This window comes from Dactylosporangium sp. NPDC049140 (assembly GCF_040648435.1).
The window spans coordinates 54,748-112,418 of the sequence record NZ_JBEZDS010000007.1 but is presented as its reverse complement, the minus strand read 5'-3'; the positions used below and the strand labels follow the sequence as shown (position 1 = coordinate 112,418).

General features: G+C 72.3%; 49 protein-coding genes (2 of these 49 only partly in view). 24 read left to right on the top strand and 25 right to left on the bottom strand.

Annotation, left to right across the window (positions count from 1 at the left end):
• Nucleotides 1–52 carry the beginning of a hypothetical protein gene (locus AB0B76_RS14200; protein ID WP_360374545.1) on the bottom strand. The gene continues 1,190 nt to the left of window position 1, outside the view, so 52 of the gene's 1,242 nt are visible here — the first part of the coding sequence; the start codon lies at nt 50–52; its stop codon lies beyond the left edge, outside the window.
• Nucleotides 53–130: 78 nt separating this feature from the next.
• Here AB0B76_RS14200 and AB0B76_RS14195 point away from each other — a divergent pair, with 78 nt between their 5' ends.
• From AB0B76_RS14195 to AB0B76_RS14175, 5 genes are all read left to right on the top strand, one after another.
• A complete protein-coding gene (locus AB0B76_RS14195) occupies nt 131–1,786 on the top strand; it encodes a GMC family oxidoreductase (protein ID WP_360374543.1) in 1,656 nt (551 codons plus the stop codon).
• Nucleotides 1,783–3,336: a glutamine-hydrolyzing GMP synthase gene (gene guaA, locus AB0B76_RS14190; protein WP_360374541.1), complete on the top strand. Its 1,554-nt coding sequence runs from the start codon at nt 1,783–1,785 to the stop codon at nt 3,334–3,336. Before AB0B76_RS14195 ends, guaA begins: the two co-directional genes overlap by 4 nt.
• 61 nt (nt 3,337–3,397) lie before the next feature.
• Nucleotides 3,398–4,333, top strand: a complete 936-nt coding sequence (locus AB0B76_RS14185) for an NUDIX domain-containing protein (RefSeq protein WP_360374539.1) — start codon at nt 3,398–3,400, stop codon at nt 4,331–4,333.
• A gap of 5 nt (nt 4,334–4,338) precedes the next feature.
• Entirely contained in the window at nt 4,339–5,052 is a 714-nt protein-coding gene (locus AB0B76_RS14180; RefSeq protein ID WP_360374537.1) for an NUDIX domain-containing protein, read from the top strand.
• Between the two features lie 291 nt (nt 5,053–5,343).
• Complete coding sequence (locus tag AB0B76_RS14175) at nt 5,344–6,312, top strand: CDP-alcohol phosphatidyltransferase family protein (protein ID WP_360374892.1); 969 nt, start codon at nt 5,344–5,346, stop codon at nt 6,310–6,312.
• A gap of 263 nt (nt 6,313–6,575) precedes the next feature.
• Here AB0B76_RS14175 and AB0B76_RS14170 read toward each other — a convergent pair whose 3' ends face one another.
• From AB0B76_RS14170 to AB0B76_RS14160, 3 genes are all read right to left on the bottom strand, one after another.
• Nucleotides 6,576–7,829: a phosphatidylserine decarboxylase gene (locus AB0B76_RS14170; protein ID WP_360374535.1), complete on the bottom strand. Its 1,254-nt coding sequence runs from the start codon at nt 7,827–7,829 to the stop codon at nt 6,576–6,578.
• A gap of 156 nt (nt 7,830–7,985) precedes the next feature.
• Nucleotides 7,986–8,234 (bottom strand): hypothetical protein, encoded by a 249-nt coding sequence (locus AB0B76_RS14165; protein WP_360374533.1) that lies wholly within the window; start codon nt 8,232–8,234, stop codon nt 7,986–7,988.
• Entirely contained in the window at nt 8,231–10,210 is a 1,980-nt protein-coding gene (locus AB0B76_RS14160) for a PspC domain-containing protein (protein ID WP_360374531.1), read from the bottom strand. Before AB0B76_RS14160 ends, AB0B76_RS14165 begins: the two co-directional genes overlap by 4 nt.
• A gap of 157 nt (nt 10,211–10,367) precedes the next feature.
• Between AB0B76_RS14160 and AB0B76_RS14155 the strand changes: the two genes are divergently transcribed.
• Entirely contained in the window at nt 10,368–11,636 is a 1,269-nt protein-coding gene (locus AB0B76_RS14155; RefSeq protein ID WP_360374529.1) for a PspC domain-containing protein, read from the top strand.
• Nucleotides 11,633–12,289 carry a response regulator transcription factor gene (locus AB0B76_RS14150; protein WP_360374527.1) on the top strand — a complete coding sequence of 219 codons (657 nt, stop codon included), beginning with the start codon at nt 11,633–11,635 and terminating at the stop codon, nt 12,287–12,289. The genes AB0B76_RS14155 and AB0B76_RS14150 overlap by 4 nt, the downstream gene beginning before the upstream one ends.
• An 811-nt stretch (nt 12,290–13,100) precedes the next feature.
• On the opposite strand, the gene AB0B76_RS14145 is transcribed toward AB0B76_RS14150, so the two are convergent.
• Nucleotides 13,101–13,829: a PIG-L deacetylase family protein gene (locus tag AB0B76_RS14145; protein WP_360374525.1), complete on the bottom strand. Its 729-nt coding sequence runs from the start codon at nt 13,827–13,829 to the stop codon at nt 13,101–13,103.
• Nucleotides 13,830–13,846: 17 nt separating this feature from the next.
• Nucleotides 13,847–14,140, bottom strand: coding sequence for a chorismate mutase (locus tag AB0B76_RS14140; RefSeq protein ID WP_360374523.1), 294 nt, complete (start codon nt 14,138–14,140; stop codon nt 13,847–13,849).
• Nucleotides 14,141–14,439: 299 nt separating this feature from the next.
• On the opposite strand from AB0B76_RS14140, the gene pcrA reads away from it, so the two are divergent.
• Nucleotides 14,440–16,839: a DNA helicase PcrA gene (gene pcrA, locus AB0B76_RS14135; RefSeq protein WP_360374521.1), complete on the top strand. Its 2,400-nt coding sequence runs from the start codon at nt 14,440–14,442 to the stop codon at nt 16,837–16,839.
• Nucleotides 16,840–17,569: 730 nt separating this feature from the next.
• Here the strand turns inward: pcrA and AB0B76_RS14130 are convergent.
• The gene (locus AB0B76_RS14130; RefSeq protein WP_360374519.1) at nt 17,570–18,430 is read right to left on the bottom strand and encodes a bifunctional methylenetetrahydrofolate dehydrogenase/methenyltetrahydrofolate cyclohydrolase; all 861 of its coding nucleotides are present in this window, start codon (nt 18,428–18,430) and stop codon (nt 17,570–17,572) included.
• A 31-nt stretch (nt 18,431–18,461) separates the two neighbouring features.
• Between AB0B76_RS14130 and AB0B76_RS14125 the strand changes: the two genes are divergently transcribed.
• Complete coding sequence (locus tag AB0B76_RS14125; RefSeq protein ID WP_360374517.1) at nt 18,462–19,370, top strand: hypothetical protein; 909 nt, start codon at nt 18,462–18,464, stop codon at nt 19,368–19,370.
• 20 nt (nt 19,371–19,390) lie between these two features.
• Here AB0B76_RS14125 and purH read toward each other — a convergent pair whose 3' ends face one another.
• Both purH and purN read right to left on the bottom strand, forming a co-directional pair.
• Entirely contained in the window at nt 19,391–20,923 is a 1,533-nt protein-coding gene (gene purH / locus AB0B76_RS14120; protein ID WP_360374515.1) for a bifunctional phosphoribosylaminoimidazolecarboxamide formyltransferase/IMP cyclohydrolase, read from the bottom strand.
• A complete protein-coding gene (purN, locus tag AB0B76_RS14115) occupies nt 20,916–21,530 on the bottom strand; it encodes a phosphoribosylglycinamide formyltransferase (RefSeq protein WP_360374513.1) in 615 nt (204 codons plus the stop codon). The genes purH and purN overlap by 8 nt, the downstream gene beginning before the upstream one ends.
• Nucleotides 21,531–21,749: 219 nt before the next feature.
• On the opposite strand from purN, the gene AB0B76_RS14110 reads away from it, so the two are divergent.
• Nucleotides 21,750–22,340, top strand: a complete 591-nt coding sequence (locus AB0B76_RS14110; protein ID WP_360374511.1) for a DUF4190 domain-containing protein — start codon at nt 21,750–21,752, stop codon at nt 22,338–22,340.
• A 161-nt stretch (nt 22,341–22,501) separates the two neighbouring features.
• Here AB0B76_RS14110 and AB0B76_RS14105 read toward each other — a convergent pair whose 3' ends face one another.
• The 4 genes from AB0B76_RS14105 to AB0B76_RS14090 all read right to left on the bottom strand — a co-directional run bounded on the left by AB0B76_RS14105 (nt 22,502) and on the right by AB0B76_RS14090 (nt 26,725).
• Complete coding sequence (locus tag AB0B76_RS14105) at nt 22,502–23,806, bottom strand: DUF6350 family protein (protein WP_360374509.1); 1,305 nt, start codon at nt 23,804–23,806, stop codon at nt 22,502–22,504.
• A gap of 61 nt (nt 23,807–23,867) precedes the next feature.
• Nucleotides 23,868–24,755 carry a succinate--CoA ligase subunit alpha gene (gene sucD, locus AB0B76_RS14100; RefSeq protein ID WP_360374507.1) on the bottom strand — a complete coding sequence of 296 codons (888 nt, stop codon included), beginning with the start codon at nt 24,753–24,755 and terminating at the stop codon, nt 23,868–23,870.
• A gap of 5 nt (nt 24,756–24,760) precedes the next feature.
• Nucleotides 24,761–25,936, bottom strand: coding sequence for an ADP-forming succinate--CoA ligase subunit beta (sucC, locus tag AB0B76_RS14095; RefSeq protein ID WP_360374505.1), 1,176 nt, complete (start codon nt 25,934–25,936; stop codon nt 24,761–24,763).
• A gap of 390 nt (nt 25,937–26,326) precedes the next feature.
• Nucleotides 26,327–26,725 carry a cobalamin B12-binding domain-containing protein gene (locus tag AB0B76_RS14090; protein ID WP_360374503.1) on the bottom strand — a complete coding sequence of 133 codons (399 nt, stop codon included), beginning with the start codon at nt 26,723–26,725 and terminating at the stop codon, nt 26,327–26,329.
• 416 nt (nt 26,726–27,141) lie between these two features.
• Here AB0B76_RS14090 and AB0B76_RS14085 point away from each other — a divergent pair, with 416 nt between their 5' ends.
• Nucleotides 27,142–27,831, top strand: a complete 690-nt coding sequence (locus tag AB0B76_RS14085; RefSeq protein WP_360374501.1) for a M23 family metallopeptidase — start codon at nt 27,142–27,144, stop codon at nt 27,829–27,831.
• A 636-nt stretch (nt 27,832–28,467) separates the two neighbouring features.
• Here AB0B76_RS14085 and AB0B76_RS14080 read toward each other — a convergent pair.
• The gene (locus AB0B76_RS14080; protein ID WP_360374499.1) at nt 28,468–30,033 is read right to left on the bottom strand and encodes a hypothetical protein; all 1,566 of its coding nucleotides are present in this window, start codon (nt 30,031–30,033) and stop codon (nt 28,468–28,470) included.
• A gap of 32 nt (nt 30,034–30,065) precedes the next feature.
• Complete coding sequence (locus AB0B76_RS14075) at nt 30,066–30,674, bottom strand: CGNR zinc finger domain-containing protein (protein WP_360374497.1); 609 nt, start codon at nt 30,672–30,674, stop codon at nt 30,066–30,068.
• 39 nt (nt 30,675–30,713) lie between these two features.
• Between AB0B76_RS14075 and AB0B76_RS14070 the strand changes: the two genes are divergently transcribed.
• Complete coding sequence (locus AB0B76_RS14070; RefSeq protein ID WP_360374495.1) at nt 30,714–31,127, top strand: hypothetical protein; 414 nt, start codon at nt 30,714–30,716, stop codon at nt 31,125–31,127.
• A gap of 972 nt (nt 31,128–32,099) precedes the next feature.
• On the opposite strand, the gene AB0B76_RS14065 is transcribed toward AB0B76_RS14070, so the two are convergent.
• From AB0B76_RS14065 to AB0B76_RS14055, 3 genes are all read right to left on the bottom strand, one after another.
• A complete protein-coding gene (locus AB0B76_RS14065) occupies nt 32,100–33,317 on the bottom strand; it encodes an NADP-dependent isocitrate dehydrogenase (protein WP_360374493.1) in 1,218 nt (405 codons plus the stop codon).
• 212 nt (nt 33,318–33,529) lie between these two features.
• A complete protein-coding gene (locus tag AB0B76_RS14060) occupies nt 33,530–34,744 on the bottom strand; it encodes a hypothetical protein (RefSeq protein ID WP_360374491.1) in 1,215 nt (404 codons plus the stop codon).
• Nucleotides 34,741–35,496 (bottom strand): alpha/beta fold hydrolase, encoded by a 756-nt coding sequence (locus AB0B76_RS14055; RefSeq protein ID WP_360374489.1) that lies wholly within the window; start codon nt 35,494–35,496, stop codon nt 34,741–34,743. The genes AB0B76_RS14060 and AB0B76_RS14055 overlap by 4 nt, the downstream gene beginning before the upstream one ends.
• A gap of 152 nt (nt 35,497–35,648) precedes the next feature.
• Between AB0B76_RS14055 and AB0B76_RS14050 the strand changes: the two genes are divergently transcribed.
• Complete coding sequence (locus tag AB0B76_RS14050) at nt 35,649–36,665, top strand: WecB/TagA/CpsF family glycosyltransferase (RefSeq protein ID WP_360374487.1); 1,017 nt, start codon at nt 35,649–35,651, stop codon at nt 36,663–36,665.
• 330 nt (nt 36,666–36,995) lie between these two features.
• Here AB0B76_RS14050 and AB0B76_RS14045 read toward each other — a convergent pair whose 3' ends face one another.
• Genes AB0B76_RS14045 through mfd form a run of 3 tightly spaced genes read right to left on the bottom strand, consistent with a single transcriptional unit; the run spans nt 36,996 to nt 42,357 of the window.
• Nucleotides 36,996–38,018, bottom strand: a complete 1,023-nt coding sequence (locus AB0B76_RS14045) for a MazG family protein (protein WP_360374485.1) — start codon at nt 38,016–38,018, stop codon at nt 36,996–36,998.
• 5 nt (nt 38,019–38,023) lie between these two features.
• The gene (locus AB0B76_RS14040; protein ID WP_360374483.1) at nt 38,024–38,728 is read right to left on the bottom strand and encodes a hypothetical protein; all 705 of its coding nucleotides are present in this window, start codon (nt 38,726–38,728) and stop codon (nt 38,024–38,026) included.
• Between the two features lie 14 nt (nt 38,729–38,742).
• Nucleotides 38,743–42,357, bottom strand: a complete 3,615-nt coding sequence (gene mfd / locus AB0B76_RS14035) for a transcription-repair coupling factor (RefSeq protein ID WP_360374481.1) — start codon at nt 42,355–42,357, stop codon at nt 38,743–38,745.
• A gap of 215 nt (nt 42,358–42,572) precedes the next feature.
• Here mfd and ppc point away from each other — a divergent pair, with 215 nt between their 5' ends.
• From ppc to AB0B76_RS14015, 4 genes are all read left to right on the top strand, one after another.
• Nucleotides 42,573–45,383 (top strand): phosphoenolpyruvate carboxylase, encoded by a 2,811-nt coding sequence (gene ppc / locus AB0B76_RS14030; RefSeq protein WP_360374479.1) that lies wholly within the window; start codon nt 42,573–42,575, stop codon nt 45,381–45,383.
• A 114-nt stretch (nt 45,384–45,497) separates the two neighbouring features.
• Nucleotides 45,498–47,012 carry an adenylyl-sulfate kinase gene (cysC, locus tag AB0B76_RS14025; protein WP_360374890.1) on the top strand — a complete coding sequence of 505 codons (1,515 nt, stop codon included), beginning with the start codon at nt 45,498–45,500 and terminating at the stop codon, nt 47,010–47,012.
• A 228-nt stretch (nt 47,013–47,240) separates the two neighbouring features.
• Nucleotides 47,241–47,495, top strand: coding sequence for a hypothetical protein (locus AB0B76_RS14020; protein ID WP_360374477.1), 255 nt, complete (start codon nt 47,241–47,243; stop codon nt 47,493–47,495).
• 18 nt (nt 47,496–47,513) lie between these two features.
• Nucleotides 47,514–47,954: a class I SAM-dependent methyltransferase gene (locus AB0B76_RS14015; RefSeq protein WP_360374475.1), complete on the top strand. Its 441-nt coding sequence runs from the start codon at nt 47,514–47,516 to the stop codon at nt 47,952–47,954.
• On the opposite strand, the gene AB0B76_RS14010 is transcribed toward AB0B76_RS14015, so the two are convergent.
• Together AB0B76_RS14010 and AB0B76_RS14005 are read right to left on the bottom strand one after the other, a co-directional pair.
• Entirely contained in the window at nt 47,924–48,712 is a 789-nt protein-coding gene (locus AB0B76_RS14010; RefSeq protein WP_360374473.1) for a patatin-like phospholipase family protein, read from the bottom strand. The two genes, AB0B76_RS14015 and AB0B76_RS14010, sit on opposite strands and share 31 nt — an antisense overlap.
• On the bottom strand, nt 48,598–49,578 hold the full coding sequence (locus AB0B76_RS14005) for a DMT family transporter (RefSeq protein ID WP_360374471.1): 981 nt from the start codon (nt 49,576–49,578) through the stop codon (nt 48,598–48,600). The genes AB0B76_RS14010 and AB0B76_RS14005 overlap by 115 nt, the downstream gene beginning before the upstream one ends.
• A 114-nt stretch (nt 49,579–49,692) precedes the next feature.
• Between AB0B76_RS14005 and AB0B76_RS14000 the strand changes: the two genes are divergently transcribed.
• The 5 genes from AB0B76_RS14000 to AB0B76_RS13980 all read left to right on the top strand — a co-directional run bounded on the left by AB0B76_RS14000 (nt 49,693) and on the right by AB0B76_RS13980 (nt 55,418).
• Nucleotides 49,693–51,081: a PLP-dependent aminotransferase family protein gene (locus AB0B76_RS14000; protein ID WP_360374469.1), complete on the top strand. Its 1,389-nt coding sequence runs from the start codon at nt 49,693–49,695 to the stop codon at nt 51,079–51,081.
• A gap of 33 nt (nt 51,082–51,114) precedes the next feature.
• Nucleotides 51,115–52,728, top strand: a complete 1,614-nt coding sequence (locus AB0B76_RS13995; protein ID WP_360374467.1) for a DUF885 domain-containing protein — start codon at nt 51,115–51,117, stop codon at nt 52,726–52,728.
• A gap of 215 nt (nt 52,729–52,943) precedes the next feature.
• Entirely contained in the window at nt 52,944–54,221 is a 1,278-nt protein-coding gene (eno, locus tag AB0B76_RS13990) for a phosphopyruvate hydratase (RefSeq protein WP_360374465.1), read from the top strand.
• A gap of 157 nt (nt 54,222–54,378) precedes the next feature.
• Nucleotides 54,379–54,906: a septum formation initiator family protein gene (locus AB0B76_RS13985; RefSeq protein ID WP_360374463.1), complete on the top strand. Its 528-nt coding sequence runs from the start codon at nt 54,379–54,381 to the stop codon at nt 54,904–54,906.
• Nucleotides 54,903–55,418, top strand: coding sequence for a DUF501 domain-containing protein (locus tag AB0B76_RS13980; protein WP_360374461.1), 516 nt, complete (start codon nt 54,903–54,905; stop codon nt 55,416–55,418). The genes AB0B76_RS13985 and AB0B76_RS13980 overlap by 4 nt, the downstream gene beginning before the upstream one ends.
• On the opposite strand, the gene AB0B76_RS13975 is transcribed toward AB0B76_RS13980, so the two are convergent.
• Together AB0B76_RS13975 and AB0B76_RS13970 are read right to left on the bottom strand one after the other, a co-directional pair.
• Complete coding sequence (locus AB0B76_RS13975) at nt 55,395–56,345, bottom strand: aminoglycoside phosphotransferase family protein (RefSeq protein ID WP_360374459.1); 951 nt, start codon at nt 56,343–56,345, stop codon at nt 55,395–55,397. The genes AB0B76_RS13980 and AB0B76_RS13975 overlap by 24 nt on opposite strands.
• A 76-nt stretch (nt 56,346–56,421) precedes the next feature.
• Nucleotides 56,422–56,880, bottom strand: coding sequence for a cellulose binding domain-containing protein (locus AB0B76_RS13970; protein WP_360374457.1), 459 nt, complete (start codon nt 56,878–56,880; stop codon nt 56,422–56,424).
• Nucleotides 56,881–56,933: 53 nt separating this feature from the next.
• On the opposite strand from AB0B76_RS13970, the gene AB0B76_RS13965 reads away from it, so the two are divergent.
• Complete coding sequence (locus AB0B76_RS13965) at nt 56,934–57,437, top strand: amino-acid N-acetyltransferase (protein ID WP_360374455.1); 504 nt, start codon at nt 56,934–56,936, stop codon at nt 57,435–57,437.
• A gap of 18 nt (nt 57,438–57,455) precedes the next feature.
• On the top strand, nt 57,456–57,671 hold the 5' end (the start) of the coding sequence (locus AB0B76_RS13960; RefSeq protein WP_360374888.1) for a Ppx/GppA phosphatase family protein. The gene runs 681 nt beyond the window's last position; the window shows 216 of its 897 coding nt (coding positions 1–216); its start codon is at nt 57,456–57,458; its stop codon lies off the right edge, out of view.

Genomic DNA, 57,671 nt, shown 5'->3' with positions numbered 1-57,671 from the left:
CCAGCAGCCGGCGACCACGCCAGACGGGCAGCCCGCCGGGAAGTCTCGCCATAGTTGACCAGTCTGCCGCAAACGGCACACGAAACCGAAGGGGCTACCGCCTAAGTTACTCGTGAGTCACTATGGGGCCATGCGCTACGACGTCGTGGTGATCGGGTCCGGTTTCGGCGGCAGCGTGACCGCGTTGCGCCTGGCGGAGAAGGGGTATTCGGTCGCCGTCCTCGAGGCCGGGCGCCGTTTCGCGGACGAGGATTTCCCCAAGACCTCCTGGGACGCGCGCCGATTTCTGTGGGCCCCGGCGCTGCGCTGCTTCGGCATCCAGCGGATCACCATGCTCCGCAACGTGCTCGTGCTGGCCGGCGCCGGGGTCGGGGGCGGCTCGCTGGTGTACGCCAACACGCTGTACCGCCCCCTGCCGCCGTTCTACGAGGACCCGCAGTGGCGGGGCATCACCGACTGGCGGGCCGAGCTCGAGCCCTTCTACGACCAGGCCGAGCGGATGCTCGGGGTCGCGACCTACGCCCGCACCACCGCCGCCGACCGGGCGTTCCGGCGGGTCGCGGAGCGCATGGGCGTCGGGGACTCCTTCCACGCCACGCCGGTCGGGGTGTACTTCGGCCGCTCGGGCGTGGACCCGTACTTCGGCGGCGCCGGGCCGGAGCGCCGGACCTGCGAGCACTGCGGGGCCTGCATGACCGGATGCCGTGTCGGGGCCAAGAACACGCTCGTGAAGAACTACCTCTTCCTGGCCGAAAAGCTGGGGGCGCAGGTGTACCCGCTGACGACCGTCACCGCCGTGCGCCCCACGGAGGACGGCTACGTGGTCGAGACCCGCGGCACCGACCGGCGGCGGCGCCGTACGACCTTCGAGGCCGGCCAGGTCGTCTTCGCCGCCGGGGCGATCGGCACCCAGCGCCTGCTGCACCGGATGCGGGCCGACGGCATCCTGCCCCGGATCTCGCCCCGGCTGGGCACGCTCACCCGCACCAACTCGGAGTCCATCGTCGGCGCGCGCTCGCTGCGCAAGGGTGCCGACTTCACCGACGGCGTGGCGATCACCAGCTCGTTCCACCCCGACGCCAGCACGCACATCGAACCGGTCCGCTACGGCCCCGGCTCCAACGCGATGGGCCTGCTGCAGACCGTGCTCACCGACGGCGGCCCCTGGCGGCCGCTGCGCTGGTTCGGGGCGTTCTTCCGGCACCCGATCCGGCACCTGCGGGTCCTTTCGGTGTACCGCTGGTCGCACAAGACCGTGATCGCGCTGGTCATGCAGTCGCTCGACAACTCGCTGAACGTGCACTACAAGCGCTCGTGGACGGGCCGGCGGCGGCTCACCACGACGCAGGGGCACGGCGAGCCGAACCCGGCCTGGATCCCGGCAGGCAACGAGGCCGTACGCCTGCTGGCCGAGGAGATCGGCGGGCTACCCGGCGGCGGCTGGTCGGAGGTGTTCAACATCCCGCTGACCGCGCACATCCTCGGCGGGGCCGCGATCGGGGACTCGGCCGAGAGCGGGGTCGTGGACGCGTACCACCGCGTCTTCGGCCATTCCGGGCTGCACGTCGTCGATGGCGCCGCGGTCTCGGCCAACCTGGGGGTGAACCCGTCGCTGACGATCGCGGCCCAGGCCGAGCGGGCCGCGTCGATGTGGCCGAACAAGGGCGAGCCGGATCGGCGGCCGGAGCTGGGCGCTCCCTATGTTCCCGTGCCGCCGGTGCCCCCGACCCGTCCGGCCGTCCCGGCGGAGGCTCCGGCGGCGCTCCGACTAGGCTTTTCGGTATGACCACGCCGCCGCCAGTGCTCGTCGTCGACTTCGGTGCCCAGTACGCCCAGCTGATCGCCCGCCGGGTGCGCGAGGCCCACGTCTACTCGGAGATCGTGCCGAGCTCGATGCCGGTCGCCGAGATGCTGGCCAAGCGGCCCGCCGCGATCATCCTCTCCGGCGGCCCGTCCTCGGTCTACGAGGAGGGCGCGCCGCAGGTCGACGCCGGGCTGTTCGAGGGCGGCGTGCCGGTCTTCGGCATCTGCTACGGCTTCCAGGCGATGGCCGTGGCGCTGCGCGGCGAGGCCGCCCACACCGGGAACCGCGAGTTCGGCGGCACGCCGCTGACGATCGCGTCCGGCGGCGGAGTGCTCCTGCGCGACCTGCCGGGCGAGCAGTCGGTGTGGATGAGCCACGGCGACTGCGTGACCGCGGCCCCGGCCGGGTTCACCGTCACCGCCGGCTCCCCGGGCGCGCCGGTGGCCGCGTTCGAGGACACCGCGCGCCGGCTGGCCGGCGTGCAGTTCCACCCCGAGGTGGCGCATACCCCGCACGGCCAGGAGGTGCTGCGCCGCTTCCTCTACGACATCGCCGGCATCGAGCCGACCTGGACCTCGAACAACATCATCGAGGAGCAGGTCGAGGCGATCCGGGCCCGGGTCGGCGCCAAGCGGGTCATCTGCGGCCTGTCGGGCGGCGTGGACTCCGCGGTCGCCGCGGCGCTTGTCCACCGGGCCGTCGGCGATCAGCTCACCTGCGTCTTCGTCGACCACGGCCTGCTGCGCGCGGGCGAGGCCGAGCAGGTCGAGAAGGACTACGTCGCCGCGACCGGGATCAACCTCAAGGTCGTCGACGCGTCCGCGACGTTCCTCGGGGCGCTGGCCGGGGTGATCGACCCCGAGCAGAAGCGCAAGATCGTCGGGCGCGAGTTCATCCGCACGTTCGAGGCCGCGGCCCGCGAGCTCGACGCCGAGGAGCACGTCGAGTTCCTCGTGCAGGGCACGCTGTACCCCGACGTGGTCGAGTCCGGCGGCGGCACCGGCACCGCCAACATCAAGTCCCACCACAACGTGGGCGGGCTCCCCGACGACCTCAAGTTCGCGCTGGTCGAGCCGCTGCGGACGCTGTTCAAGGACGAGGTACGCCAGATCGGGGCCGCGCTCGGGCTGCCCGAGGAGATCGTCATGCGGCACCCGTTCCCGGGGCCGGGCCTGTCGATCCGGATCATCGGCGCGGTCGACGAGGAGCGGCTGGCGATCCTGCGGGCCGCCGACCTCATCGCCCGCGAGGAGCTCACCGCGGCCGGCCTGGACCGCAGCGTGTGGCAGTTCCCGGTGGTGCTGCTCGCCGACGTGCGCAGCGTCGGGGTGCAGGGCGACGGGCGGACGTACGGTCACCCGATCGTGCTGCGCCCGGTCTCCAGCGACGACGCCATGACCGCCGACTGGTCGCGGCTGCCGCACGAGCTGATCGCCAAGATTTCCACCCGGATAACGAACGAGGTCCGGGAGGTCAACCGCGTGGTCGTCGACGTTACGTCGAAGCCGCCGGGCACTATTGAATGGGAGTGAATCCCCCTTCAGGGTGCTGGGGCCCTTGCGACCTGCGGCAAAAGCCGGACAATTTATCTCCGTGACTCCAGCGTTACAGCCGCTGCGGCGCATCGCGGCCTACTGCCTCTGCGCCGACGGCGACACGGTCCTGCTCGTGCGGGCCTCGGCCAAGTCCGGGACGCCCGGCGCATGGTCGCTGCCCGGCGGCGCTGTCGACCACGGTGAGAACCCGGTCGACACCGTCGTGCGGGAGACCGCGGCCGAGACCGGCCTGTCCGTCGCCGTGGTGAAGCTGCGCGACGTGCTGGCCGACATGCGGGCGCTGCCGGCGCGGGGGCTCACGATCCACACCGACCGGCTGATCTACGAGGTCACGATGCGCGGCGGCGCGCTGCGCGACCGGGTCGGCCAGCCCACCGACCTCGCCCGCTGGGTGACGCTGGAGGAGGCGCAGGCCCTGCCGCTGCGGCGGTTCACCGCCGACGCGCTCGGCCTGCCCGACGCCACCGCCGACATCCGGCCCGACGGCACGCCCGAGGTGCCGTCCTTCTACGCCGTGCCCGGCCCCGACGGGCTGCACCGCGCCCAGCGCTTCGCCGCCTACGCGGTCTGCACCGACCGGCGCAACCGCGTCCTGCTCACCCGCATCGCCGACGGCTACCCCGGCGGCGGCTGCTGGCACCTGCCCGGCGGCGGCACCGACTTCGGCGAGCAGCCCGGCGTCGCGCTCATCCGCGAGCTGGTCGAGGAGACCGGCCAGGAGGGCGAGATCGTCGAGCTGCTCGGCGTGGCCAGCCACCGCGACGCGGCCCAGCTCGGGCCCGAGGGCTACCCGATCGACTGGCACGGCGTCCGCGCGTTCTACCGCGTCCAGGTCGCCCGCTCGAGCCGTCCGGTCATCTACGACGTCGGCGGCTCGACCGCCGAGGCGCGCTGGTTCGACCCGGACGACCTCGACGAGCTGCCATTGACGGAGGTGACGGAGGAGGCCCTTCGCGGGGTCGGCCTACGCTGATCACCATGACGCAGACACGGGTGATCACGGTCTACGGCCGGCTGCCGGGCGCGGCCGAGGAGTTCGGCGGTCCGATCCGGCACGGGGAGAACCCGGCGTCCGCGGTGGTGCGGCTGTTCCGCGAGGGCGCCGGGCTGCCGGTGGCGGTTTCGCGGGTACGCGAAGTGCTCGCCCTGACCACCCCCGAGCTCCACGAGGATCGCGTCCTCTTCGACGTCGTCCCCGCGCGGTCTCCGGCCCGGCCGGACGCCGAGCCGACCGCCGAGTCCGATCTGCCGAAGGGCCAGCGCTTCGCCGCGTACGGGTTCGTCACCGACCCGGCCGGGCGCGTCCTGCTCACCGAGATCGCGCGCGGGTTCCCCGGGGCCGGGCGCTGGCACCTGCCGGGCGGCGGGACCGACGTCGGCGAGCAGCCGGCCGAGGCGCTGCTGCGGGAGCTGTACGAGGAGACCGGCCAGCGCGGCGAGATCGTCGAACTGCTCGGGGTGACCCACCGGCGCAGTTCCGGGCTCGTGGGCCCGGAGGGGTACCCGATGAACTGGCACGCGGTCCGGGCGCTCTATCGGGTGCTCGTGCCCGAGCCGTCGACACCGAGCGTGACGGAGGCGGCCGGCGGGTCGACCGCGGCGGCGGCCTGGTTCGAGCCGACCGACCTCGATGGCCTGCCCGTCACGGAAGTCGTCCAATGGGCGGCATCACTGCCCGCAACGGGCGAGTGACCGGCTTCGTTACAATGGACTAGAGGTTAACGCAAAACTACACGCAGTAGTTCCGCGACTCGCCTGAAACGGCGGTTTCCATCCTGAGGCATCGCCAATCGCGACCTGATATGAGACCGTGTAGATCGCGAGATCGTCTCGCGAAACGGACACCGGGGGTCAAAAGCCCCGGAAAAGCGACCGTGGGAACCTCGTTCCTACAGTGGAGGATCAGTGCCGAGCACACCTTGGCAGCGACGACGCACCACGGACAGCCCCCGCCCCGGTGGCGGTCGGCAATGGGCGGGACGGCTGCGGCGCAGCGGCTCCCTCGCCCGCCAGGTGCTCTTCGCCGGACGCGCCGGACGCCGCGGTGACGGCAATGTCGCCGGCGCGACCACCCTGCTCGTCCCCGCCGCGGAGACCGACGCCCGCACCGGCCGCGTCCGGCTGCCGCGCCTGCGGATGCGTCGCCGTGACGGACTGTCACGAGACCTGACGGCTCTCGCCCCGGTCAGCCCGGCGGTCGAGCTCGCGCCGCCGGTGCAGCTCCCGCCCCAGCTGGACGACGAGCCGCAGTCGCTCGCCATCCCGCTGCTGCCCGGCGAGCGCACCGTCGCCCGCCGCATCCGCTTCGCCCTGGTCAACGCCTGCACCCTGAGCAGCCTCATGCTCGGCCTGTCGGCGATCTTCATCGCGGTCAACCAGGGCAACGTGCGGGTCGCGGCCTCGCTGCTCATCGCCTGCGTCATCTTCGACGGCCTCGACGGCTTCCTGGCCCGCCGCCTCGGCGTGGCCAGCCCCTTCGGCGCGCAGATGGACTCGCTCGCCGACATGTGCTCGTTCGGCCTGGCCGCGCCCGTGGTCGTGTACGCCTGGCTGAACGGCTCCGCGCCCGGCTGGCTGCTCGTCCCGGCCTGCGCCCTGGTCGCGGCGGCCGCGGCGATCCGCCTCGCCCGGTTCAACGTCTCGCCGAAGGACGGCCGCTTCTTCTGCGGCGTGCCGACGACGATGTGCGCCGCGGTGCTCGCGCTGAGCACGCTGATCGCCCCGCAGATGCCGGCCGCCCTGCGCGTCAGCGGCGTGGTGCTGCTCGGCCTGGCGATGGTCTCCAGCTTCCCGTACGCGAAGCTGGCCCGCCTCGTGAAGCTCCCGCCGTGGCTGCTGGTCCTGCCGGTGATCGGCGCCCTGGTGAACTACCGCGTGACGTTCGTCGTGGTGGTCTTCGCCTACCTGGTCAGCGGCCCGCTGCTCTGGATCAAGCACCGCAAGACAGTCTGAGTTTCGCGCTGCGCTCCCCATCGGGGGAGCTCCGCTCCACCCAAACCCCCTCCCACACGTGGGTCACCGTCCGGGGGCGAAGGAGCCGGGTTCGTTCGGCTTCGGGCGTTCACGGACCGCACCAAACTTGACGAAGAAGCAGAACGGCCCCGCTCCCTCCTCGGGAAGCGGGGCCGCTCTCGTTCCGGGCCGATAAGTCGAGCGCTTCGCGCCGCGACTTATCGGATATTTCGGTTACGCTCCGCTTAGGCCGGTTCCGGTAGTTACTTCCAGCTCGCGATGACGGTCTGGCCGCCGACGACGCGGTCGCCCGGGGCCACCTCGGGGTCGGCCTGGTCCGCGGGCAGGTAGACGTCGGTGCGGGAGCCGAAGCGGATCAGGCCGAAGCGCTCGCCCTTGGCCAGCAGCGAGCCGATCGGCGCGCGCTGGACGATGCGGCGGGCGATCAGGCCGGTGCGCTGGACGACCGCGACCGGGCCGTGGGCCGTCTCCAGCAGCGTGTACGCCGCGACGTTGTGCTCCGCCTCCGGCTTCATCGCCGCCGCGTAGCCGCCGTCCTCGACGAAGTAGTCCACGACCTTGCCGGCCACCGGCGCGCGGTTCACGTGCACGTCGAGCACCGACAGGAACACCGCGATGCGCAGGAACTCCATGTCGCCGAAGCGCTTGTCGTGCATCCGCTCCACGCCGAGCACCTTGCCGTCGCTGGCCGCCACGACCGCCTTCGGGTCCTCGGGCACGTCGCGCTGCGGGTCGCGGAAGAACGCCGCCACCGGGGCCGCGGCCAGGGCCGGGACCAGCCACAGCTTCGACTTCGGCCGGGCCGCCTTGGCCAGCGCGGCCAGGCCGAGCGCGATGCCGGCCGCGGCCACGCCGTTGGAGTCGATGTTCATGCCCCGGGTCAGCGGCACGCTCGACGGGCGCAGCGCCGGCAGCAGGTTCGCGGCGACGCTGTGGTGGGCGGGGGTGTGCCGCAGGCGGTGGATGCGCACCGGCGGCACGTTGCGCAGGACCAGGTCGCTTCCGACGCCGTACAGCGCCGCCTGCCGCTCGACCTCGTCGGCCGCGCCGCTGGGCAGGCGGGTCGCGGGCACCACCACGGTGAGCACGCCGCCGTCGGTGACCAGCTTGGCCAGGCCGGCCAGCACCTCGCGGGCGTCCTCGGCGCTGCCGGTCAGCGCCTCGGCGTGGATCACCACGTCGGAGGGCTCGGCGGTGTCGATCGAGTCGATCACGCGGGTGCGCTCGGCGACCCAGCGGCCCTGGCGCTCCACGTGCTCGCGCAGGGCGTCGGCCGCGCCGGGACCGGAGCCGACGAGGGTCAGCCGGTCGTCGGGCAGCAGCGCGTCGATCACCGCGGCCAGCGCCGCGGAGCCGGCGGCCGCGCCGATCACCAGGCCGGTCTTGGGACCGCCGTGGCGGGCGAGCTCGGAGGCGAGGACCCGGGCGGCCCGGTCACCGATCTGGATCGGGCGGCGGGAAGCGCCGGATGTGCCGCCAACGGGAAACTGGGTCATCTCGGAAGGGCTCCTCAAAGGCAGATGATGGTCTGGACCGGCCCAGCCGGAACAGACAGCCGGCCGACGGGGTCACGAACCCCGTCGGCCAGCATATTCCGTGCCGCGATGTACCGGTCCACGTCCTCGCTCGCGAACCCGGGCCCCCCGCCCGGTTCAGTCCGCGTCGAGGTCGTAGCCCAGCCCGTCGCCGTTCGCCCCGGCCTTGCTGCGCTCCGGTTTCTCCTTGTCGGAGCGCAGTGCCCCCAGCAGGCCGAGGCCCCCGAACAGGATCAGGCCCACGGCCACGATCCAGCCGGCGTTCAAATTCACCGAGACGGCCTGGTTGAACAGCCAGACCACCACGATGCCCAGGAAGATCAGGCCGAACGTCAGCGAGACGCCGTCCAGACGGTGTGGCTTCATCGTTCCACCCTCACATCGCCCCACTGCATGTCCAGGTTGAGCTCCAGCTTGCCGCCGCCCGGCCCGTCGGTCCCGTAGTCGGTGACCGTCGTGCTCGTGCGGAAGCCGCCGCAGCCGTTGTTGTCGAAGATGTGGCAGTCGCCGCCCTGGATGTGCACGTTGACGGTGACATCCACGTTCGGCGGGACCTGGATGTCGAGGTTCCCGGCCCCGACGTGGAACTCGACGACCGTCGGCGACACCTCCTGGGCCTTGAAGTTGAGCTGGGTGAGATCGGCGTCGATGTCGCCGATGTCGGTGCTGTACCGACCCTGCAACTCGTCGAACGAACCCGGCTGGATGCTGATGTTCTCGCTGCTGTGCGGCATCGAGGTCTGTGCCGCGGCGGTCGCGATCGCCAGAGCGATGCTCAGCACGGCGCCGAGCAGGATCAGGACCCGCGCCCGGCCGAGCCATGCGCCAGTGATCAGACCAAGGGCGGTGATTGCCAGCGGTACCGCGAAAAATGTGCTCGCCTTGAAATCCGCCACGGTGACCTCGAGCGCCGCGAGGACGCCCAGGGCGAGCAGGATCAGCGAGAACGTGATCCGGCCCAGACGCGACTTCTCCTTGGGCTTCTTCGGCGGCGGCGTAGGGGCCAGGCCCGGGTACGGCGACACCGGCACACCGGGCGGCGGGTAGCCGAGGCTGGCCGCGTACGGGCTGCTGGCCGCGTAGGGCCCGTGCGGCGCGAACGGCGGCCGGTAGCCACCCGGCAGCGGGGCCAGGGGCGGCAGCGGCGGCAGCGGCGGCAACATCGGAGGCCGCGGGCCGGTCATCGCCGGCTTGCCCTCTGCGTACGCCGTGGGCTGCTGCGCCGGGGGAGCGGTGGCCGGCTGGGCGCCGGTCGCGGACTCCTCGGCCGTGCTCACGCCGCCCTGGGATCCGGCCGGGGGCGCGCTCGCCACGGGTGCGCCCGGGGTGACGGGGGCCTGCGGCGGGGTCGGGGCGGAGCCGAACGAGGGCGCCCCGAACGCCATGGGACCGTACGACGGGTTCGGTGCCCCGGCGGCGGGCTGGAACGACGGGCCGCCGAACTGGGGGCCGCCGAAGGACGAGCCGGTCGCCGCGAACGGGCCGGGCGCCGGGTTCGGCACGGCCGGCGGCACGTACGGCCCGGGTGGCGGCCCCTGCTGCTGGTTGCCCTGCCCGCGCACGACCAGGGCGATCACGCCGAAGACCACGGCCAGCCCGACCAGCGCGGCGCCGAAGTTCTGGGACATGACCAGCAGGAACGCGAGCACCGCGCAGACGCCGATGACGATCGCCAGCGGCGCGGAGGTGCCGGAGCGGCCGCGGCCGAGCAGCGCCTCCAGCGGGGAGCCGGTGTCACCCTCGGAGGGCAGCAGGAGCCAGCCGAGCAGGTACGCGACGATGCTCACCCCGCCGGCCAGGGTCAGCACGGCGAAGATGACCCGCCACAGGGTGGGGTCGGTGTTGGTGGCGCGGCCGATGGCGGCGCAGACGCCGGCGACGTACCGCCCCTGCTGGGGGCGTACGAGCAGGTTCCGGTTGAACCCGGCCGAGCCGAAGCCGAACGGCGGTGCCCCGAACGGCGGCGGTGGCGGCATGCCTCCGGGCGGCGGCATGGCCCCGGGGGGCGGCATGCTCCCGGGCGGCGGCATTGCTCCCGACGGCGGCGGGGGTGGCGGCGCGGCCGGCTGGTCCGTGTCCTCGGCGGGCCACTCGAACGGGGCCGCGGGGTCCGGCGAGGCGTACTCGGCCTCGAGGCGGGGAACGTCGTCCTTGAGGGTTTTGTCAGTTTCGTCCGCGTCGAGGTCCTCGGTCACCTCGGCGGAGCTGGGGGTGGGGTCGCCGGCGCCGGATGCGGTGAGCGGCGCGGGGTCGTGGGCGGGCTTGCGTTCGTCCACTGGCTCCGCGGCCCGTTCCGCGGCGGCGTTGGCGGCCGGCTCGTCGGCGGCAGGCGGGTTCGTCATGCCTTCCATGCTCGCGGACGGGTGGGGTGGAACGCCTCAGGCATCGACCCTGACGCCACCCTGATTCTGCGGCTCCGGGGTGCTCGGAGTGGTTTCGCCTGGTGGTTCGTGTGACGATCTGAGGTACCGAATCCGCAGTCGAGCAGAGACGAGCCCGATGAGCAGCCCGTTCCCCGCCCGCCGCCTCTACCGCGAGCCCGCCGACCGGGTCGTGGGAGGCGTGGCCGCCGGCATCGCCGCACACCTGGGTGCGTCGGTCGTGCTGGTGCGGGTGGCGTTCGTGGTGCTGGCCGCCTTCAACGGGCTCGGCGCACTGCTCTACGCCGCGTTCTGGGCCGTCCTGCCGCTACAGCCGCACGGGCGCGGCGGCGGGCGCAACGTCAACCAGCTGTTCTCGTTCCTCGCGCTCGGCGTCGGCATCGTGATCCTGCGCCTCATGGTGCAGCCCGACGGCAGCATCTCCTCCGTGATCGGCTGGCTCGCGGCGATCATCGCGCTGGGCGCCGGCATCATCTGGCACCAGGCCGACCCCAAGCGCCGTGAGCGCTGGTCGGCGACCGTGCCGGGGATGCCGTGGCTGGGCTCCGTGATGGACAACAACCGCAAGTCGTACCTCGTCCGCTTCGTCGGTGGCGGCCTGCTCGTCGTGGCCGGGATCATCGGCGTGTTCGTGGTGGGGGTACCGCTGCGGGGTGTGCCCTTCTCCTCGATCGGCTACGGGCTCGGCTTCGCGGCCGTGGCCCTGGCCGGCGTGGGGCTCGCGCTCGCGCCGCTGCTGTACCGCATGTTCACCCAGCTCAGCACCGAGCGCGAGGCCCGCGTGCGGGAGCAGGAGCGGGCCGAGCTGGCCGCGATGATCCACGACCAGGTGCTGCACACGCTCGCCCTGATCCAGCGCAACGCGGGCGACGTCAAGGAGATACAACGGCTGGCGCGCGGGCAGGAGCGGACCCTGCGCAACTGGCTGTACAAGCCGACGGCCTCGCCCATCGAGAAGCTCAGCGCCGCGCTGGAGGAGGCCTCGGCCGAGGTCGAGGACACCTTCGCGGTCGCCGTGGAGACCGTCGTGGTCGGCGACGTGGACGTCGACGAGAAGGCCGGCGCGATCGTCGCGGCCGCGCGCGAGGCGCTGGTCAACGCCGCGAAGCACGCGAAGGTGCAGACGATCTCGCTGTACGCCGAGGTCGAGCCCGACTGCATCAGCGTCTTCGTACGCGACCGGGGCGCCGGCTTCGACCTGGCCGCGGTGGACGATGATCGCCACGGGGTCCGCGGCTCGATCATCCTGCGCATGCAGCGCCACGGCGGCAAAGCCGAGATCCGCAGCACGCCGGGAGAGGGCACCGAGGTGCGCCTCAGCATGCCGATCGACACCGAGGCCCGGCGCCGCAAGCACCCGGCCACCACCGAAAGCGGAGAGCGATGAGCACCGAAGAGACCCAGCGCCTGCGAGTGTTCCTGGTCGACGACCACGCGATGTTCCGCGCCGGCGTACGCGCCGAGCTAGGCCTGCACGTCGACGTGATCGGCGAGGCGAGCGCCGTGGCCGAGGCGGTCCAGAAGATCTCCGCCCTGGAGCCCGACGTGGTCCTGCTCGACGTCCACATGCCCGACGGCGGCGGCCGAGCGGTCCTGGACGCGATGCGCCGCACCCACCCGCACGTGCGCTTCCTGGCCCTGTCGGTCTCCGACGCGGCCGAAGACGTGATCGGCTTGATCCGAGCGGGCGCCCGCGGCTACGTAACGAAGACCATCTCCCCGGACGAACTCGCCGACGCGATCCGCCGAGTGGCCGACGGCGACGCGGTGTTCTCGCCGCGCCTGGCCGGCTTCGTGCTGGACGCGTTCGCCGCCCGCCCGGACGCGCCGGTGGCCGACCCGGAGCTGGACCAGCTGACGAACCGCGAGCGCGAGGTCCTGCGCCTGCTCGCGCGCGGGTACGCGTACAAGGAGATCGCCAAGGAGCTCTTCATCTCGATCAAGACGGTCGAGACACACGTGTCCAACGTGCTGCGCAAACTGCAGATGTCGAACCGGTACGAATTGTCGCGCTGGGCCGCCGACCGCCGCCTGGTCTGATCGCCCACCGCGGATACCGATTGATTGTTGCGCGTATTGGAGCACCGGCCGAACGGCGCGATAATGGTGCCGATGTGCAGCGGTGCGGACGCGCGACGCCATCCATTGTTCGGCCGTGGCGCGGGATCGCGGTAATTGTCGGCGATGACCGGCTCCACGGGCCGCCCATCCGGCGCGACGGGAGATCCGGTCTCCTCAACGGACGGAATCGACGCGACCGGGCATTCGGCCTGCTCAACGACCGGAGCCGACTCGCCCGGCGCAAGGGCGGCCCGCCGCTCGTAGTTCGCCTTCGCCTCCGCCGCCCGCCGCGCAAAGCTCGCATACCCCGCCTCGGCGCTGCCATATTGCCGCCGAAGCTTCTCCTCGTACCGCCGCTTCAACCCCCAATAGCGACGTTCCTTGCATTCCCGCCGAAACGCATCCCGAGAAGGCGACCAATTCCGCGCCCGAGTCCGATCCCGCATAGAAGCCACTTGCGCCCGACTGAACAACGATATCTGCCCCACCACCCCACAATTATCCCAACCACTCCCGAAACCCGCCGCCCCACTTCATATAGCGCACAAACCCGGGACCACCGAATGACGACCCGCACGAACCCGCCGGCAAACCACGACCAAGAGGAATAACCGCACGCAACAACGAACAGCGACCACGCTTACACATTGCGGGAGCGCAAGCTCCCGCCACCATCGGCCGAGCGTCGTCGGACAGCCCCAAAGTCCAGGTAAGCCGACATAAACCCCGCCAGGCGAAAAATCCGTTATGTCGCGGCGCGCCAGCGCCCGACATGTCGGGGACAGACAGTTCAGCCGGTCGAGAAGACCGAATAGCCCTCAGCGAGCCGACCCTCGGGCAGCCCGCCCGCCCGCGCCACCATCGCGTGCCGCTCGCGCAGCATCTCCTCGAAGCCGTCCAGGTGGGAGGTCTGCGAGGCGTGCGCGCGCAGGGCCGCGAGCTTGCGCGGGAACGTGTCGGTGACGTCGACGAAGTGGTCGGGGCCGGGGCCGCCGCTGTACCAGATCTCGCGCACGGTCCACGCCTCGAGGCCGATGTCCGTGAACGTGAACGGGTTGCGCGCGTCCGGGTACACCGCACACGTCGTGGCCTCGCCCGCCGCCAGGTGGTCCGGGTGGCTCGGGCCGGCGAGGCGTTCCCACCGCCGCAGCGGCGAACTCGTGAGCACGCGGTCGGGCCGGAACCGGCGGATGGCCGCGGTGATGTCCCGGCGCAGCCCGATCGTCGGTTCGAGAATGCCGTCGCGGTACCCGTCGAGGAAATCCACCTGCTTGACGCCCACGGCCGCGGCGGCCGCGCGCTGCTCCGCCTCGCGCAGGACGGGCATCTCCTCGCGCGGCGTGTCGTCGAAGCCGCCCGCGTCGCCCCTCGTCACGAGCAGGTACGCGACCTCGATGCCGGCGTCGACCCAGGTGGCGATCGTGCCGGCCGAGCCGAAGTCGACGTCGTCGGGGTGCGCGAGAACGCACAGCACACGCTCGACGTCCGTCAGGGGCGCGGCCGAGGGAGGGAAGGTCATGTTCCTAGTTGTACCGTCTACAGCGGCCCACGGCCCGCGCGCAGGATCAACAGCGCCAGCTGCGTGCCGTCGGCGCCGAGCTCCTGGGAGAAGCGCTCGAGGATCTCGCGCTCGCGGCTGAGGACGAGACGGGTGCCCCCGGCGGCGACGCGGGTCTTGCCGACCTCCTGCGAGATCGAGGCGCGTTCCTTCCACAATGCCACGAGCGCGGAGTCGATCTCGTCGATGCGGTTGCGCAGGCCGGCGATGTGCTGGTCGGGGGTTGCCGGCTGGGAGTCGGCGGGCTGCTGCTCCATGGTGATGGCGGCCATTTCTCTTCGTTCCTCTGCGTCGGGTGGGCTCCCCGGGAACGCGAACGCCCCGGGCTTTTCGGAGCCCGGGGCGTCGGTAGGTTCTGCGATCAGGCGCGACCTACGGCTGCCGGACTCCGGTAGCCGTAAAAAAAGTAGTAGCGCACCCGCTCGATCACGTAGCCGAGTATGGCACGCCGCCGAGGCCGCCGGAAAGTTGTTCCGCAACTTGGGATACGTCGGTCTTCGGTCAGGCGTACGACCCGCCCGGCCCGGGACGACGGAAACTGTCGGGGGGTCGGCGTAGAGTCGCCCGTGCGATGCATGCTCTCTTCGAAGTACCTCAGTCGCGCCAGCCGCAGCCCGAGGCCCCGGCGGCGCAGTCCAGGCCACCCAAGCGCGAGCTGCTGGACGGGCTCAACGGTCCCCAGCGCGACGCGGTGACGCACGAGGGGCAGCCCCTGCTCATCGTGGCCGGCGCCGGGTCCGGCAAGACCAAGGTGCTCACGAGCCGCATCGCCTACCTGCTCGGCGAGCGCCACGTGCACCCCGGCGAGATCATCGCGATCACGTTCACCAACAAGGCCGCCGGCGAGATGAAGGAGCGCGTCGCCAAGCTGGTCGGCAACCGCGCCCGGCTGATGTGGGTGTCCACGTTCCACTCCGCCTGCGTGCGGATCCTGCGCGCCGAGCACGACCACGCCGGGCTCAAGTCGACGTTCTCGATCTACGACGCCGACGACTCGCGCCGGCTCATGCAGCTCGTCGCGCGCGAGCTCGACCTCGACCCGAAGCGCTACCCGGCCCGCGGCCTGGCCACCCAGGTGTCGAACCTCAAGAACGAGCTGATCGCCCCCGAGACGTTCGCCGGCACCGCCAAGGGCCCGGCCGAGCGGTCGCTGGCCGAGGCCTACACGCTCTACCAGCAGCGGCTCGCCGAGGCGCACGCGCTCGACTTCGACGACCTCATCATGCGCGTCGTCCACCTGCTGCAGAGCCACCCGGAGGTCGCCGAGAGCTACCGCCGGCGCTTCCGCCACGTGCTCGTCGACGAGTACCAGGACACCAACCACGCGCAGTACATGCTGGTGAAGGAGCTGGTCGGGGAGACCGGCGAGCTGTGCGTGGTGGGCGACGCCGACCAGTCGATCTACGCCTTCCGCGGCGCGACGATCCGCAACATCCTGGAGTTCGAGCGCGACTTCCCCAACGCGCACACGATCCTGCTGGAGCAGAACTACCGCTCCACCCAGACCATCCTGTCCGCGGCCAACTCGGTGATCGGGCGCAACACCGAGCGCAAGCCCAAGCGGCTGTGGAGCGACCAGGGCGCCGGCGAGCAGATCGTCGGCTACGTCGCCGACACCGAGCACGCCGAGGCCGACTGGGTCGCCCGCGAGATCGACCGGCTCTCCGACACGCAGGGCGTGCGCCCCGCCGACGTGGCCGTGTTCTACCGCACCAACGCGCAGTCCCGCGTCTTCGAGGAGATGTTCATCCGCTTCGGCCTGCCCTACAAGGTCGTCGGCGGCGTGCGCTTCTACGAGCGCAAGGAGGTCCGCGACGCGCTGGCCTACCTGCGCGCCGTGGCCAACGAGGACGACACGGTGAGCGTCCGCCGGGTGCTCAACACCCCGCGCCGCGGCATCGGCGAGCGCGCCGAGGCCTGCATCGAGGCCCTCGCCAGCCGCGACCGGATCTCGTTCGGCGCCGCCCTGCGCCGCGCCGCCGAGGCCCCCGGCATCTCCAGCCGCGCGGTCAACGCGATCGGCGACTTCGTGGCCCTGCTCGACGAGCTGCGCACGATGGCCGAGACGGCGATGCCCGAGGAGGTGCTGGAGGCCGCCCTGGAGCGCTCCGGCTACCTCGGCGAGATCGAGGAGAGCACCGACCCGCAGGAGGCGGGCCGCGTGGAGAACCTCCAGGAGCTCGTCAGCGTCGCCCGCGAGTACACCGAACGAGCCGAGGCCACCGTCACCGTCGCCGCCGAGCAGGGCGATGCGACGGCCGCCCCGCCCCCGAGCGTCGCCGGCTTCCTCGAGCAGGTCTCGCTCGTCGCCGACGCCGACCAGATCCCGAGCGACGACCCCGACCACACCGGCGTCGTCACGCTCATGACCCTGCACACCGCGAAGGGCCTCGAGTTCCCGGTCGTCTTCCTCACCGGCCTGGAGGACAGCGTCTTTCCGCACCAGCGCGCGATGAGCGACCGCAAGGAGCTGGAGGAGGAGCGCCGCCTGGCCTACGTGGGCATCACCCGCGCCCGCCAGCGCCTCTACATCTCCCGGGCCGTGACCCGCTCGGCGTGGGGCCAGCCGTCCTACAACCCGCCGTCGCGCTTCCTGGAGGAGCTGCCGCCGGAGCTGGTCCGCTGGGAGCGCACGGACGCGGCGTACACGAGCTGGTCCGGCCGCGCGGGCGTCGGCGGCCGCTCCTCGGGCGCGACCCAGTCCCGCACGTCGTCGTTCGTCGGCGGCACCCCGAAGGCCGCCCAGCTGGCCGCGAAGCTGGGCCTGGACGCCTCGAAGCTGTCGACGGCGAGCGAGCTGCAGCGCGACATCCCGTCCCTCGCCGTGGGCGACCGGGTCAACCACCAGCGCTACGGCCTCGGCCGCGTACTGGCGGTCGAGGGCGCCGGCCCACGCGCGCAGGCCCAGATCGACTTCGGCGACCAGGTGATGTGGATCGTCCTGCGCCACGCCGCGGTGGAGAAGATCTAAAGAACGCCGAGCCCGATATGTCGGGCGCTGGCGCGCCGCGACATATCGGATTTATACCCTGCCGGGGGATAAATCCGGCTACTGCGGCGGGCGGGGCCTCGGGCAGTCGCGGGCACGGCCGCAGGCAGTGTCGCGGGCAGGCAGTGTCGCGGGCAGTGTCGCGGGCAGTGTCGCGGGCAGTCGGGGCCGCGGGCAGTCTGGGCCGCGAGCAGTCGCGGGGCGCGGGCTGGGCAGTCGCGGGCACGGCCGCAGGCAGCGCCGTGAGCAGTCGGGCCGCGAGCAGTCGCGGGCCGGGCAGTGCGCAGTCGCGGGCAGGGCCACGAGCGGCCCCGGCCACGAGCGGCCCCGGCCACGAGCGGCCCCGGCCACGAGCGGCCCCGGCCACGAGCGGCCCCGGCCACGAGCGGCCCCGGCCACGAGCGGCCGGGGGCCGCCGCAGCCGCGGGCAGGCCTGCCGGCAGCCGGGACCGCGGACAGTCGCAGGCGGATCCGCGGACAGTCGGGGCCACGAGCAGTCCGGCCGCAGACGGGGCCGCGAGCAGGCGGGGGTCGCGGACAGTCGGGCCACGAGCAGGCGGGGGCCGTGGGCAGTCGGGTCTCGACCAGCCGCAGCCGCAGCCGCGGGCGCAGGCAGGGGTGCCGGCAGCTGGGACCGCGGACAGTCGCAGTCGCGGCCGCGGGCAGTCCGGCCGCAGTCGGAGGCCGCGACCATCGGGTCCGAGGGCGGGCGTTACCGGCGTTCGGCCAGGTCCACGACGTTGGCCAGGAGCATGGCCCGCGTCATCGGCCCGACTCCGCCCGGCATCGGGGCCAGGAACCCGGCCACCTCGGCCACGCCGGGCGCCACGTCGCCCACCAGGCGCGCCTTGCCCGCCTCGTCCACGACCCGGGTCACGCCCACGTCCAGCACCGCCGCCCCCGGCTTGACCATGTCCGGGGTCAGCAGCCCGGCCGAGCCCGCCGCCACGATCACGATGTCCGCGTTGCGTGTGTGCGCGGCGAGGTCGCGGGTTCCCGTGTGGCACAGGGTCACGGTCGCGTTCTCGGTCTTGCGCGTGAAGATGAGCCCGAGCGGCCGGCCCGCCGTCGTCCCGCGGCCGATCGCGGTCACCTCGGCGCCGTTGATCGGCACGTCGTACCGGCGCAGCAGTTGCACGATGCCGTTCGGCGTGCACGGCAGCGGGGCCGGGATGTTCAGGACGAGCCGGCCCAGGTTGGTCGGGTGCAGCCCGTCGGCGTCCTTGTCGGGGTCGATCAGCTGCAGGAGGCGCTGCTCGTCGAGGCCCGCGGGGAGGGGCAGCTGCACGATGTACCCCGTGCACGCCGGATCCTCGTTCAGCTCCCGCACCGCGGTCTCCACCTCGGCCTGGGTCGCGGTCGCCGGCAGGTCGCGGCGGATCGAGGCGATGCCGACCTCGGCGCAGTCGCGGTGCTTGCCCGCCACGTACGCGTGCGAGCCCGGATCGTCGCCGACCAGCACGGTGCCCAGGCCGGGGGTGATGCCCCGGGCCGCCAGGGCCTTCACGCGCACGCGGAGCTCGTCCTTTATGGCGGACGCGGTCGCCTTACCGTCGAGAATCGTTGCCGTCACGGAAGCCGATCCTGCCATTAGAGTGCAGGGCGTGCTGCTCCGGCGCGGCGTTGTCGCCCTCCTCATCCTGTTCGCCCTGACGGCGTGTGGCGATGAGGCCACCCCGCAGCCGCAGCCGGCGGCCGCGGCGAGCCAGGGGCGCCAGGCCGGCGACGGGTCGGCGGGGCTGCAGGGCCAGAGCGCCCCGCCCGCGTCCGGGGCCGTGCAGGGCAAGGCCGCGCAGGCGCTCGCGTTCGTGCAGAAGCAGCCGGGCACCTTCGGGATCATCGTGCGGGACCGGCAGACCGGGCAGGTCTGGCGGGCCGGGGACACCCGGGCCACGACCTGGACCGCGTCGACCATCAAACTGGCGATCGCCGCCGACCTGCTCGAGCGGCAGCAGGCCAAGGCGATCACGCTCGCCGCGGCCGACAAGGCGAACCTGGACAAGGCCCTGATCAACTCCGACAACGACGCCGCCACGGCGTTGTGGAACAAGTTCGACGGGCCGGACATGCTCGATCGGTTCAAGGCGACGTACGGCATGGGCGATCTGGCGGTCATCGACGGGTACGACACCTTCTGGCGCAATTTGCGGTGCAGCGCCGAGGACCTCCAGAACCTGATGACCTACGTGCTGGAGAAGCTCGACGCGACGAGCCGGTCGTATCTGGTGACGACGCTGCGCAAGGTGGCGGGCAACCAGCACTGGGGCGTCTGGGCGGCCGGCTCGGCGCTCAAGCCCGGCAACAAGGACGGCTGGGCCGAGAAGCCGGTCGACGGCAAGAACGTCTGGGTGACCCACACCGTCGGGTTCGCCGGCGACGGGGAGCGTTACGTCGTGGCCGCCATGTACGAGCAGAAGCCCGGCGGCACTCTGGAGAAGGGCGCCCACGCGGTGAGCGACGCGGTCGCGACGTACTTCGGGGCCAAGGTGCCCGCCCCGGTCACGCTGCCGTAACCGGGGCGGTTGCACAAAGCTCAGTGGAAGAAGTGCCGCGTGCCGGTGAAGTACATCGTCACCCCGGCGGCGGAGGCGGCCGCGATGACCTGCTCGTCGCGGATCGAGCCGCCGGGCTGCACGATCGCCTTCACGCCCGCCGCGATCAGGGCCTCCGGGCCGTCCGGGAACGGGAAGAACGCGTCGGAGGCGCAGACCGAGCCGGTGACCCGCTCGCCGGCCCGGCTGATCGCCAGGCGCACCGAGTCGACCCGGTTGACCTGCCCCATGCCGACCCCGACGGTCGCGCCGCCGGCGGCCAGCAGGATGGCGTTGGACTTCACGGACCGCACGGCCCGCCAGGCGAAGGCCAGGTCGGCGAGGGTCTCCTCGTCGGCGGCGGTGCCGGTGACGAGGGTCCAGTTCTTCGTGTAGTCGCCGTCGGCGTCGATGCGGTCCGCCGCCTGTACGAGTACGCCGCCGGAGATCTGGCGCTGCTCGGCCGGGGCCGGCGTCCAGGCCGGGGCCCGCAGCACGCGCAGGTTCTTCTTGGCGGTCAGCAGCTCGGCGGCGCCGTCCTCGTACGCGGGCGCCACCACGACCTCGGTGAAGATCTCGCTGATCTGCTTGGCCAGGTCGACGGAGACCGGGGCGTTGACGGCGATCACGCCGCCGTAGGCGCTGACCGGGTCGCACGCGTGGGCCTTGCGGTGCGCGTCGGCGACGTCCGTGCCGACCGCGATGCCGCACGGGTTGGCGTGCTTGATGATCGCGACGCAGGGCTCGGTGAAGTCGTGCGCGGCGCGCCAGGCGGCGTCGGCGTCGACGTAGTTGTTGTAGGACATCTCCTTGCCGCCCAGCTGCTCGGCCTGGGCCAGGCCCGGGGCGGCGGCGGGGTCGGTGTAGAGCGCGGCGGCCTGGTGCGGGTTCTCGCCGTAGCGCAGGGTCGCCGAGTGGCGCAGGGCCGTGCCCGCGAACCGCTGGTCGTCGCGGGCGAACCAGGCGGCGACGGCGACGTCGTACTCGGCGATGTGCGCGAAGGCCTGCCCGGCCAGCGCCCGGCGCTCGTCCAGCGTGAAGCCGCCGTCGGCGACTGCCTGGAGTACCGAATCATAGGAAGCGGGCGACGTGACCACCGCGACGCTGGGGAAGTTCTTGGCCGCGGCCCGCACCATGGCCGGCCCGCCGATGTCGATCTGCTCGACGCACTCGTCGTCGGAGGCGCCGGAGGCGACCGTGTCGGTGAACGGGTAGAGGTTGGAGACCAGCAGCTCGAACGGCTCGATCCCGAGCTCGCCGAGCTGGGCGGCGTGGGCCTCCAGGCGCAGGTCGGCCAGCAGCCCGGCGTGGACCTTGGGGTGCAGCGTCTTGACCCGCCCGTCCAGCGTCTCCGGGAAGCCGGTCAGCTGCTCGACCCGGGTGACCGGCAGGCCGAGGGCCTCGATGCGGCCCGCGGTCGAGCCGGTGGAGACGAGCTCGACACCGGCGCCGGCGAGGGCGCGCGCGAGCTCCTCGAGACCGGTCTTGTCGTACACGCTGATGAGCGCGCGCCTGATGGGACGGCGGTTAGCCACGGCCCAGCCTGACCTTTCGTTCGTTGACGGTCCAGCCGTCGCGCACCATCCGCCCGACCGTGTCGACCAGCTGGCGGCGCTCGGCCGCTTTGATCCGCTCCAGGAGCGTGTCCTCGGTGTCGTCGTCGAGGACGGGCACCGCGACCTGCGCGATGATCGCCCCGGTGTCGACGCCACTGTCGACGAAGTGCAGCGTGGCCCCGGCGAGCTTCACGCCGTAGGCGAGCGCGTCGCGCGGGCCGTGCGTGCCGGGGAACGCGGGGAGCAGTGCATTGTGGGTGTTGATATAGCGGCCCTCGTACTCGCTCAGGAACCGCGGTCCGACGAGCTTCATGAATCCGGCCGAGACGACCAGGCCGGGCTTGAACCGGGAGCACTCGGCCAGCAGCGCGGCGTCCCATTCGTCCCGAGTGGCGAAATTCCCGACCTGCACGACGAACGTGGGCACGCCGTTACGCTCCGCACGCGCCAGGCCCTCGATCGCGGGGCGGTCGGCGCCGACCGCGACGACCTCGGCGCCGTAGGCCGGGTCGGCGGCCGCATCGAGCAGGGCCTGCAGATTTGACCCGGAACCGGACACGAGCACGACAAGCCGAACTGTCACCACGAAACTCTATCGGCCGGGTTGCCCCTGCTCAGCGCCGGGTCCGCCAGCATTTGCGGATGAATTCTGACAAAGTACCCGCGCGTTACCGACACTCCACCATTTACCACTGCGCAGAGTTGATCGGGGCAAGTAGGCTGCCGTGGTTCCGTATCCCCTCGGGACTACCCTGGTGCGAACCACCACGCAGCCGACAGTCCCCAGCCTTAGGAGCCAGAAGTCATGGGCTACCCACCACCGGGCCAGGATCCGTACGGGCAGCAGCCCAACCAGGATCCCTACGGCCAGCAGCCGCAGCAGCCGCAGTACGGCCAGCCCCAGTACGGGCAGCCGCAGCAGCAGCCGGGCTACCAGGACCCGTACGCGCAGCCGCAGCAGCCCGCGTACCAGGACCCCTACGCCCAGCCGCAGCAGCCCGCGTACCAGGACCCGTACGCGCAGCAGCCCCCGGTCTCCGGCACGCCGTACCCGACCAGCGGTGGCGCCTACCCGACCAGCGGCGGGGCGTACCCGGCCGCCGGCTACCAGGCGCCCTACGGCCAGCCCGGCGGGCAGCCGTCGAACACCCTCGGCCTCGTCGGCATGATCCTGGGCATCGCGTCGATCCCGCTGGTCTGCTGCTTCTACCTCGGCCTGCCGCTCGGCATCGCCGGCGTGGTCGTGAGCTACCTGGGCATGAACAAGGTGAAGCAGGGCCTGGCGAACAACCGGGGGATGGCGCTGGCCGGCATCATCTGCGGTGCCATCGGTGCCGTGCTCGGGCTGCTCCTGCTCATCCTGCGCTTCGCGCTGAACATGAGCTACGGCTACTAGCTTTCCGCGGCAGCTGAGGGGCGCGCGAGCTGCTCGCGCGCCCTCTTCGCGTGCTCTTTTCGCGCGCGGAGGGTCGGCTTGATCGCCGCTAGGCGCGCCACTCGCGGGCCCTTTTCGGTCGCAGGTCCGCTATTCGCGCGTCCTTTTCGGTTGCCGGTCCGCTATTCGCGTGCTCTTTTCGCGCGCAGGGCCAGCTTGGTCGCCGCCGTTGCCAGCAGCGCCCCGATCGCGACCATGAACATGGCGACGAAGCCGACCGCGCCCGCGTGCGGTCCGATGTCGGCCAGGCCGTCGGCGCCCATCGAGCCGCTCGCCGCGGCGCTCGCCAGCGCGAGCAGCACGCCGGCGACGGGCCCGGCCAGGACCGCCGAGCCGAGCAGCGCGAACCAGGAGCGGTCCGGATCGAGGCGCAGCGACCGGCGCGCCAGCAGCCAGCCCGCGACGAGGGCCGCGAGCAGGGGCAGGCCGAGCAGCAGCGGCGCGTAACCGGTCGCGGGGGTTGAAGGCAGACCAGCCAGCAGCGGTACCGCGGGCAGAGACCCCACCGTCACGTGCGCCGCGCTGATGAAGGTCCCCGAGCCGATGGTGAACCCGGGCCCGACGAGGTAGCTGGCGGTCCACGCGGTCACGTCCGGGGCGAAGAACCCGCAGACGACCACGAGGCCGATCTGCCCGGCGATGCCGGTGTGGTAGTCGTCGATGATCTGGCTCGCGTCGCCGCCGCTGAACGCGACCGCCATGCCGGTGGTCGCCGCGCCCGCGCCCAGGATGAGCAGGGCGGCGACGGCCCCGGTGCGGGTCGCGTCGCGCAGCACCCGCGGCGTGCGCACGGCCAGCCGGGCGATGCCGCGGGCCTCGGCGAACGCCCCGAGGGAGCCCGCGACCAGGCCGAAGCCGCCGAAGGTGAACGCGGCGCGCACGATGGGGACGCTGATGCCGTTGTGGCCGGCGATCGTCGCGGCGAGGGCGCCCAGCCCGGCGTACACCACCATGATCCCGGCCCCGGCGCGCGCGGCCGGCCACGGGGACCACGGTGCGCGCTTGTGGTGGGCGCGGGCGCCGATCGCGCGGGCCGTGTGCACGCCCGCGCGGTAGACCCGCCACGCGGCGATGGCGGTGAGCCCGAGCGGGGCGAGGCTGACCGGGCCGATGCCGGTCTGCAGCGGTACCCAGTGCGCCAGGACCCAGCCGGCGAGCCCGAGGCGCAGCACCTGGCCGAGCGGGGCGCCGGAGCTGTCCATCGCGAAGAGGAGCCAGACCACGAGCAGGGTCGGCACCAGGGAGACCAGGGCGGCCCAGAACGAGTTGACGACCGCGGCGAGGGCGAGCGGGGCACGGCGAGCCGGGCGCTTGGCGGGGTCCTTGCCTCGCACCGAGCGCCGCTGGATCGGCAACCGGACGGTCTCGCGGTCGGCGAGCCGGGTCGGCGCCCCCTCTTCCGGGTCTTCAGGGGTGGTGGTCGGCATCGCCTTGTACTTTGCCAAAGTCCGGACGGCCGGTCACTAACCCCGGCCGTCCGAACTGCGTTTAAAGGGCGGTGACGATGTCCCGCATGAGGTTGGCGGTCTCCGTCGGGGTCTTGCCGACCGCGACGCCGGCCGCCTCGAGCGCGAGCTTCTTGGCGTCGGCGGTGCCCGCCGAGCCGGAGATGATCGCACCCGCGTGGCCCATGGTCTTGCCGGGCGGGGCGGTGAAGCCCGCGATGTAGCCGACGACCGGCTTGCGCACGTTGGCCTTGATGAAGTCGGCGGCCCGCTCCTCGGCGTCGCCGCCGATCTCGCCGATCATGACGATCGCCGCAGTCTCCGGGTCGGCCTCGAACGCGGCGAGCGCGTCGATGTGCGTGGTGCCGATGACGGGGTCGCCGCCGATGCCGATGCACGTCGAGAAGCCGATGTCGCGCAGCTCGTACATCATCTGGTAGGTCAGCGTGCCCGACTTGCTCACCAGGCCGATCTTGCCCGGGCCGGTGATGTCGGCCGGGATGATGCCGGCGTTGGACTTGCCGGGGCTGGCGATGCCCGGGCAGTTCGGGCCGATGATCCGCGTCTTGTTCCCGGTCGCCTGGGCGTGGGCCCAGAACGAGGCCGTGTCGTGAACCGGCACGCCCTCGGTGATGACCACCGCGAGCGGGATCTGCGCGTCGATCGCCTCGAGCGTGGCCGACCTGGTGCCGGCCGGCGGGACGAAGATGACGCTGGTGTCGGCGCCGGTCTGCTCCATCGCCTCGCGGACGCTGGCGAACACCGGCAGCTTGGTGCCGTCGAAGTCGACCTGCTGGCCCGCCTTGCGCGGGTTCACGCCGCCGACCACGTCGGTGCCCGCGGCGAGCATGCGCCGGGTGTGCTTGGAGCCCTCGGCGCCGGTCATGCCCTGCACGATGACCTTGCTGGACTCGGTCAGCCATACCGCCATGGTCGTTACACCCCACTCGCTGCGAGCTCGGCGGCCCGGCGGGCCGCGCCGTCCATCGTGTCCACCCGCTCGATCAGCGGGTTGGCGGCCTCGTCGAGGATACGGCGGCCCTCTTCGGCGTTGTTGCCGTCGAGGCGCACCACGAGCGGCTTGGCGACGGCCTCGCCGCGGTCCTTGAGCAGCTGCAGCGCCTGCACGATGCCGTTGGCGACCGCGTCGCAGGCGGTGATGCCGCCGAAGACGTTGACGAAGACGCTCTTCACGTCGGGGTCGCCCAGCACGATCTCCAGGCCGTTGGCCATGACCTGGGCGCTGGCGCCGCCGCCGATGTCGAGGAAGTTGGCCGGCTTGCTGCCGAGGCCCTCGCCCGCGTACGCCACGACGTCCAGGGTCGACATGACCAGGCCCGCGCCGTTGCCGATGATGCCGACGTTGCCGTCGAGCTTCACGTAGTTGAGGTTCTTCTCCTTGGCCGCCTGCTCCAGCGGGTCGGCCGCGGCCTTGTCCTCGAGCTCTTCGTGGTCCGGGTGCCGGAAGTCCGCGTTGGCGTCGAGCGTGACCTTCGCATCGAGGCACAGCACGGTGCCGTCGGTGGTCTTGGCCAGCGGGTTGACCTCGACGAGGGTGGCGTCCTCGGCGACGAACGCGTCCCACAGCTTGACCGCGATCGCCACGACCTGGTCGGCGACGTCGGCCGGGAACTGCGCCTGCTGGACGATCTGCCGCGCGGTCGCCTCGTCGACGCCCTTCACCGCGTCGATGGCGACCTTGGCGACCTTGTCCGGCGCGTCGTGCGCGACGGTCTCGATCTCCATGCCCCCGGCGACGCTGGCGATGCACAGGAACGTGCGGTTCGCACGGTCGAGCAGGTAGGAGAAGTAGTACTCCTCGGCGATGTCGGCCGTGGTGGTGACCATCACCTTGTGGACCGTGTGGCCCTTGATGTCCATGCCGAGGATGTTTGTCGCGTGCGTGGTCGCCTCGTCGGCGCCCTCCGCGAGCTTGACGCCACCGGCCTTGCCGCGGCCGCCGACCTTCACCTGGGCTTTGATGACGACCCGGCCGCCAAGTTGTTCGGCGATCGCCCGGGCCTCGTCAGGGGTCTCGGCGACACCGCCGCCCAGCACGGGCAGCCCGTGCTTGGCGAAGAGGGCGCGCCCCTGGTACTCGTACAGGTCCACAGTTGGTCCCGTTCCGTCAACCGTGCCGCCTGCCCCATCGCGAGGACGGCTCAACGATCGCAGCCTAGTCACGGGTGGGCCGCCGGGCGCGGCGCGGGTTCCCGATGTGCCCCATTCCACTTTCAGTTCCGGGATTCTGCTTTCACTTCCGGGGGACACGGGGTTTCACTTCCGGGGGACACGGGCGAGACCGCGTAACCCCCTCGGCGCATCGTCGTTGAGAGCAGTGTCGGCCCGCCCACGGGAAAACCTGCGGGCGAGGCCGGCACCAGAACGGCCGATGCCCTGTCGGTCGAGGGGTGGCGGCGGGGCATCGTGCGATAGAGGGGCCGGACGTGTGAGGGGTGCGTCCGGCCCCTCCCCCTTTGTCTTTTCGGCTTTGACGCCGGCCTATTCGGCGTTCAGCGTCTTCTGAGCCCATTCCACGATGGACTGCGTGGTCGCGCCCGGCGTGAAGATGGCCGCCACACCCAGCCGCTGCAACTCGGGCAGGTCCTCGTCCGGGATGATCCCGCCGCCGAACACGGTGACGTCGGGGGCGCCCCGCTCGGCCAGCAGCTCGATCACCCGCTTGAACAGCGTCATGTGCGCGCCCGAGAGCACCGACAGCCCCACGGCGTCGGCGTCCTCCTGGATCGCGGTCTCCACGATCTGCTCGGGCGTCTGGTGCAGCCCGGTGTAGATGACCTCCATGCCGGCGTCGCGCAGCGCACGAGCAACGATCTTGACGCCTCGATCGTGTCCGTCGAGGCCAGGCTTGGCGATGACGACGCGGGTCCGCGCGCTCATCCTCACGGTCCTTCCCGGCCGTTCGTGGCGGCCACTGGGTTGGGTCCCGCACCGTCGCGGGGCCTCAGCCGAAGGTACCGCAGCCTTTTCCGCGATGCTTTTCGAGTGGCCTTTTCCGCAGGGCGGGGTGTCGCAACGACCACGGGACATCGCGGTTACGCACAACCAACCCGACGGGCATAATCACGCATCTCCCTCGGCGCGGCGCGCACCACAACTTGTGCGGACGATTCCGGCATGACCACGGTGACGTTCGGTTCAGACCATTTTTGATTCATACTCACGATTTCCCGCCGCTTTATGTTCCGGACGGTTCGCTACTCGGAGGTTCCTGCGTTGCCCACAGCAACCTCGCGCGCCAATTACCGGGCCGCCGCCGGCGGAGCCTCGAAAGCCCGCGCAGCCGGTACCTCGCCGTGCTCACCACCGCGCTTGTCGCCTCGGGGGTGGTGGCCCTCGGTACCGCGACCGCCCTGGGCGAGCCGCACACCGACGACCTGACCATGCAGTCGACGAGCAACTACGACGACATCACCACCCGGTCGGGCGACCGCGCGAGCCGCGGCGACGTGCACAGCACCGTGACGACGGCCAACCAGCCGGCCCCCGGCGTGTGGATCCTGCCGCTGCGCAAGTACACGCTGACCTCGTTCAACGGGGAGCGCTGGGGCCGCCTGCACCCGGGCGTGGACCTGGGCACCCCCTTCGTTGCCGTAGCCGCGGGCAAGGTCATCCTGTGCCGCCCGAACGCCGGCTACGGCTACAACGTCATGATCGACCACGGCGACGGCATCGTGACCGTGTACGGCCACGCCTCCAAGCTCCCGTGCAAGGAGGGCGAGCAGGTCCGCGCGGGGGATCGGCTGGCCCTGGTGGGCAACACGGGCCACTCGTTCGGCTCACACTTGCACTTCGAGGTACGCCAGAACGACAGACCGATCGGGCCGCTGTCTTTCATGCGCAAACACGGCGCGGACGTCCAGAAACACGCGGAAGCGATCTATTCGTCAATAGCTTTCGCGCTTTCGCGCTTTCCCGGGATCATGCGCGCGACGTCGCCCATTGCGGCCGCCCCGGCACACATCATGCGTTTTTCGGCAGCCTGAACCCGGTTGCCGGCCCCGCAGTTCCCACACGCTGCTTTCGGGTTCACGGCGGCCGGTGATTCCTGTCCACGCCCGTACCGCGTCCCCGGGCGCCCGCGGCCCGTCCTCGGTCAAGCGCCGACGGCCGCCGCTCCTGGCCTCACACGACCGGCATTTCCGCTCGGCGCGGACGGCGCCACTCCTGGCCCGATCCTCCGTCCGGCGCCGGCAGGTGCCACTCCCGGCTTCATGCCGCCCGGTCTTCCGTTCGGCGTGGACAGGCGCCGCTCCGGGCCTCACGCGGCGCAGTCCTCCGCCCAGCGCGGACGGACGGCGCGTCAGGCCTCACACGGGCCGGTCTTCCGTTCGGCGTGAACGAGCGTCGCTCCGGGCCTGACACGGCCCAGTCCTCCGCCCAGCGCGGATGGGCGCCGCTCCGGGCATTAACACGGCCTCGTTCTCCGCCCAGCGTGGACGGGTGCCGCTCCCGGCCTCATGCGGCCTGGTCTTCCGTTCGGCGTGGACGGGCGCCGCTCCGGGCCTCGCACGGCCCAGTCCACTGTCCAACGCGGACGGGCGCCGCGCCCCGGCTTCATGCGGCCCGGTCCTCTGCCCAGCGTGGGCTGGTGCCGCGCCCGGCCTTCTGCGGCGCCGCGGTCAGATTGCGCTCAAGTACAGCTGCGTGGCCTTCTCCTCTCGGGTTGCGACCACCGCGTGGCCGTTCGCTGCCTCGACCGTGGCCTCCGGGCAGCGCGTGTTGCAGGCGATCGCCCGCTCTTCGGTCGTCGAACCGTCGTTCGTCGAGGCGGTGAGGAGGCGGAGGGCGCCGGCCGTGTTGCGCCACAGGAGGTACGCGCGGCCGTCCGCCGTCGTGGCCGCCACCGGCTGGTAGCCGCCCAGGCCGGCCAGGCCGACGTTCCACTGCACCTTGCCCGTCGCCGCCTCGACGGAGGCGAGGTGGGCCTGGGCCGAGCCCGGATCGGCGTAGACGATGCTCGCGCCCACCGACAGCGGCAGCGTGCCGGGCGCGTCGTGGCGCGGGCCGACCGAGCCGTTGGCCGCGTCCATGTACGTCGCCCGCTGCGGAGCCGCGCCCGTCAGCGTGACGAACCCGGCGCCGACGGGCAGGACCCGCAGCTCGGCGGTACCGCGCTGGATCGCGTGCCACGACCAGCGCTCGGCCCCGGTCGCGGTGTCGAGCCCGACGGCTACGTCGTCGACGCCCTGGGCCCGGCAGCGCAGCCCCACCGAGACGGTCTGCGGCGAGCCGGCCAGGTCGGTCACGTCGCACGGCGCCCCGCCGCGGGCCGGGGTCCAGCGCCAGCGCTGGGTGCCGTCGTGGGCGTCGATGCCGAGCAGGTCTCCGGCGCCGGTCCCGGCCCCGGACAGCACCGCCGTGCGGCCGGCGGCGTGCACGGTCGCCATCTTCCCGGACTGGTACCGCTTGGAGAACCGCTCCGCCCCGCTCGCCGCGTCGAGGGCGGTGACGAGCACCCCGTCGTCGGTGCCGAACACGACCACGACCGCGCCGTCGACCAGCCCCGCGGCCTGGCTGGGCAGGTCGGAGCGCAGGTACTGCCAGGCCGTGCTGCCGCTGCTGAGCCAGACCGCCCGGATGCCGTCGCTCGCGCGGACGACGGCCAGGTCTTTGTGCACGCCCACGAGCTGCGTCCCGGTGAACGCCAGCGGCCAAGTCTGCGTCTGCGAGGCCGAGGGAGCCGCGCCGGCGGTGGTCGAGTCGACGAACCTTCCCTCGCGCGCCCAGGAGATGGCGTATCCGGCGGCTACAGCGAGTACAACTGCGAAAATCCCGACGGGAGTCCATCGTCGCCAGTTCGCGCCGGGCAGGCGGCCCACGCCGGTGACGACCAGCGTCGCCCAGCCGAGGACCAGCGCCGCGGTGCCCACGACGGTTACGGGGCCGCCGAGGCCGATGCCCGCGCTCGGCTCGACCAGGCGGGCGAGCGCCACCGCGATCACGGTCGCGGCCGCGGCCGCGACTCCGGCCACGACCGAGATCAGGCGGGAGCGGCGGGGTTCCGTTCGCCCGTACACGACGCAGAGCCCGCTCAGGAGCGGCCCCAGGAAGGCGATGCCGGCGATGGTGACCAGGTCGGGATGCCGGCCGCCGGCCATCGTCCACGGCAGCGCCAGGCCGGCGACGGTGGCTACCACGCCGAGCCCGATTACTACGACGCCTGCTGCGCGAGCGATGAGGTTCACGGAGACAGGATGACGGGTGGGTACGACAGTTTCTATCCGGGCTGGTCGCGGCGCTTCTGGCGGTAGGCGGCCGATTTGGCCCGGTTCTGGCAGGCGAGCGAGCAGAAGCGGCGGGACGCGTTCTTCGTCGAGTCGAGGTAGTACGCGTCGCAGGTGTCGGCCGAGCACTGGCCGAGCCGATGGGTCTGGCGCGTACCGATGAGAAAGGCCAGCGCGGTCGCGGACTCGGCCGCCCAGGCGTCCACGATCGGCGCGTCCGCCCCGTGGAAGGCCAGGTGCGGCACTCCTCCGGGAGCGGCATGCAGATTTGGTACCGCTCCGAACTCCGCCAGCACCGTGTTCAGCGCGAACGCGGCGGTCAGCAGGTCGCCGGCGATGCACGTGTCGATCGCGATGTGCAGGCGCCGTGCCGCCGAGCCCAGGTCGTCGACGTCGGCCGATGACACCTCGAAGTCCTTGGTCAGCGGGTTGGCCGCCAGGTGCGCGAACGCGTCGGCGAGCCCGGCGTCGGCCGGCACCTGCCGACCCTGTCGCACCTCGATCGCGAGGTCGTTGACGATCGCCAGACACAGATCGACCCAGGTCGCGACGTAACTGTCTATCGCCGCTTGACCAGTGATGCCTCCTCCGACTATCGTCACTGCCATAGCCTAACAAGGCAGTGACGGGGAGGCCCGAAAATGCAGTTCGAGTTCACCGACGCCGGCCGCATCCTGGCCGGGATCGCCCTGCTCTCAATCGTGACCATCGAGTTCGGCGGCTACTTTCTCACCAAGATCGTGCGCGGCTCGGTGCCAATGACGCCCTTCCAGCAGGCCTTCGCGCGGGCCGGGCACGCGCACGCCGGGGTTCTCGTCACGCTGGGGCTGGTCGGTGTCCTCTACGCGGACCTCGCCCGGCTCGACGGTGTCATCGGATGGCTCGGGCGGGTCGGGATCCTGGCCGCGGCGATTCTGATGCCGGGCGGGTTCTTCGCCTCGTCGGCCGGGAAGGGGCGGACGGCGCCGAATGGGGCGATCGTCATGGTGTGGCTGGGGGCGGTCTGCCTGGCGGCGGGGGCGTTGAGCCTGGGGATCGGGGTCCTGACGTCCTGAGGGCGAGGCCGGTCGGAGGCGGCTACGGCTCGGATCGGCGGCTTGGGCATCGACCTGCGGTGAGGTCACGCGCGTGGGCTGCGGTCGGCGGCGAACCAGTCGGCGGTGAGGTCGGCGGCGGGGTTGTCTATCGAGCACGGTGGACGGGTTGTCGCTGCTTGTGGTTGTCGGGCTTGGCGCCGTCGGTGTGGACAAGCGGGCCCTTGGGGTTGGGGTTGCACAAGCGCTGTGGGCGGGTGTCGCTGCTCGTGGTTGTGGTCGGCGGGCCTTGGCGCCCCTGGTTGTAGGCGTGCGCGCCCTTGCCGGTTGGGCCCGGCGGGCCCTGATCATCGAGACCGCCGGTGCGACCCACTGCGCCGTCATCGGCGGGTCGGGTAGAGCGCTGCCCGCGGGCCGAGTCCGAGCACGCCCTGCGGGTTCGGGTTAAGCGAGCCCGGGGCGGGGGTTTAGCGAGCCCCGGTGGCCGAGCTCGAGGGCGCCCTGCGGGCTCGGGTTCAAGCGAACCCGGGCGCGGGGTTCGGCGTGCCCTTGCGGGTGGGGGTTCAGCACGTGCCCAAACGGGCCGAGTTCGAGCGCTCCCCAATGGGTCGGGCTCACGCGCACCCTGCTGGGTTGGGTTCAGCGCGCCCTTGCGGGTTCGAGTTCGAGCGCGCCTGCAGGTTGCGTTAAGGCGCGTCCCGCAGTTTCGGTTCAGCTTGTCCATCGGGCTGGGGTGGGGCCCGGTCTTGCGTTCGGGTTCGACTCGGGCGCCGGACGAGGGGCCCGCCGTCCGATTTCGCAGGGCGGTGTGATGTCGGCTCGTCAGGCGTCCGGCTGGCCGCTAGAGGGCGCCGGCGGCGTTGGCTCTCCATTGAAGCGACTTACCGGCCTGGTATGGGCCGAGCCTGTTTTCGGCTCGGGCGGATGCCTCCCCGAAAAGGGGCCGGCCCCGCTGCCCCTTTCGGGGTGGCGGGGCCGGTGTTGGGCTGTGCGTCAGGCGCTCAGGCGCTTCGCAAGGTTCTGGTCCAGCGCGTTCATGAACTCGTCCGTGGTCAGCCAGGGGGCGTCACGCGAGATCAGGAGGGCCAGGTCCTTCGTCATCTGGCCGCCCTCGACGGTGTCGACGCAGACCTGCTCCAGGACGTTGGCGAAGTTCGTGACCTCGGGGGTGCCGTCGACCTTGCCGCGGTGGGCGAGGCCACGCGTCCAGGCGAAGATGGACGCGATCGGGTTCGTCGAGGTCTTCTCGCCCTTCTGCCACTGGCGGTAGTGCCGGGTGACGGTGCCGTGCGCGGCCTCGGCCTCGACGGTCTTGCCGTCCGGGGTCATGAGGACGCTCGTCATGAGGCCGAGCGAGCCGAAGCCCTGCGCCACGGTGTCGGACTGCACGTCGCCGTCGTAGTTCTTGGCGGCCCACACGAAGCCGCCCTCCCACTTCAGGGCCGCGGCGACCATGTCGTCGATGAGGCGGTGCTCGTACGTGAGGCCGGCCTCGGCGAACGCGTCCTTGAACTCGGCCTCGAAGACCTCGGCGAAGAGGTCCTTGAAGCGGCCGTCGTACGCCTTGAGGATCGTGTTCTTCGTCGACAGGTACACCGGGTAGCCGCGGTCGAGGCCGTAGCGGAACGACGCGCGGGCGAAGTCGCGGATCGAGTCGTCGTAGTTGTACATGCCCATGGCGACGCCGCCGCCCGGGAAGTCGGCGATCTCGAACTCCATCGGGGCGCTGCCGTCGGCCGGGGTGTAGGTGACCGTGACCTTGCCCGGGCCGGGGACCACGAAGTCGGTCGCCTTGTACTGGTCGCCGTGGGCGTGGCGGCCGATGATGATCGGCTTGGTCCAGCCGGGGACCAGGCGCGGCACGTTGGCCATGATGATCGGCTCGCGGAAGACCACGCCGCCAAGGATGTTGCGGATGGTGCCGTTCGGGGAGCGCCACATCTTCTTGAGCGAGAACTCCTCCACGCGCGCCTCGTCCGGCGTGATCGTGGCGCACTTGACGCCGACGCCGTACTGCTTGATGGCGTTCGCGGCGTCGACCGTGACCTGGTCGTCGGTCTGGTCGCGGTACTCGATCGAAAGGTCGTAGTACTTCAGATCGACGTCGAGGTACGGCAGGATCAGCTGCTCGCGGATCTGCTTCCAGATGATCCGGGTCATCTCGTCGCCGTCGAGCTCGACGACAGGGTTGTTTACCTTGATCTTCGCCATCGGCCGGGCGCTCCTCTCGCGCTGCCCTCCCGCCCGGGGAGGTTCTCCTCCGCCATGGGAGGGCTGATTCCTCGCTTAGCAGTACGAGCGTACTGCATGGGCGGCCCAACACCCGAGCCGACCCCTGAGCCCGCGAGCATACTCAAAAATCGTGAATTGTCCGATAAGTCGCGGTGCGGAGCGCCCGACTTATCGCATCGCTCGGAGCGCCGCTACTGAGCCGACCAGGAGGGGCCCGCCGGAGTGTCCTGAATCGTCACGTTCGCCGAGGCCAGCACGTCGCGCAGCGAGTCGCTCAAGGCCCAGTCCCGCCCCGCCCGCGCCTCCGTGCGCAGGTCGACCAGGGCCGAAACCAGCGGCGTGAACCGATCCGGCCCGGCGAAGGAGCCGAGCCGCACCAGCATGCCGCGCAGTGCCGCCCGGGCCTGCTCGCGCTCGTCCGAGACATCGGTGTCCGCGATCCAGTCCTGCAGCGCCTGCTCCAGGTCGAGGGCCGCGGCGACGCAGCCGTCCGGGTCGCGGGCCTCCAGGCACGCGTCGAAGCGGGCCGTCGTCTCCTGGGTCGAGGCGGCCAGCGACGTGAGCGGCGGCGGATCGGCCGGGGCCGGGGCCGGGGTCGGTTCAAGATCGTTACCCGGAACGAAAACAGTGCCGGTGAAGACGGAGAAGGGCAGCGTCGTACCGGCCGGCCAGCACTGCGAGTTGCCGCCGCGCCGCAGGGTCAGGCCGCCGTTGCCCACGACGGTGACGGTGCGCGCGGCCAGGTCGAACAGCCCCGCGGTGTGCTCGTCGACACCGATGATGAACGCCTCCGGCGGCAGCAGTGGCTCCAGCATGGCCAGGCGCCGCTCGCCGAGGTAGCAGTAGCGGGTGTCGTGGTGCCCGCCCTCGGCGTTGTCGTAGTGCGGGATGATCACCGCGGGCAGGCCGGTGACCTGGTGGAACAGGTCGAGCCCGGGCACCCAGTGGGGGTCGGTGCCGGCCTTGTATATCTCGTACACCGGGATCGTGTGCGATCCGAGCGTGAGCGCCGCCGCGGAGGCGAAGCAGACGACGCCGTCGGATTCGAGCACCTCAACGAGTACCGATGGGAAAGGCGTTTCGGCCCATTGCCGGAGGGCGTAGGTCGGACTGCCCGGGCCCGCGAACAGCCAGCCGGCTTCCCGCAGGCCCGTCAGCGCGCGCTCGAGCGGCAGGCCCGGCGCGGGCGCGGTGCGCCAGGTGACGACCGAGAGGCCGCGGCCGGTGCTGTCGGCGAAGTACTTCACCGCCTTGGCCGAGATGTCGTCGGCGTTCTCCTGGAAGCCGTACGGGGTGTCGAGCAGCACCGCCGGGCGGTCCCCGCAGCGCTGGAAGATCTCGCGGTGCGGCTTGACCATCGTCGGCGCGGTCTCGCCCGAGCCCATGATCACCAGGAGGCCCGTCATGCGAGGCTCAGCAGGTCGGCCGCGATCGACGCGGGGTGCTGGGCGTGCAGGTCGTGGTCGCCGCCCGGGTACGGCCGGACCTTCACGTCGCGCAGGCCGTCCAGGTCGGGCGTGTGCGGGCCGGCCGGGATCGCGAGCACGGGGACGTCGATGCGCGGGAAGTACGGCTGCGGCGGGTCGTCCCACATGCTGCGCACGATCTCCATGTGCTGGGGGATGGGCAGGCGGCGGGTCAGCGAGTCGTCGGGGTGAATGGCCAGGTTGAACACCGTCGCCTCGATCGCCCACGGCTCCCAGTCCGGGTGCGCCGACCGCAGCCGCTCCCGCAGCCGCGTCGCGGTCAGCCCGCTCACGTCCGCGGGCCGCAGTCGCGCCTGGCACGCCGCCCAGCTGGGGAACTGCGCCGCGAGGTTGATCCACCCGCCGTCGACGAGGGCCAGGGCGCGCACGCGTTCCGGATGACGAGCCGCCAGTTGTACCACCACGTTGCCGCCCCACGACTGCCCGGCCACGATCGCCGGCGGCAGGCCGAGCCGGTCGAGATCGTCGGCGGCGGTCACGGTGTCGTACCCGTCCGGCGGGCTCGGCGACTCCCCGTGCGAGCGCAGGTCGGCCGCGTGCACGGGATGGCCCGCGGCCACCAGGTGCTCGGCCACCCCGTCCCACAGCCGGGCGTTCGAGGACAGCCCGTGGACCAGCAGGTACGGCATTCCGGCAAGGCCGTCCCCGTGTACGCGAACGTGAAGCCGCATGGATATGCAGCCTAGATGCCGCGGCCCCTCCGGTGGAGGGCCCCGAGCACGCTTTCGACCTTCACGACTCCGGCTGCGGCAGGTGGCGCGCGACGCCGCCTTGCGAGCGCAGCTCAGCGCGGCCGACCTGGTGGTGGCGGACGGCGCCGCTCGTGTGGGCCGCGCGCCTCGCGGGCCGCGCGTTGCCGGCGCGGGTGGCCGGCTCGGACCTGATCTGGTCCTTGTCGCGGGCCTTGGCCGAGCACGGCGGCAGCGTGTTCGTGCTGGGCGGCACCCCGGCCGAGGCCGACCCGCCCGGCCTCGCGCTCACCCACCGCGACGGCGCTCACGGCGCGGCCGCGCGCCCGGCGGGCGGATTCACCCACTGCGACGGCGCAGATCGTGCGGCCGCGCGCCTGGCAGACGGGTTGACCCACCGCGACGGCGCAGACCGTGCGGCCGCGCGCCTGGCAGACGGGTTGACCCACCGCGACGGCGCAGACCGTGCGGCCGCGCGCCTGGCAGACGGGTTGACCCACTGCGACGGCGCAGATCGTGCGGCCGCGCGCCTGGCAGACGGGTTGACCCACCGCGACGGCGCAGATCGTGCGGCCGCGCGCCTGGCAGACGGATCCACCCACCGCGACGGCGCAGACCGTGCGGCCGCACGCCTAGCGGGCGGATCCACCCACCGCGACGGCGCTCACGGCGCGGCCGCGCGCCCGGCGGGCGGGTTCACCCACCTCGACGGTGCACACCGCGCGGCCGCGCGCCTGGCGGAGGACTGCCCCGGCCTGCGCATCGCCGGCGCGTACTGTCCGCCGTTCGGGTTCGATCGCGACCCGCGACTGTTACGGGCCGTCTGCGCGAGGGTCATCAAGGCTCAACCGCAGATGGTGTACGTCGGGATCGGCTTCCCCGGGCAAGAGCACTTGATCGCGTCACTGCGGGAGGCGCTGCCCGCGACGTGGTTCCTCGGCTGCGGCGCCGCCGTCAACTTCGTGGCCGGCGACATCCAGCGCGCCCGGCCGGTGTTGCAGAAGGCCGGCCTCGAATGGCTGGACCGGCTGGCCCGGGAACCGCGAAGGCTGGCTCGGCGGTACCTGCGGGAAGACGCCCCGTTCGCCGCCGCGCTACTGGCCCGGTCCCTCCATCAACGTCTGACTCGCAGGCCCGCGCACCGAGCGTGAACTGCCTGAGGGCGTGAAGTCCCGGAAGGCCTGAACGCCGTGAGGCCGCGAACGCCCTGAGGCCGAGAGCCGCCTGAGGGCGTGATGTCCCGGAAGACCCGAACTCCTTGAGGGCGGAAACTCCCCGCGGGCGCGAGCTACCTGAAAAACAGCTACCTGAAAAACAGCTACCTGAAATGCCCAGAGGGAGAACGCGAACCAAACGCCCCAACTGCGACATCCCCCACGTGGCCCGAGGCGAATTCCACCGCGGTGGCGGGCCGTCCTATTTACCCCTCTAGCTTAACCGATCCGTCCTAATCGACCTTGCGACAAGAATTCGCTCGGTAATCAGGCCGTCTCAACCGCGCGTACTGAATTCATATAGTGCAAGGCCGCTTGACGCAGGGCGGCCTCGGCGTCCTCTTCCGAGGTTGCCACCGCCTCGAACAGGCGGGCGCCCAGGGTCGACGGTGGGGGGAGGGGCACGTCCAGGCCCGCGCGCGCCACCCGTTGCAGGAGCTTGGCCGCCAGGGCCAGGGCCGGCTGGGAGAGGGCCACGCCGTCCATGACCGAGCCCCGGGACTTCTCGGCCTTCTTGATCTGCTCCCAGTTGGCGATGATCTCGTCCAGGCCGCCCACCTCGGTGTCCGCGAACACGTGCGGGTTGCGGCGGATCAGCTTGGCCACGAGGTCGCCGGCCACGTCGTCGATCGTGAAGTCCGACGTCTCCTCGGCCAGGCGGGCGTGCAGGACCACCTGCAGCAGGACGTCGCCCAGCTCCTCGCGCACGGCGTCCGCGTCCTCGTCGCGGATGGCGTCGTAGAGCTCGTAGGACTCCTCGAGCAGGAACGGCGCCAGCGAGGCGTGGGTCTGGGCGCGTTTCCAGGGGTCGCCGGCCTCCGGGTGCATGAGCCGGTCCATCACGGTCACCACGTCGAGGAGCCGCGCGCCGGCCGGGTCCCATGAGCCGTACACCAGCTCAAGGGTGGCCCGCCCGGGCTCGCGGGCCAGGCGCAGACCCAGTTCGCGGGCCAGATCCTCGTCGCCGTCCGGAGCGGCCAGCCAGACCACGGTGCCGTGCGCGTCCAGAGCCGCAAGCAGCGAGTCCAGAGCCGAAGGACGTGGCGAGTCCAAGACCGGAGCAAGCGGCGAATCCAGCAGCGGCAGCGGCAGCGGCAACGGCGAGCCCGAGGCGGCGGGCGGAGACGGGAGAACGGTGACCTCAGCGCCCGCGGCGCGCAGGGCGGCGGTCTGCGAAGACTCCGCCGCCGTCAGCACCGGGTGCGCGCGCACCAGGTCCCAGGCCTGCGCGGTCAGCACCCCCGCCGGCAGACGAGGTGACGTCACCAGCAGGATCACGCTGCCCGACACCGCCGTCAGCCCTCCTCGAAAAGTACTCCGCCCTCGTTCGGGAACCCTACGTCAAGGTGCCGCCCGTCGAGGACGACGGGCAGCACCACCGGGCCGTACTGCGGGTTCACCGACACGTCCGCGCCCTCCATCGCCGCGGCGAGCCGGCGGCGCGCGCCGAAGAGCGGGGCCAGGTTGACCTGGGTCTTGAAGCGGTAAACGGCGGCGTCGTAGTCGGCGTCGGGGTCGGCCGCGCCCGCGTCGTAGAGCAGGTCCGCCTCGTCGTCGGTGAGCGGGCGGGCCTGCTCGGCGGCGGCGACGGACTGCAGGCCGGTGAGGTAGTCGGCCCACAGCAGCACGTACGGGTCGGTCGGCGGCATGCCGAACGTCTCCGCGATCGTGCCGGCCGGCGCCGTGCGCTCGCTCAGGCCGCGCTCGGCGATGACGCGGTGGCCCAGGTCGGCCAGCACGATCAGGGACACGACCTCGGTGCCGGTGGTGCGCACGATCGGCGGCGGGAGGGTGCCTGGGTCCGTGGCGCGGGCCCGGGCGAACGCGGCGAGGCGCCGGTCGGCCTCGGCGTTGACGCCCTGCACGATCGCGTCGACCTCGGCCGTGGTCACCCTGCGGTCGCCGAGGTACGCGGCCACGTCCGGCTGCGAGCGGCAGGCGGTCAGGGCGGAGCCGGCCAGCAGTACGGCGACCAGCCCGGCGAGGCGACGAACACGCATAGTGCAGGACCTTCTCACGGCGTGCTGGTCGCGGGCCGGAGCGACGCGGGCTCGCCCAGGACCGTTTTGAGTAGTTCCGCCGCCCACTCCAGCAGCTGCGTGTCGCGCATCGGCTCGCCGCCGACGCGCCGGGTCGAGGGCCGGGGCAGCGAGACCGTGTCGGCCGCCGTCTTGTACACCGACTCCGGGTAGAGCCGCTTGAGCCGCATCTGCTTGGAGTCGGGCAGCGGCAGCGGACCGAACCGTACGTGCTTGCCCTGCAGCGACACGTCCGTGAGCCCGTAGGCGCGGGCCAGGAACCGGAAGCGCGCGACGGCCAGGAGGTTCGCGACGGGCAGCGGCGGCTCACCGTAGCGGTCGCGCATCTCCGCCACGATCTCGTCGAGCGCCGTGTCGTCCTTGGCCCCGGCGATCTTGCGGTAGATCTCCAGGCGGAGCCGCTCGGCCCCGATGTATTCCAGCGGCAGGTGGGCGTCGACCGGCAGATCGATCTTGACGTCGGGCTCCTCCTCCTCGGGCCGCTCGCCCTTGAACTGCTGCACCGCCTCGCCGACCATCCGCACGTAGAGGTCGAAGCCCACGCCCTCGATGTGCCCGGACTGCTCGCCGCCGAGCAGGTTGCCCGCGCCGCGGATCTCGAGGTCCTTCATCGCCACGTACATGCCCGCGCCGAGCTCCGTGTGCTGCGCGATGGTGGCGAGCCGCTCGTGCGCGTGCTCGGTCAGCGGCTTTTCGGGCGGGTAGAGGAAGTAGGCGTAGGCGCGCTCGCGGCCCCGGCCCACCCGGCCGCGGATCTGGTGCAGCTGGGCGAGGCCGAGCAGGTCGGCGCGCTCGACGATCAGGGTGTTGGCGTTGGGGATGTCGATGCCGCTCTCCACGATCGTGGTGCAGACCAGGACGTCGTACTCCTTCTCCCAGAACCCCACCATGATCTTCTCGAGGGCCTCCTCGCCCATCTGGCCGTGCGCGACCGCGACCCGCGCCTCGGGCACCAGCTCCCGCAGCCGCCGCGCCGCCCGCTCGATCGACTCGACCCGGTTGTGCAGGTAGAAGACCTGCCCGTCGCGCAGCAGCTCGCGGTGGATGGCCGCGGAGACCTGCTTGTCGTCCTGGGCGCCGACGAAGGTGAGCACCGGGTGGCGCTCCTCCGGCGGGGTGGCGATCGTGGACATCTCGCGGATGCCGGTGATCGCCATCTCCAGGGTGCGCGGGATCGGCGTGGCCGACATGGTCAGCACGTCGACGGAGGCGCGCAGCTGCTTGAGGAACTCCTTGTGTTCAACGCCGAAGCGCTGCTCCTCGTCGACGATCACGAGGCCGAGTTGCTTGAACCGGGTCGCGGTCTGCAGCAGCCGGTGGGTGCCGATGACGATGTCGACGGTGCCGTCGGTGACCTTCTCCATGGTCAGCTTCGTCTCGGTCGGCGTCTGGAACCGCGACAGCTGCCGCACCTCGACCGGGAACTGCGCGACCCGGTCCGAGAACGTGTTGAAGTGCTGCTGGGCCAGCAGCGTGGTCGGCACGAGCACGGCGACCTGCTTGCCGTCCTGCACCGCCTTGAACGCCGCCCGCACCGCGATCTCGGTCTTGCCGTAGCCGACGTCGCCGCAGATGAGCCGGTCCATCGGCACCGGCTTCTCCATGTCGCCCTTGACCTCCTCGATCGCGGCGAGCTGGTCGGGGGTCTCGTGGTAGGGGAACGCGTCCTCGAGCTCGCGCTGCCACGGCGTGTCGGGCCCGAACGCGTGGCCCTGCGAGTTCTGCCGTACCGCATAGAGCTGGATGAGCTGCGCGGCGATCTCCCGCACCGCCTTGCGCGCCCGCGACTTGGCCTTCTGCCACTCCGAGCCGCCCATCTTGTGCAGCGTGGGCGCCTCGCCGCCGACGTAGCGGGAGAGCTGGTCGAGCTGGTCGGTCGGCACGAAGAGCCGGTCGCCGGGCTGGCCGCGCTTTGACGGCGCGTACTCGATGACGAGGTACTCCCGGTCGGCCCCGTTCACCGTGCGCTGGACCATCTCCACGTAGCGGCCGATGCCGTGCTGCTCGTGCACCACGAAGTCGCCGGCGCGCAGCTCCAGCGGGTCGATCTGGTTGCGCCGCCGGCTGGGCATCTTGCGCATGTCCTTGGTGGACGCGCCCCGGCCGCCGGAGATGTCGGTGCCGGTGATGACCGCGAGCTTGGCGTCGGCGTCGAGGAAGCCGAGCTCGAGCGAGCCCGTGGTGACCGTGACGAGCCCAGCCGCGGGCTCGTCCGCGATCCCCTCCCAGGCGAGCGAGACCCCGAGGTCGGAGCCGCGCAGCACCTCGGCCGCGCGCTGGGCCGGCCCGGAGCCCTCGAAGACGATCGCGACCCGCCAGCCGTCGCCGGTCAGCCGCTTGAGGTCGTCGACGACCCGGGCCGTCTCGCCGTGGTAGAGCGGCACGGCCTGCGCGGCAAGGGTGATCGCGACGGCGTCGTCCGAGACGGTGACCGCGGGAGCCGGGTCCTCCCAAGGCTCGGCGGAAGGAGAGTCAGGAGTCGCGGCGAAGGGGCTCAGCGACCACCAGGGCTGCCCCAGCGAGGCGGCCGCCGCCCGGACGTCGCCCAGGTGGCGGAAGGCCGCCGCGCCGAGGTCGATCGGGGCCTTGCCGCCGACCGCCGCCGCGGCCCAGCTGGCCTCCAGGAACTCGTCGCTGGTGCGGACCAGGTCGTGGGCGCGGGTGCGGATGCGCTCCGGGTCGCACAGCAGCACATGGGTGCCCGCGGGCATGCAGTGCAGCACGAGCTCGAGCGCCCCGGTGTCGCCGAGCAGGGCCGGGGCCAGCGATTCCATGCCCTCGACGGGGATGCCCCCGGCGAGCTTGTCGAGCATCTCGGCCAGCTGCGGGTGGTCGGTGGACAGGGCCGCGGCCCGGGCCCGCACCTCGTCGGTGAGCAACAGCTCCCGGCACGGCGGGGCCCACAGCCGGTCGGCCTTCTCGATGGTGCGCTGGTCGGCGACGGCGAACGAGCGGATCTCCTCGACCTCGTCGCCCCAGAACTCCACCCGCAGCGGGTGCTCCTCGGTCGGCGGGAAGACGTCGAGGATGCCGCCGCGCACGGCGAACTCGCCGCGCTTGGTGACCAGGTCGACGCGCGCGTAGGCCAGTTCGGCCAGCCGCACCGTGAGCGCGTCGAGGTCGGCCGATCCGCCCGGGTGCAGCTCGATCGGCTCCAGGTCGCCCAGCCCCTTGAGCTGCGGCTGGAGCACCGAGCGGACCGGTGCGACCACGACCCGGGGCCGGGGCGCCTCCGCGGTCGGGTGGGCCAGGCGGCGCAGCACCGACAGCCGCCGCCCGACCGTGTCGGAGCGCGGGGAGAGCCGCTCGTGCGGCAGCGTCTCCCAGGACGGGTAGACGGCGACCGCGTCCGGCTCCAGCAGGCAGGCCAGGGCCGCGGCGAGGTCCTCGGCCTCGCGGCCGGTCGCGGTGACGGCCAGCAGCGGGCGCTCGGCGGCGATCGTGGCGGCGAGGAACGCGCGCACGGCCGGCGGCCCGGTCAGGTCGACCTGGTCGGTGTGTCCGGCGCGGGCGAGGTCACGCGCCCGGGCGAGGGCGGGGTCGGCGAGGGCGGCGGCGGTTAGACCGGCGAGCTTCATGGTGATTTGCACCCAATCTGCACGGCAAACAGCCCCGCGCCCAGATTCGGGCGGGGGTGGTCGATGCGGGTTCAAGCGTATACAGAGGGTATGGCAAGCGTGGGTATGACAGAAACCGAGACATGGCTCACCGGAACGCCACGGGCCGCGGACAGAGCCGATACGATGCCGAAGAAATCGGACAGCGCCGTCCCCCGCCCGAGCTGACCGCAACTTGGAGGGGACACATGTCCGACGACGCCGCTGACGCCGCTCTGCGTGCCGATATCCGCCGGCTCGGCTCGCTGCTCGGCCAGAGCCTCGTGCGCCAGGACGGCCAGCAGCTCCTCGACCTCGTCGAGGAGGTGCGCGCGCTGGTGCGCTCCGACCCCGAGGCGGCCGCCGAGCGGCTGCACGGGCTCGACGTGGTCACCGGCACCCAGCTGGCGCGGGCCTTCTCGACGTACTTCCACCTCGCCAACATCACCGAGCAGGTCCACCGCTCGCGCGAGCTGCGCCGGATCCGTGTCCGCGAGGGCGGCTGGCTCGAGCGTGCCGCGAAGCTCATCGCCGACCGCGGCGTGGGCGTGCGCGAGATCGGCCAGATCGCCTCGAAGCTCGCCGTGCGCCCGGTCTTCACCGCGCACCCGACCGAGGCCTCCCGCCGCTCGGTGCTGACCAAGCTGCGCGCCGTCGGCGACGAGCTCGACGCCGAGGCCGTGGCCACCGCGCTGGACGGCTCGCTGGAGCCGGACAAGACCCGCACCGCGCGCACCGACCGGCGCCTGGCCGAGCTGCTCGACCTGCTGTGGCAGACCGACGAGCTGCGCCTGGAGCGGCCCGAGCCCAGCGACGAGGCCCGCAACGCGGTGTACTACCTCGCCGACCTGGCCGAGGGCGCGGCCCCGCAGGTGCTCGACGACCTCTACGAGACGCTGCGCGACCTCGGGGTACAGCTGCCGCCGACCGCCCGCCCGCTCACCTTCGGCTCGTGGATCGGCGGCGACCGCGACGGCAACCCGTTCGTCACCCCGGCGGTGACCCGCGACGTGCTGCTCATCCAGCACGAGTACGGCATCCGGATGGCCGAGGGCGTCATCGACGCACTCATCGACGAGGTCTCGGTCTCCAAGCGGCTGCGCGGCGTCTCGCTGGACCTCTCCGCGAGCCTCGCGGCCGACCTCGACAACCTCCCCGAGCTGCCGGCCCGCTACCGCCGGGTCAACATGGAGGAGTCGTACCGCCTCAAGCTGCGCTGCATCCGCCTGAAGCTCGAGCACACCCGGCAGCGCCTGGCCACGGGCACGCCGCACAAGCCCGGACGCGACTACCTCGGCACGGGCGGGCTCATCGCCGACCTCGAGCTCATGCGCGCGTCGCTGGCCCGCAACGGCGGCCAGCTCGCCGCGACCGGCAAGCTCGCCTCGGCGATCCGCACCCTGTCGGCATTCGGGCTGCAGCTGGCCACGCTGGACGTGCGCGAGCACGCCGACGCCCACCACGAGGTGCTGGCCCAGCTGTACCGCCGCGTCGGCGAGGTCGACTACTCCTCGCTGTCCCGCGACGCCCGCCGCCAGCTGCTCGTCGACGAGCTCAACGGCCGCCGTCCGCTGGCCACCCGCGACACCGGGCTGACCGACTCGGCGCGAAAGACGTTCGACGTGTTCGCCGCGATCCGCGAGGTGCAGGAGCGCTTCGGGCCGGAGGTCGTAGAGACATACATCATCTCGATGACCCAGGGCATCGACGACGTCCTCGCCGCCGTGGTCCTGGCCCGCGAGTGGGGCCTGGTCGAGGTGAGCGCCGGGGCCGGCTTCGGCGGCGCCTCGATCGAGTCGGCCCGGGCCCGCGTCGGCTTCGCCCCGCTGCTGGAGCAGGCCCGCGAGCTCGAGATGGCCGGGGAGATGCTCGACGAGCTGCTGTCGATCCCGGTGTACCGCGCGATCGTGCGCGCCCGCGGCGACGTGCAGGAGGTCATGCTCGGCTACAGCGACTCCAACAAGGACGCCGGCATCACGACCTCGCAGTGGATGATCCACAAGGCCCAGCGGCAGCTGCGCGACGTCGCGGCCCGTCATGGGGTGCGCCTGCGGCTGTTCCACGGCCGGGGCGGCACCGTCGGGCGCGGCGGCGGCCCGACCCACGAGGCGATCCTGGCCCAGCCGTGGGGCACGCTGGACGGCGCGATCAAGGTGACCGAGCAGGGCGAGGTCATCTCGGACAAGTACACGCTGCCCTCCCTGGCCCGCGAGAACCTCGAGCTGACGCTGGCCGCGGTGCTGCAGAGCGCGCTGTTGCACACCGAGCCCCGCCAGCCCGCCGACGCGCTGGCCCGCTGGGACTCGGCGATGGAGACCGTGTCCTCCGCCGCCTTCGCCGAGTACCGGGCGCTGGTGGAGAACCCGGACCTGCCGGCGTACTTCTGGGCGGCCACCCCGACCGAGCTGCTGGGCGCGCTGAACATCGGCTCGCGCCCGGCCAAGCGCCCCAACGCCGACGCGGGCCTGTCCGGCCTGCGGGCCATCCCGTGGGTGTTCGGCTGGACGCAGTCGCGCCAGATCGTGCCGGGCTGGTTCGGCGTGGGCCGCGGCCTGAAGGCGGCCCGCGAGGCCGGCCTCGGCGACGTGCTGCGCGAGATGCACGAGAAGTGGCACTTCTTCGCCACGTTCCTGTCCAATGTGGAGATGATGCTGGTCAAGACCGACCTGGAGATCGCCTCCCGGTACGTCGACACGCTCGTGCCCGCCCCGCTGCGCCCGATCTTCGAGGTGATCAGCGCCGAGTACGAGCAGACGGTCGCCGAGGTACTGGCGATCACCGGCGAGTCGAAGCTGCTCGACCGCCAGCCGGTCCTGCAGCGCACGCTCGGGGTCCGCGACAGCTACCTCCAGCCGCTGCACCACCTGCAGGTGACGCTGCTGGGGCAGTACCGCGACAGCAAGTCGGCCGACAGCGGCAACTGGCCCACCGGCCGCCGCTCGTCGCCCGACCCGGCCCTGGAGCGCGCGCTGCTCACCACGATCAACGGCATCGCGGCGGGCATGCGCAACACCGGCTGAGCCCTGGAGTCGCTTCTATGGCAGGCTTGCGAGGTGTCTGTGAACGGCTGGGGTGTCGATGGGTCGGGCCCGGAGGGTTCGGACCCAGATGGTTCGGGCCCGAATAGTTGGACCCTGCCGGATGACGTGCTGCGCGACGCGCCGACCTACACGCCGAAACCGTCCGAGCTCGCCGACCTGGAGCTGCTGGTGTCGGGGGCGTACGCGCCCCTGACCGGGTTCCTCGGCTCGGCGGACCTCATCGCGCTGCGCCGCACCGGCCGCCTCGCCGACGGCACCGCCTGGCCCGTGCCGGTCACCCTCGAGCTGCCCCGCGCCGTCGCCGAGCAGCTCGAGGTGGCCGACCCGCGCAAGCGGGTGCTGATCCTCGCCGACCTCGAGGGCGCCCCGGTCGCGGCCCTGGACGCGACCGAGATCTACCCGGCCCGCAAGACCACGGTCGGCGTGGCCGGCCGCGTCCGGCGCCTCGGCGACGGCGGGCACGGGGCGTTCCGGCGGATGCGCCGTACCCCCGCGGAGGTGCGCGGAACCCTCCCGTCCGGCCGGATCCTCGGGGTCATCGCCGACCGGCCGCTGCACCGCCCGCAGCTGGCCCAGATCGCGCGCGCCGCCCGCACCCTGGCCGCGCACCTCGTGGTGCTCGTCCCGGTCGACGGCCCCGGCCCCGACGGTCTGGCCCCGGAGGCGCTGGTGCGCTGCGTGCTGGCCGCCCGCGACCGCATGCCGGCCTCCACGATCGTGGCCCTGCCGCTGCCCAACCACGACGGCGACGACATCCGCGACGCGATGCTGCGCACCCGGGTCGCGGCCGCCTACGGCGTGACCCACCTGCTGGCCTCCAGCGAGTCGATGCTCTCCGGCGGCGGCCTGCGCGTGCTGGTGCCGCGCGAGCTGGCCTACGACGGCCGCGACGGCCAGTGGCGCTCCCGGGACGACATCCCGCCCCGCCACCGCCGCCTGCCGCTGACCTTCGCCGAGATCGACGACCACCTCGACCGCGGCACTATCCTGCCGGAGTGGCACACCCCGCCGGCCGTGGCCCGCGAGCTGGCCCGCGCCCGCCCGCCCCGCCGGCAGCGCGGCCTTGTCGTCTTCTTCACCGGCCTCTCCGGCAGCGGCAAGTCCACGATGGCCACCGGCCTGGCCGACGTGCTGCTGGAGACCGGCGAGCGCACGATCACGCTGCTGGACGGCGACATCGTCCGCCGCCACCTCTCCGCCGGGCTGGGCTTCAGCGCCGAGGATCGCGACACGAACATCCGCCGTATCGGCTGGGTGGCCGCGGAGACGGCCCGCCACGGCGGCGTGGCCATCTGCTGCCCGATCGCGCCGTACCGCGACGCCCGCGCGGCCGCGCGCCAGTTCGCGCACAACACGGGTGCGGGCTTCGTGCTGGTCCACGTCGCGACCCCGCTGGCCGAGTGCGAGCGGCGGGACCGCAAGGGCCTCTACGCGAAGGCTCGGGCCGGGATCATCAAGGGCATGACGGGCATCGACGACCCGTACGAGGAGCCCCTCGACGCCGAGCTCAAGATCGACACGACGAACCTGTCCCAGGGCGAGGCCGTGACGACGGTCCTGCGGTACCTCGGCAGCAACGGCTGGCTCGACCCGCGCCCGATTCCGTAGGGTCACTCGGGCGAAACGCCCATTACGAACACAGCGGTCACGACGTTAGGGCTGGAGAGCCTGACGCCGAAGGGGCCGCCGCTCAATGGACGCCAACCGCCTGCACTCCGCCGAAGCCGCAACCGACCCCTCCGGCGTCGATCTGCTCGGCATGGCCCGACGCCATTGGTGGCTGGCGCTGGTGTTCGTCCTGGTCGGGCTGGCCGGTGCGATGCGCAGTTCACATCGATGCAGACCAAGGTGTTCGAGTCGGCCACGTCAGTGCTCGTCTCGCCGATCGGCAACGGGCAGGACGCGAACTCGACAAGCGGGCGCACCAAGGGCGACATCAACCTCGACAACGAGGCCCAGCTCGTCGCCAGCACCACGGTCGCCACCGACGCCGCGGCCCTCGTGCGCTCCACCACCCCGCCCGACACGCTCGCCGCCCGGGTGCGCGTCGAGGTGTGGTGTACGCGCCGGAGACGTACGCGACGGCGGTGAGCGGGCGGCAGCGGGCCGGTGCAGCACGACTTCGCCTGCGGCACCGGGCGGGCCATCAAGCTGTTGCACGGCGTGGTGCGGGCCGCGCACGGGTACGACTCCTCGGAGCAGATGCTCGCCAAGGCCCGGGAGGCGGGCGTCTACGCGAAGCTGCACCAGGTCTCGGAGGACGGGCCGGTGCCGGAGCCGGCCACTGTGGACGGACCGGCGCTCGTGACCGTGTTCCGGCTGCTGCTCAACGCCCCGAAGGACGTGCGGGACCGGGCGATCGCGTTCGCCGCCCGGATCCTGCAAGCCGGTGATGATCGGCGAGTTCGGCATCGCCCGCAGCTGGGGCAGCGCCCAGCGGGCCGCGTGGCTGCAGGCCGCCTCGGCCACGTTCAAGGTGAACCCGCAGATCCGCGCGGTGCTCTACTTCGAGACGCGTACTACAGGCCGATGACCGCCTCACGGCCCTGACGCTCGGCCGCGGCCAGCACGGGGATCCAGCGCCCGGCGTCGAAGACGTTGCCGCCGATCGCGTCCGTCGCCGCGTCGTCGGGCTCGATGAGCGTGAACGCCGGGTCGAGCGCCTCGCGCTGCAGCAGCGGCATGCGGGGCGCGAGCACGTAGACCCGGTCGTAGCCGGCGGCCAGGTCGGCGTTGGTCCGCGAGCGCACGCCGCCGTCCATGAAGCGCGAGCCGTCGACGGGGACGGGCGGGAAGATGCACGGTACCGCGCAGCTGGCGGCCACGGCGGGCACCAGCGGTACACCCGAATCGGCATCCCAGGCGACGGGCTCTCCGGTGGCGGCGTCCACCGCGGTGACGGTGAGCCGGTCGGGCCACTGCTCGATCGGCAGCCGCCGCCCGAATGCGGCCAGCCACGGGCCGGGCGGCCCGACCTCGGCTTCCAGCGCGATCGCGCCGATCCGCCGGCGCATCTCGGCCGGCTCCAGCGAGGCGTCCTGCAGCAGCTGGAACGCGACGGCGCCGCGGTTCCAGTCGGCGACGATCGGCGGGTCGCCGGGGCCGAGCGGGGCCTCGATCGCCGCGGCGGTGCGCGGGTCGCCGAACGCGGCGACGAGGGCCCCGGTCATGGCACCGGCGGAGGTGCCGAGGATCAGGTCGGCGCGGCCGAGGTCGATGCCCCGGTCGTGCAGGCCGACGAGGATGCCGAGTTGCCAGGCGACGCCGGTGATGCCGCCGCCGCCGAGGACGAGCGCGGTGCGTTCCATCCATCTTGCTTAACACGCGGCGCTGAACGCAGGGACGCCGCCAGGAGGCCGAGCCCCACCAGCAGCACGCCGATGACCTTCGGCAGGCTCGGGAGCGCGCGGTCGACCACGGCCGTGGTGAGCAGGGCGAACACCGGCACGAGGCCGACGAAGACGCCCGCGCGGTCGACGCCGAGCCCGGCGACGCCGGTGTACCAGCACACGAACGCGACAACGGTCAGCACCAGCCCGAGGAACGCCAGCGCGGCCGCCTCCGACGGGTCGGGAAGGCGCGGCCGCTCGCCGGCGAAGGGCAACAGCAACAGCAGCAGTGGTACCGCCAGAGCCGTGCTCCAGGCCGAGACGCGCACGGGCCCCAGCCGGGGCAGCAGCGGCGCGGCCAGCAGCGAGAAGGCCGCCTCGCAGCCGAGTACGCCGGCCGCGGCGACGAGCCCGGCGGCGTCGTGCGCGCCGAAGCCGGAGACCAGCGCCGCGCCGCCGACGACCAGGGCCGCGGCCCCGAGCAGGCGCGGGGCGGGGCGGCGGCCCTCCTGCAGCGGGCCCAACAGGGCCAGCAGCAGCGGGCTGACGCCGACGATGGTGGCGATGACGGCCGGGTCGGCGTGCCGCAGCGCGTACAGCAGCAGGATGTTGAACGCGACCAGCCCGGTCGCCGCGACCAGCGCGAGCCGGACGAGCTCTCGCCCGGTCGGGTGAATCCGTTCCCTCGCGCGCCGGACCAGTGCGAACAGGGCGAGCGCGGCCAGCGCGTAACGGAGAGCCTGGCCGGTGAGGATCGGATAGCCGACGATCGAGCGGCTCACGACGAACGAGCCGCCGAGAATCGCGCAGGTCAGCACGCAGTAGGCGGAGTGGCGCCGAGTCATGCGCATGAACTTACGAGCGCGAGTGGTACCCGCTACAGTGCCACCGAGAGACGGTTTAGCAGGGCCACTTTCCGCCGATCCGGTGCTTTTGGGCCGGTCGGACGCGGTTTTCGGGTGGAGGTGCTGATCGATTTGTCTGTCTGGGAGGCGCTGGTCGAGCTCGACCGCACCCGGCCGCGGGTCGGTGAACAGCTCGTCGGCGCGCTGCGGGAGGCGATCACGCGCGGCCGCCTCGCCCCTGGGACGCGGCTGCCCTCGACCCGCGACCTCGCCGCCGACCTGGGCGTCTCGCGCGGCCTGGTGGTCGGCGCCTACGAGCAGCTCGCGGCCGAGGGCCGCCTGGTCAGCCGGCGCGGCTCCGGCACCGTGGTGGCCGAGGTGGTCGCGGCCGTGCCCCGCCGCCGCGCCGACGTCCTGGAACGGCGGACCGCGGTCGCCCCGCTGCGCCCGGGCGTGCCGGACCTCGGCGCCTTCCCGCGCACGGCCTGGCGGCGGGCCTACGAGACGGCCCTCACCAGCGCGCTCGACGCGGACTTCGACTACGGCGACGCGACCGGCGTGCCGCGGCTGCGGGCCGAGCTCGCGGGGTACCTCGGGCGCGTCCGCGCGGCGCTGGTACCGGCCGACGGGCTGATCGTCACCGCCGGCGTCACCCAGGGCCTGGCGCTGCTGGCCCGGGTGCTGCTCGCCCGGGGCGCCCGCCGTATCGCGCTGGAGGACCCGGGCCCGGCCGCGCTGCGCGAGCACCTGAGCCGGCTCGGCCTCGACGTGGTGGCGGTGCCCGTCGATGCCGACGGCCTCGACGTCGCCGCCCTGGCCCGCACCCGCGTCCGCGCGGTGGTGCTGACCCCGGCGCACCAGTTCCCGACCGGCGTGGTGCTCGCGCCCGGGCGGCGGGCCGAGGTGGTCGCCTGGGCGCGGCGCGTGGACGGGCTGGTGGTGGAGGACGACTACGACGCGGAGTACCGCTACGATCGCGAGCCCGTGGCCTGCCTGCAGGGCCTCGCGCCCGACCGGGTGGCGCTGGTCGGCTCGGTGAGCAAGGTCCTCGCGCCCGGGCTGCGGCTGGGCTGGCTGGCTGCGCCGCCGGAGTGGCTGCCCGAGCTGTGTGCGGCCAAGCACGACGCCGACAACGGCGGGCCCGCCCTGCAGCAGCTCGCCTTCGCCGAGTTCCTGGCCGGCGGGGCGTACGACCGGCACCTGCGCCGCGCCCGCCGCCTGCACCGCGAGCGCCGCGACGCGGTGGTCGCCGCGGTGCGCCGCCACCTGCCCCGCGCGCGGATCGGCGGCATCGCGGCCGGCCTGCACCTGGTCATCGAGCTCCCGCCCGGCGTGGACGACCTGGCCCTCGCGGAGCGCGCGGCCGACGCCGGCCTGGGCCCGCTGGCGCTGTCGACGCTGCGCATGCGCAAGAGCGGCCCGTGCGGGCTGGTGCTGGGCTACGCCGCGCACACGCCGCACGAGCTGGCGGCCGCGGTCCGGAAACTCGCCACGCTGGTGTGAGCGTCCGCGGGGTCGACCCGATACGGTCGGGGCATGTCCCAGCACTTTGTTCCACTCGCCGAGCACATCGCCGACGCGTTGCTCGAGTGTGCGCCCGCGCTGGCCGCCGGCGCCGGGGATCACCGCTTCGACGACCGGCTGCCCGACTACTCCGCCGAGGGGGTGGCCGGCGACGTCGACATGCTGCGCGACGCCTCCGCCGCGCTGAGCCAGATCGACGTCGACGAGCTCGACGGGCAGGACCAGGTCGACCACGCGGTGCTGCTGGCCCGGGTGGAGCGGATGCTGTTCGAGCGCACCGAGATCCGCGAGCACGAGTGGAACCCGCTCGTGCACAACCCCGGCGGCCTGCTGCACGGCCTGATCTCGCGGCCCTTCGCCCCGGCCGAGGAGCGGCTGATGTCCATCGCCGCCCGGCTGAGCGCGGTCCCCGACGCCCTGGCGACCGCCCGCGAGGTGCTCGGCGACTCGCCCCGCGTGCACGTCGAGACCGCGATCGGGCAGTTCGCGGGCACGGCCCGGCTGGTGCGCGAGGAGCTCGGCGAGCTGCTCAAGGAGGAGCCGGGCCTGGCCGCGGTGATCGCGCCGTCCCAGGAGCGGGCCGCGGCCGAGCTCGACGCGTTCGCCGAGTGGCTGCGCGGGCGCCTGGACTCTTCCGACCGCGACCCGCGCCAGGGCCGGCGGCTGTGGGAGGCGCGCCTCTGGCACACGCTGGACACCGAGCTGGGCGCCCGGACGGTGCTTGAGCGGGCCGAGGCCAACCTCGACCGGGTGAGCGCGGAGCTCTCGGCGGTGGCGGCCGAGCTGACCGGCGGCGCGCCGGGCCCCGGCACCGTGCGCGAGGCCCTGGGCCGGGCCGCCGCCGACGGGCCCGACAACGACACCATCGTCGAGCTGGCCAAGGTGTCCCTGGACGAGGCGACCGCCTTCGTGCGCGACCACGACCTGGTCACCCTGATCGACGACCCGCTGGTGATCATGGAGATGCCCGAGTTCGCCCGCGGGGTGGCCGTGGCCTACTGCGACCCGCCGGGCCTGCTGGAGCCCGCGGAGCTGCCGACGTTCTTCTGCATCTCCCCGACGCCCGCGGACTGGTCCGACGAGCGGGTAGCGTCGTTCTACCGCGAGTACAACAGCCACATGCTGCGCGACCTGACCGTCCACGAGGCGACGCCGGGCCACTTCCTGCAGCTGGCCCACGCCCGCCGCTTCCGGGGCCGGACCCGCGCGCGGGCCATCGGCTGGAGCGGCCCGTTCGTCGAGGGCTGGGCCGTCTACGCCGAGGAGTTCATGGCCGACCGCGGCTTCGGCGGCCCGGCGGTGCGCCTGCAGCAGCTGAAGATGCAGCTGCGGATGAGCATCAACGCGATAATCGACCAGCGCGTGCACTGCGACGGCATGACCGAGGCCGAGGCGATGGACCTCATGATGGAGCGCGGCTTCCAGGAGGAGGGCGAGGCGGCCGGCAAGTGGCGGCGCGCCCTGCTGAGCTCGACGCAGCTGTCGACCTACTTCGTGGGCTACACCGAGATCCGGCAGATCGCGGATGAACGCCCGGCGAACGTCACCCTCCGCGACTGGCACGACCGGATGCTCGCCCACGGCTCCCCGCCCCCGCGCCACCTGCGCACGCTCCTGGATCTCTGACGGCCCCGGTAGGCCCGGAGCGCTGAGGTGCGGTCGGTGGAGGCCGTGCGCACAACGCTCCCGGCCCCTTCCCCACGGACGGTGACCAACCTGTGGGAGGGGGTTTGGGTGGAGCGGAGCTCCCCCAATGGGAAGCGACCGAAGGGAGCGCGGGATACTACAAGGGCCGCACCGTGGCGGCCGACCAATCTTTTTCGGCAAGGAGTGACACGACAGTGGCCACTATCGAAGCAATCGGCGCGCGGGAGATCCTCGACTCGCGGGGCAACCCGACGGTCGAGGTCGAGGTCGTCCTCGACGACGGCACCCTGGCCCGGGCGGCGGTCCCCTCGGGCGCCTCCACCGGCGCGTTCGAGGCCAACGAGCTGCGCGACGGCGACAGCAAGCGCTACCTCGGCAAGGGCGTCGAGAAGGCGGTCGAGAACGTCAACGAGCGCATCGCCGAGGCCGTGCGCGGCTTCGACGCCACCGAGCAGCGCCTCGTCGACCAGGCGATGCTCGACCTCGACGGCACGCCGGAGAAGTCCGAGCTGGGCGCCAACGCCATCCTCGGCGTCTCGCTCGCCGTGGCCAAGGCCGCGGCCGACTCGGCCGGCCTGAGCCTGTTCAAGTACCTCGGCGGCCCGAACGCGCACCTGCTGCCGGTGCCGATGATGAACATCCTCAACGGTGGCTCCCACGCCGACTCCAACGTCGACGTGCAGGAGTTCATGATCGCGCCGATCGGCGCCCCGACCTTCCGCGAGGCCCTGCGCACCGGCGCCGAGGTCTACCACACGCTCAAGTCGGTGTTGAAGAAGAAGGGCCTGTCGACCGGCCTCGGCGACGAGGGCGGCTTCGCGCCGAACCTGCCGACCAACGCGGCCGCGCTCGACCTGATCGCCGAGGCCGTCGAGAAGGCCGGCTACTCGCTGGGCAGCGACATCGTGCTCGCGCTCGACGTGGCCGCGACCGAGTTCTTCAAGGACGGCGCGTACGGCTTCGAGGGCGCCAGCAAGTCGTCCGCCGAGATGATCGCGTACTACACGCAGCTCGTCGACGCCTACCCGATCGTGTCCATCGAGGACCCGCTGTCGGAGGAGGACTGGGACGGCTGGAAGGCGATGACCGACGCGCTCGGCTCGCGCATCCAGATCGTCGGCGACGACCTGTTCGTCACCAACCCGCAGCGCATCGCCCGGGGCATCGCCACCGACACGGCCAACGCGGTCCTGGTCAAGGTCAACCAGATCGGCTCGCTCACCGAGACGCTCGACGCCGTGGACCTCGCGCACCGCGCGGGCTTCCGCACGATGATGAGCCACCGCTCGGGCGAGACCGAGGACACCACCATCGCCGACCTCGCCGTCGCCGTGGGCAGCGGCCAGATCAAGACCGGCGCGCCGGCCCGCTCCGAGCGGGTCGCGAAGTACAACCAGCTGCTGCGCATCGAGGACGAGCTCGACGACGCGGCGCGCTACGCCGGCCGTGGCGCCTTCCCGCGCTACCGTTGAACATTTCTTGAGTGCGTGGGTGCGGTCTGCGAAGGCCGCGCCCACGACGAACCCGGCTCCCTGCCCGCAACGGCGACCGAAGTGTGGCAGGGGGTATGGGTGGGCGGAGCCCTCCACCGGGGAGGGAGCGAAGCGACCGCGAAACACAGGGGGTGGAATGCAGCAGCGCACCAGGCCCGGCGGGCGTTCGACTCCACGCAGCCCGAACCGGACCAACGCGCAGCGGGCCGGGCGGGCGCCCTCCCGCCCCATGGTCGCGCGCCGGGCCGTGGCCACCGGCGGCGCCGCGCTGCGCACCCGGGCCCCCCAGCCGCGCCGGTTCACCAGCCGCGCCGTCGTGCTCAGCCTGGTGCTCCTCGTGCTGCTGCTCGCCTACGCGTACCCGGTGCGGGTGTACCTGGCCCAGCAGGCCGAGATCGAGGCGATGGAGCAGAGCCAGCAGCGGCAGACCGCCAAGGTCGCCGAGATGCAGGCGCGCGCGAAGAAGTGGGACGACCCCGAGTACGTGATCTCCCAGGCCCGCCAGCGGCTGCACATGGTGCTGCCCGGCGAGAAGCCGTACGTGGTGGTCGACCCGGCCAACAACCAGCAGACCGACCCCGCCGAGCGGCCCGGCGCGCCCAAGCCGCCCCGGCCCTGGTACGGCAAGCTCTGGTCGAGCGTCGAGGCGGCGGACAAGCAGTGAGTGACTATGAGAAGGCCACCGACGAGGACCTCGCGGTGGTCGCGGCGCAGCTCGGCCGCACGCCCCGCGGCACGCGAGCCGTCGCCCACCGCTGCCCGTGCGGGCTGCCCGACGTCGTCGAGACCACCCCGCGGCTGCCCGACGGCACGCCCTTCCCGACGCTGTTCTACCTGACCTGCCCCCGCGCGGTGCACGAGTGCAGCCGGCTCGAGTCGTCGGGCCTGATGCGCGAGATGGGCGCCCGCCTCGCCGCGGACCCCGAGCTCGCCGCGCAGTACCAGCGCGCCCACGAGGACTACCTGCGCCGCCGCGAGACCGTCGGGCACGTCGAGGAGATCGACGGCGTCTCCGCGGGCGGCATGCCCACCCGCGTGAAGTGCCTGCACGTCCACCTCGGCCACGCCCTGGCGGTCGGGCCCGGCGTCAACCCGTTCGGCGACGAGACGCTGCGGAAGGCCGGCGAGTGGTGGGCCCAGGGCCCGTGTGTGTCACTCGATGCTGGTGACGACTGAGCGCAGGATCTCGTAGCCCTCGGCGTCGTCCTGCGTGCCCGTGTGCGGCCGGCGGAAACGGCGCACCTCGACCGCGATGTCCGACAGCGCCCACCGCAGCTGGAACAGCATGATCGTGGACGGCCGGACCAGGACGCCGGTGGCCTCGGCGTAGGCCGCGAAGATCGACCCGTCGCCCGGCTCGATCAGCCACAGGTCCCGCTCCGGCGGGGAGACGAGCACCGTGTCCCAGTCGATGAGCCGCCACCCGGTCGGGGTACGCATGGTGTTGCCCGAGTGCGGCTCGCCGTGGGTGAGCACCGCCCGCACCGGCTCGGCCCGGCTCTGCAGCACGAGCTCGTCGTAGCGGGCCAGCACCCGCTCCAGGGGGCGGCGGTGCTCCTCGAGCAGGTCGGCGGCGGGCACGGCGTAGGGGCCGCAGGCGGAGTCCTCCCCGGGGCCGCGCAGCGCGGTCTCGACCTCGTCGCGGTGTGGCACCGCGAAGTCGTCGACCCGGGCGTGCCGGCGCGCGATCGGCGGGGCCGTGTGCAGCCGGATGATCATGTCCAGGGTGGCCTGGCGGTGCGTGGGGCCGGTGAACGCGTTCCACTCGAAGCTGGCGCCCTCGACGAACGGGTACACGGCGATCGTGAAGGGCCCCTGGTGCTCGCTCACGGCGCCGTTCAGCGCCGGGACCGGGGCGACCACGAAGGAGTGCCCGGTGGCGTGCAGGTCTGCGGCGACCCGCAGGGAGGCGTCGAGCCGCGTCGCGTCGGCCGGCTCGTCGACGGTCACGAACCAGCGCGCGCCCGCGGTGTCGATGAGCTCCCAGTGGTGGCTGCCGAAGCCGACGGGCCGATAGGCGAGCGACTTGACCGGAATACCCCACTTTCGCAGGAGCACCTCGCCGAGCGTTTCCTCGGGGAGCCCGGCCGGTGGGGTCAGCACCCCAAGACGGTACGTCAGACTTCACCCCGGGGCAGAACCGGAGTCCGTTCACATCCAAACAGTCGGATTTTTGACGTTAGCAGGGTGCCCCATTGACGGAGCAGCTCTTCGGTGGTCCGGCCGGCCCTTTCGCCTCGAACCCCATCCGGATCGCCCCGCCGGCCTCCAGGTAGGTGTTGTAGGCCTGGGAGCGCAGCACGAGCCGCCCGGGCAGCTGCTCGGCGGTGGCGCCCCACGTCGAGGTGACGTCGACGTCCTTGGGCAGCTCGAGCTGGACGATCCAGCCCATGAGCGGCTGGCTGCTGATGTTGGTCACGGTGACCTCCGCGTTGAAGCCGTCCTTCCACTTGCTCCGCACCGCATAGGCCGCCTTGATCGTTCCGGGCGCGGCGGTACCGTGAACGCTCGGGCTCTGGTGCGGGGCGCCGCTCGTGCGCGCCACCGGTGCCATGGGCCGCTGTGCGGGCCCGTCCTTGGTCACGTACAGGACCGTCATGGTGCCGGCCACCACCGTCATCAGTGCCGTCGTGACCATCAGCACTCGATCGCGTGTCAGGTGCCACATCCGCGCGCCACTACCCTTGCGGCATGGAGGTAACCGTCCGGCGGGCACGAACCGCCGACGTGCGGGGGATTCGGCGCCTGGTCGCGATGTACGTCGCGGACCGGCGGCTGCTCTCCAAGCCCATCGTCGCGCTGTACGAGGCCGTGCCCGAGTTCTGGGTGGCCGAGCGCACGAGCGACGGCGCGATCGTCGGCTGCGGCGCGCTGCACGTGATGTGGGAGGACCTCGCCGAGGTCCGCACGGTCGCGGTCGACCCGCTCCTGCGCGGGCACAAGATCGGCCACCGGATCGTCGCCGAGCTGCTGCAGGCGGCCCGCGAGATCGGCGTGCGCCGGGTGTTCGTGCTGACCTTCGAGACCCGCTTCTTCGCCTCGTTCGGCTTCGCGCCGATCGACGGCACCCCGGTCACCCACCAGATCTACGAGGAGCTCCTGCGCTCCTACGACGAAGGCGTCGCGGAGTTCCTCGACCTGGAGCGGGTCAAGCCGAACACCCTGGGCAACCACCGGATGCTGCTGCATTTGTAGGCTTCACACGTGAAGCGAGTGGCGGCCATCGACTGCGGTACCAACTCCGTGCGACTGCTGATCGCGGAGGTCGGCTCCGATCTGCGCGACGTGTCGCGGCAGATGCGGATCGTCCGCCTCGGCGAGGGCGTGGACCGGACGGGCCGGCTGTCCCCGGCGGCGATCGAGCGGACCCGGCTCGCGCTCGTCGACTACGCCGCGGACATCGCCGCGGCCGGCGTCGACGCGGCCCGC

Coding starts and splice junctions, on each gene's coding strand:
- AB0B76_RS14110 (WP_360374511.1), top strand. CDS start 21,750: ATGGGCTACCCACCACCGGGCCAGGATCCGTACGGGCAGCAGCCCAAC.
- guaA (WP_360374541.1), top strand. CDS start 1,783: ATGACCACGCCGCCGCCAGTGCTCGTCGTCGACTTCGGTGCCCAGTAC.
- AB0B76_RS14160 (WP_360374531.1), bottom strand. CDS start 10,210: ATGACGAACCCGCCTGCCGCCGACGAGCCGGCCGCCAACGCCGCCGCG.
- AB0B76_RS14195 (WP_360374543.1), top strand. CDS start 131: ATGCGCTACGACGTCGTGGTGATCGGGTCCGGTTTCGGCGGCAGCGTG.
- AB0B76_RS14065 (WP_360374493.1), bottom strand. CDS start 33,317: ATGGCGAAGATCAAGGTAAACAACCCTGTCGTCGAGCTCGACGGCGAC.
- AB0B76_RS14155 (WP_360374529.1), top strand. CDS start 10,368: ATGAGCAGCCCGTTCCCCGCCCGCCGCCTCTACCGCGAGCCCGCCGAC.
- AB0B76_RS13965 (WP_360374455.1), top strand. CDS start 56,934: ATGGAGGTAACCGTCCGGCGGGCACGAACCGCCGACGTGCGGGGGATT.
- AB0B76_RS14090 (WP_360374503.1), bottom strand. CDS start 26,725: ATGAGCGCGCGGACCCGCGTCGTCATCGCCAAGCCTGGCCTCGACGGA.
- AB0B76_RS14145 (WP_360374525.1), bottom strand. CDS start 13,829: ATGACCTTCCCTCCCTCGGCCGCGCCCCTGACGGACGTCGAGCGTGTG.
- AB0B76_RS14010 (WP_360374473.1), bottom strand. CDS start 48,712: ATGGAACGCACCGCGCTCGTCCTCGGCGGCGGCGGCATCACCGGCGTC.
- AB0B76_RS14105 (WP_360374509.1), bottom strand. CDS start 23,806: ATGCCGACCACCACCCCTGAAGACCCGGAAGAGGGGGCGCCGACCCGG.
- sucD (WP_360374507.1), bottom strand. CDS start 24,755: ATGGCGGTATGGCTGACCGAGTCCAGCAAGGTCATCGTGCAGGGCATG.
- AB0B76_RS14070 (WP_360374495.1), top strand. CDS start 30,714: ATGCAGTTCGAGTTCACCGACGCCGGCCGCATCCTGGCCGGGATCGCC.
- AB0B76_RS14165 (WP_360374533.1), bottom strand. CDS start 8,234: ATGAAGCCACACCGTCTGGACGGCGTCTCGCTGACGTTCGGCCTGATC.
- AB0B76_RS14055 (WP_360374489.1), bottom strand. CDS start 35,496: ATGCGGCTTCACGTTCGCGTACACGGGGACGGCCTTGCCGGAATGCCG.
- AB0B76_RS14040 (WP_360374483.1), bottom strand. CDS start 38,728: ATGCGTGTTCGTCGCCTCGCCGGGCTGGTCGCCGTACTGCTGGCCGGC.
- AB0B76_RS14170 (WP_360374535.1), bottom strand. CDS start 7,829: ATGACCCAGTTTCCCGTTGGCGGCACATCCGGCGCTTCCCGCCGCCCG.
- AB0B76_RS14060 (WP_360374491.1), bottom strand. CDS start 34,744: ATGACGGGCCTCCTGGTGATCATGGGCTCGGGCGAGACCGCGCCGACG.
- ppc (WP_360374479.1), top strand. CDS start 42,573: ATGTCCGACGACGCCGCTGACGCCGCTCTGCGTGCCGATATCCGCCGG.
- AB0B76_RS14140 (WP_360374523.1), bottom strand. CDS start 14,140: ATGGCCGCCATCACCATGGAGCAGCAGCCCGCCGACTCCCAGCCGGCA.
- AB0B76_RS13970 (WP_360374457.1), bottom strand. CDS start 56,880: ATGGTCACGACGGCACTGATGACGGTGGTGGCCGGCACCATGACGGTC.
- AB0B76_RS13995 (WP_360374467.1), top strand. CDS start 51,115: ATGTCCCAGCACTTTGTTCCACTCGCCGAGCACATCGCCGACGCGTTG.
- AB0B76_RS13985 (WP_360374463.1), top strand. CDS start 54,379: ATGCAGCAGCGCACCAGGCCCGGCGGGCGTTCGACTCCACGCAGCCCG.
- pcrA (WP_360374521.1), top strand. CDS start 14,440: ATGCATGCTCTCTTCGAAGTACCTCAGTCGCGCCAGCCGCAGCCCGAG.
- AB0B76_RS14005 (WP_360374471.1), bottom strand. CDS start 49,578: ATGACTCGGCGCCACTCCGCCTACTGCGTGCTGACCTGCGCGATTCTC.
- AB0B76_RS14180 (WP_360374537.1), top strand. CDS start 4,339: ATGACGCAGACACGGGTGATCACGGTCTACGGCCGGCTGCCGGGCGCG.
- AB0B76_RS14150 (WP_360374527.1), top strand. CDS start 11,633: ATGAGCACCGAAGAGACCCAGCGCCTGCGAGTGTTCCTGGTCGACGAC.
- AB0B76_RS14020 (WP_360374477.1), top strand. CDS start 47,241: ATGCAGACCAAGGTGTTCGAGTCGGCCACGTCAGTGCTCGTCTCGCCG.